Consider the following 42,004-nt stretch of genomic DNA (forward strand, 5'->3'; position numbering starts at 1 on the left):
CGACTACCGCCAAGACCCGAATTTACTCTTGCATCTTTCGGGGCGTCCACAGATGACGAAGCGGAGCGGCACCCAGTCGATCGACGCCAGGCTCGCATTGATGCGGCCCGATAGCGTTTCGAGCTCTTCGCGAAGCGCCTGCGGGCCCTCCTCATCCGCGTGCGAGGGCGGGGCGATCTGGAGCAGGCTGACCTTCTCGCGCAGCACCGGATGCCCGGCGAGCAGCAGCGCGTAGGCCGAGAAGCGTTCGGCAAGGCCCCTCGAATAATCGAGCCGGTCGACCCCGACGATCATGTCGCGTCCCCCTGCGCTCACTACCACACGGGTTTCGGCCTGTTTGGCGGCAATGGAGTGCACCGCCCCCGCGAAATCGGCGACATCCAGCCCGACCGGACAGACCAGCAGCCGGGTCAGCCGCTCGCCCCGGCGCAGGCCGTCGCCTTCGGGTGCGGCATCGAACTGGACCGCGGCGTAATCGATGAAGGCCTGCCGCCACTCCTCCGACTGGAAGCCGATCACATCGTATTCGAGCATGTCCTGCGCCAGCTCGCGGTGGCCGGGGAGCGACGCCAGCAGGCTTGGCGCAGGCCACGGGACGTGGAGAAAGAAGCCCATCCGGTTCTCGCATCCGCGCGCGCGCAGCAGGTTGCCCAAGGGAATCAGGCGATGATCGACCACCCAGATCAAGTCATCGGGCGCGACCATCGGGCCGAGCGCCGCGGCAAAGCGCGCGTTGATCCGCGCATGGCCGGTCCCATCCTCGCCGAGCGGCCACAGCCCGCGCTCGGCAAAGCCCGTGCCAAATTCTTCGATGTCCGGCGCCTCGATATCGATCGTCGCCGTTTTGACCCCGTCGGCGTGGTGGAAGGCGATCTGTCCGGTGAATGCCTCGGTCCGTTCGCCCGACCAGCCGAACCAGATGCCGCCGGTCTGGCGCAAAGCGGCGGCAAGTGCGACGGCGAGCCCGCAGCGGCCGGCGTGTGCGGCACCGGGTTCGGGATCGACCCGGCTCGTCACTGCAATCAGCCGCGGTGCCGCGTCGGAAATCGGGGAATGGGGCAAGGACGGGCCCTTCGGTTGCGGCCCTGGGCGCAGCGCACCGGAAGGGTACCGGGGCACTGCGGGGCCGGGGGTGGTGCATGCCCGGCGCGAAGGCTTCGCTCCGGACGCGGCGGGACCCATCGCGCCATGCGCGCGGGCAAAAAACCGCCTATGTGATGAAAGCCGCCGGCGCGCCTGCCGCCAGCGCCCGGATGTTCTCGACCACCGTTTCGGGACTTTCAAGCACGCCGTCGGCATGGGCAGCGATCCGCGCGCCGACCGCGAGCCCGCGCCCGCCCAGCGCGCGGGCGGCGTTGATGGCGGCAATATCGGTGAAGTCGTCGCCGATATAGAGCGGGCTTGCGCCATGAAACGGGGCGAGCGCCATGATCGCGCGCAGCGCATCCCCCTTGTCCGCGCCGGGCGAGCGAAGTTCGAACACCATGTCGCCCTCCTGGATGACAAGATCATGCGCCGCGGCGCATTCTTCGGCCCAGTCTTTCACCAGGGGGCGCAAGCGGGGCGCGAGGCGATAGTGGAGGCCGAGGCCGTAGCTCTTCAGCTCGATCACCACGCCCTGCGCCGCACCGAAACGCGCGTCCGCGGCGCGGGCGAGGCGCGCGAAGATGCGGGCTGGCGGGGGCGCGCGGCGGTGCCCGTCGTGGCGCAGTTCCAGCCCGTGGCTCGCCGCGACCGTCACCGGCCACAGCGCGCGGCCCCACAGCGCATCGAGCTGTTCGAGCGAGCGTCCGCTGATGATCGCTACACGGCCCTCGAGCCGCTCGATCGCGGCGGCGACAGCCTGGCGCAAATCGTCGCCGACGACGGCGCCGTCAGGAGTGGGGGCAATCGGGACCAGTGTCCCGTCGAAATCGAGCAGCAGGGCGATAGGGGGCGTCATCGGGCGGGGTCCGGCTCCGGTTCGGGTTCGGGTTCGGGTTCGGCCGCGCGGATGTGGTCGAGCGTCGCGCCCGCGGTCAGGCCGTGGACCGTGGCCGACAGCGCGATCGTCACCAGCACCGCCAGCCACAGGTCGGCGAGCATCGCGATCGGCGCGATTCCGGCGGCGAAGGCGAGGTAATAGAGGCTCCCGATCCCGCGCACGCCGAAGGCGGCGGTGACGATGCGGTCGCGCGGGGGCAGGTCCGTGCCCAGCAGCGACAGCCAGCCGATCAGCGGCCGGATGGCGAACACCAGCGCGGCGGCGATGGCGACATGCTCCAGCCGGATGTCGGCAAGATATGTGCCCAGCGCTGCGCCCACCATCAGCAGCAGCACGGCGGTCAGCGCGTGCTCGATGGCAAGGTTGAAGAGGTGGAGGTTGCCGTGAAACTCATGGGCCGCTTCGATCCGGCGGAACACCAGGCCGCCGACGAAACAGGCGATGAAGCCATAGCCGTGCATCATCTCCGCGAGCCCGTAGCACACGAACACCCCCGCCAGCGCCAGCACCCCCGATCCGGTCTCGGCGAGCACGTTCCTCGCCGGCCAGCGGAACACCACCTGCCCGAGCAGCCACCCAACACCCGCGCCCGCCAGCGTGCCGGCGATGATCCGGTAGACGAGATCATAGGCCAGCCAGTCCCCCGCCTCGGTCAGGGTCAGCCCGGCGATGGCCGCCAGCGCGAGGTAGACGAAAGGGAAGGCGAGCCCGTCATTGAGCCCCGCCTCGGTGGTGAGAGCGAAGCGCACCGGATGCTCGCCGCCCTCGGTCGGCGGGCCGACCTGCACGTCGCCCGCAAGCACCGGATCGGTCGGGGCGAGAACCGCGCCCAGCAGCAGCGCGCTTGCCAGCGGAAAGCCTGCGGCAAGGCCTGCCAGCGCCAGCGCACCGATGGTCAGGGGCATGGCCACGGCCAGCAGACGCCATGTCGATGTCCAGCGCGTGGAGGGCCTCACCACGTCGAGCCGCATGCCGGTCGCAAACAGCGCAACGACCACCGCCATTTCGCTCAGGATCTCCCACCATTCGGGATCGGCGATCGGCTTGAACAGCGGCGGGGTTTCGGGGAGGGCCAGCGCGCAGGCGAAGCCGGTGAGGATCAGCAGCGCCGATGCCGCGGGCTCGCGGCCCGTGACGAAGCGGGGCAGCCAATAGGCAAGAATGATCGCAGCACCCGCAAACAGCAGGAAATGGTGATAGGACATCGATGTGTGGCTCTGCCGCAGGGCCGGTGAGGGCGTCGGCTCCGGCCTTGCGGGCTTCGCCCGGGGGCAACACTAACGCGGGATAGGATTGCCGCCGATGACCCAAGCATGCGGCGACATGGCCCAAAAAACCCCGCCCATCGCTGGGCGGGGAGTTTATTTGGGGCAATGACCAGACGAAGTGGAAACCTAACGCGCGTCCGGCCACCGAGTCACCAGAGGGATCGGGATACCCTAAGGTGCCAAATCTCTGCCCGCCCTGCGCGCAGCACGCTCTAACCTAGTTTGTATCTGCATGACTTGGAAGGTTCGGGGCCCTTTTGCCGGCTGGAGAAGCGCGCAAAGCCCCACAAAAAACCGCGCCCCGACCGCGAAGGCCGGGGCGCGGGGAGGGGCGGCGGCGAACGGGGGCGTGTCCGCTGCCGCTTTTGCTCAGCTCGTGGCTGAACCCGTCTTGCCGCCCGACTGGCTGCCCGAACTGGCGGTGCCGGTGGTGCCGGTCGCGCTGCCTGAGGCACCATCGCCCTGACCTTCGCTCTGCCGCTTCTTGCGCCACTCGTCGAACTTGCTGTTGAACTCGTCCTGCTGGGTCTGGCGGTATTCGTTGTAGTCGTTGTCGAACTGCTCCATCTGGCGCTGGCGCCACTGGCTGTAGCTCTGGTCGTGGTGATGTCCCTGACCGCCGGAGCCATGCTGGCCCAAGTAGCCTTGCTGGCCATACTGGTTGCCCGAACCGGACATGCCCTGCTGGCCCTGACCCCACTGGCTCTGGCCATGCTGGGAGTGGCCCATCAGGGCGTCCTGACCGCCCTGACCGCTGGATCCGAAGCCACCCTGGCCGCCGCCATAGCCCCCGTGATTGCCGTAACCGGCCTGACCAAAGCCGCTCTGGCCATAGCCGCCACTTTGCCCGTAGCCGCTCTGGCCGCCGTAACTGCTCTGACCATAGCCCGAACCTTGGCCGCCGTAGCCGCCATAGTCGCTCTGGTTGCCATAGCCGCCTTGCGAACCCGAGGTGCCTTGGCCTTGGCCGAAATTGCCCTGCCCGTACTGGCTCTGCCCGTATTGGCTCTGGCCTTGCTGGCCCTGCTGGCCATAGCGGTCCTGTTCCTGCTGGCCGAACCGGCCCGGCCGGTTGCTCTGATCCCAGTCCGAGCCGCTCTGGCCGGCTCCGCTCTGGCCGCGCTGATAGTCGCTGCCCTGCTGCATCTGCTCCTCGCGGCCACCGCTGTGGCTCTGGCTCTCGCGGTTCTGATTGCGCTCGTTTGCCATGTCATGGTCCTTTCCGATTGTCGGCTCCGGCACGGCCGATCGGCCATGCGGGAACCGGAGTGGAAGGTGGCAGGCGGTCCGCGCGGACCCCTTATCCTGCATTACCCACGCCGGACGCCCCGCCGACATCGCGGGCCGCCTTGCCGACAGGCTTCATGTGGCGTCGATGGATGCGAAAAGGACCGACGCTCCCACCGAAATCTGCAAATACAAACCTTTGTTATTGTCCGAATCATCGAAATGGTTGCGCGCAGATGGGATTTCTCTTGCGAGGGATTCGCAGAAGCCACTACGGTATACCGGAAGGTTTTTGGGGCGAGCCGAAGAGATTCGACGGGTACGATATCTTTTGATCGGGATATAGTTGAGGAAATTGCGCAAGGTGCATTTCTCGCAAGACCTCTCAAGGAGCACGCAAATGTTCAATGCCTTCCTGCTGCGACTCATGCATGCTGCCGAACTTGGCGACCAGGAAATTCAAGCGATCGAGGAACTGTGCCGTCAGCCCCGCGATATCGGTGCGAAGAAGTATCTTTCGCGCGATGGCGACGAGATGCACTCCTTCCCGGTCGTGCTGAGCGGCTGGGCGGCGCGTTACCAGATCCTGCGCAATGGCGCGCGCCAGATCACCCGGCTGCTGCTGCCGGGCGACGCCTTCTATTTCGATTGCTCGCCCGACGGCATTGCGATCGAGGAAGTTATCACCCTCAGCCCGTGCAAGATCGTCAACATTACCCACGCCGACATGCGCCGGCTGATCGACCGCTTCCCGACGATCGGTGAGGCGATGCGGTCCTATGGCGGCATGGAGAATGCCGTGCTGGCCTCGTGGGTGGTCAATGTCGACCGCCGCGACGCACTGGAGCGGATGGCGCATCTGATCTGCGAGACGCAGTACCGGCTTTCACTGGTCGATGCGCATCCCTCGCAGCAGATCTATTTCCCGCTGACGCAGGACGATCTGGCCGACGTGCTGGGTCTCACCCCGGTGCACATCAACCGCAAGCTTCAGCAGCTACGGCAGGACGGGCTGATTACGCTGCGTTCCAAGCAGCTGACGATCCACGATCTGCGGATGCTGCAGCAGATCGCGGGCTTCGATCCCTCCTACCTCGCGCCGCGGATCCAGACCCTGCGGGAGCGCGAGCGGCTCAGGATCATCGCCGCCTGACCTCCCGCCGCCTCCGGGCGAGGGCGCCGGTTAGGGTGCCCTGCGGCTCGCGCTCGCCAGCGCGGCCATGATCCGGGCTGCATCGGCGGGCTTGGTCAGATAGTCGCTGCCGGCCAGATCGTCGGGCAGCATGGCGGCATCATAGCCGGTCAGGAACACGAAGGGGATCGCCCGCGCCTTCAGCTCGCGGGCGAAATCGAACGACAGCCCGTGGCCGAGATTGATGTCGATCAGCACCGCATCGATCCGCCCCTCTTCGAGCAGCGCGGACAGATCGGGAAACGTCGCCGAGATCGCGACCACCTTGGCGCCGGCCGCTTCGAGCAACTGCTTGCAATCCTGCGCCTGATAGTAGTCATCCTCGAGAATGACGATGCGGTGGCCGGAAAGAGTGCGGTCGGTCATGGCACGCTTATATCAGGATCTGGGGTCGAGAATACTACCCGCGTCCGACAGGGGGAATTCGAGTTCGGCCAGAACGCCGGTGTCGTGCACGACGAGGCGGCCGTGGCCCTGAAGCTCGTAGGGCACGCGCTCCTCGATCAGCTTGCGGCCGAAGCCCTTGCGGTTCTGCTTGGTCTTGCGGACCTGCGCGGTCTCCTGCCAGCGCAGGATCACCCAAGGCTTGCCCCCGCGCTGCTCGGCCGACCAGATGATCCGGATATAGCCCGTATCGCCCAGCGCCCCGTATTTGATCGAGTTGGTGGCGAGTTCGTGGATCGCCAGCGTCACGATCTCCGCCGCATGGGGCGAGAGCGCGATCTCCGGGCCCTCGACATGGCATTTGTCGTCCTGCACGGCGTGGACCAGCAGCTCCTCGCGCACCAGTTCGGCCAGATCGACGCTGCGCCCGGGCGAGCGGGTGAGAGTGCTCTGGGTGCGGCCCATCGCCTGCAGACGGCCGATCAGGTGGTCGACATATTCGTCGACATGCCGGTGGCTGGGCGCCGAAAGCCGCGCGACCGAGCGGACCATGCCGATGAGGTTCCTTACCCGGTGCTGCAATTCGGCGACCAGCAGCCGCTGCCATTCCTCCTCGCGGCGGCGCTGGGTGGTGTCCACCATCGCGCCGAGCATGCGCACCGGCTTGCCCGTCTCGTCATAAAGAAAGCGCCCCCTTCCGGCCAGCCAGCGCACTTCACCCTCGGGGCGCACGAGCCGGTATTCCTGGATGTATTCCTGGCCGGTCTTCATCGCCCGGTCCACCGCTTCGTCGACCGAACCGCGGTCTTCGGGGTGAATGCGGTCGGTCCAGCTGGCGTAGCTCGGCACGACCGAACCCGGTTCATAGCCATGCATCCTGAAATTCTCGTCCGACCAGACCACCTCGTCGGTCTCGACGTTCCAGTCCCACAGGCCGACCTTGCCGACCTCGGTCGCCACTCGCAGCATTTGCGCTCCGTGAGCGAGCTCGCGCTCGGTCGTGCGGCGGTTGGTGATGTCGGTCGACATGCCGAACCATTCGGTGATCGTGCGGCTTTCATCGAACACCGGCACCGCGCGCGAATAGAGCCAGCCGATTTCGCCGTCGGGACGGATGTAGCGGTGTTCGATCTCGATCGGCTGGTGGGCCGCGATGGCCGCATCGACCGCTTCGCGCACCATGGTCCGGTCGGACGGCGTGACGAATTCCTCGATCCAGTCTCCCGGCCCGGTGCCATCGCCGAGCAGGCTCTTGCCGCCAAGCTGCTCCATGACCGTGCCTTCGGGGTTCATGCGAAAGATCAGGTCCGATGTCGCCTCGATCAGCGAATGGAGGCGGTTTTCGCTGTGCCGGAGCGCAAGTTCCATGGCTTTGCGCTTGCCGATATCCTCGAACAGAATGCCCAGCCGGAAGGGCGCCGCATCCCCGATGGGGAAGGCGAAGACATCGAACCAGCGGTTCATGGCCGCCGATTCGCTCTCGAACCTTTCGGCCACGCCCGACATCGCGATGCGGCCATAGGTCGCGACCCACTTGTCCTCGATGTCGGGCTGGAGCGCGCGCATCGTCTTGCCGACGGGATCGACAAGGCCAGTCTGTTCGACAAAGGCTTCGTTGACTTCGAGAAAGCGATAGTCGGAGGGCTCCCTTGCTGCATCGAACAGGACCTCGATCACGCAAAAGCCTTCGTCGATCGCATCGAACAGCAGCTTGTAGCGCGCATCCGCCTCGCGCCGCTTTTCGCGGGCCTGGTGCTCGCCAGTCATGTCACGGATGCGCGCCATGAGCGCGCTCCGGCCGGCGTATAGCAACGGCGTCAGCACGACTTCGTAGACGGTCGGGCTCTGTGCGCCCTCGCGCACGAGCACCTCGGGCGTGTTGCCCAGGATCACGCGTTCCAGATCGGCCGACCAATGCGCCAACATCTTGGGAGAGTGCTGGCCGAGGGTCTGGCCAGTGAGGTCTCCGGTCTCGAACATGGCGCGCAAAGCGGGATTGATAGCGAGATAGCGCCAGTCGGACACGGTTTCGCCCGGCGTGCCGATGGGCTCGAAGATGCAGGCCGCATCCGGGAGGGCATCGAAGGCAGCGCGAAACAGGCTGTTGTCGGTCTCGGAAGAGTGTTCAGCCATGCCCTCTGCTTTCGCGCTGACTCCAGCATAGGAACCACGCCTGTAAACCTGTTTAACATATGTTATACGGCCTCTAAGCCCCTTTTCTTCGCGCTAATTCAGGATAGGGACTTGAAGGCAGAGCAGGCGCAGGCGGGGGTCCCTTCCGACGGAGATTTCCCATGCGCATGATCCTTGCTCTCCTCGCCCTGGGTGCGGGCGCCTATGTCATGTCGCGGCGTTCGGGCAGTGGCGGTGCGCCGCGCCGGGCGGCCTTTGCCGAGGGGCAGCCCGCCCACGGCCCGCGTCCCGTGCGCGATTCCGGGCCCGAGGCGATGCGCGATCCGCCGCGGGGCGAATGGACCTCTGTCGACGAGGCCAGCGACCAGAGCTTCCCGGCGAGCGACCCGCCTGCAACCTACTGATCCCGCGATGGCGACGAGCTAGCCCCGGCGCACACCTGCCACCCCGTTTCTCGCCCGGTCAAACGCACTGCGGGTCGCCGGGAGCCTTACGCAGGTTAGTGTCATCACGCGCATGTTCTTCTTGAGATCGTCGGCGCTGCGCACGCCGACCTGACCGGGAATCTTCAGCCATGACGACACTGACCGATGCGGGGATCGAGCCCCTTTTCCGCCTTCTCGGGCGCTACATGCCGCTGGAACAAGCGGACAGGACCGCGCTGGCCGCGCTCGAAGCCGGGCCGCTGTGCCACGGCGATGCACGCACCGACATCGCCCGCGAGGGCGAGAACCCCACCGTCATCCGTCTGCTCGTCTCGGGCTGGGCGTGCCGCTACAAGGACCTGCCCGACGGGCGCCGCCAAATCGTGGACTTCTTCCTGCCGGGCGAATTCTGCGACCTCAATATCTACATCCTGTCCGAGCTCGACCATTCGATCGGGGCGCTGACGGCGGTGCGCTATTACGAGATCCAGCCGCAGCAGTTCCAGGACGTGATCGACCAGCGCCCGCGGCTGCTGCGCGCGCTGTTGTGGCACGAGATGGTGACCTCCGGGATCCAGCGTGCGTGGCTGGTGTCGATCGGCCAGCGCTCGCCGCTGGAACGGCTGAGCCACCTGTTCGTCGAGCTTTACTACCGGCTGAAGACCGTGGGGCTGGCGACGGGGACCGGCTTCGACCTGCCGATCACGCAGAACCATCTGGCCGAAGCCAACGGCCTCAGCCTCGTCCACCTCAACCGGACGCTTCAGGAAATGCGGCGCGAAGGCCTGATCGAGTTGTCCGACCGGCAGCTGAAGATCATCGATCTCGACCGGCTGAAGCGTGTGGCGATGTTCAACGGCAACTATCTGCATTTCAACCGCTAGCGCGCGGGACGGCGGCCCCGTGCGGGTCCGTTCGGGTTCAATCGTCTGCCCGGTGCGCTGTGCCGCGCGCGTGTCCCGGCATGGTCTAACCTAGGCATGTGCCGCCCCGCGGCGCGCGCGCGACAAAGGCATGGTCCCCGGCCGAATCGATATCGGCCCACCAAGGAGAGACCCCCATGCCCCGCACCTTTGCCCATAGCCGCAAGCCCCGCCACGACGAGACCGGGAGTGTCATTGCCACCGCCGCCAAGACCGTGCTGGTCACCGCCGGGATCGTCGCGATCGCCAATCTCGGGCGCAAGGCCGTGGTCCAGGCGCCGACCGCGATGTCGCGCGACTGGTTCGAAGGCCTGACCCGCGAACACGAGGCGACGCTCGCCGCGCTCGACAAGCTGATCGCGACCTCCGCCGAACACCCCCACCGCCGCACCGCGCAGCTTTCCACGATCACCCACATGATCACCAAGCACGCGCTGCAGGAAGAAAACGTCATCTACCCGATGATCGCCCGCGAGGCCGGCGATGCGGCGGGTGAGCTCAACAAGGAGCATGGCGAGGTCAAGGCGATGCTCTTCGAACTGGCGCGGATGGACAAGACCGATCCCGGCTTCGCGACGATGCTGACCGAGCTGCGCGACGCGCTGGAGGAGCACATGCGCGAGGAAGAGGAGCAGCTTTTCCCGGCGCTGCGCGAGCGCCTTTCGCAGGAGGAGAACCTCAAGCTCACCCGCGCGATGAACATGGCCGGCGTGATGGTCGCCTGACCCTGCTCCGATTTCCCCGCAAACGAAGGAACCTCTCATGGCCAAACAGCCCCCCGCGCGCGATGCGCTGCAGATGCTCGCCGACGATCACCGCACGGTCGAGCAGCTTTTCGAGAAGTATGACAATGCCCGCAGCGCCTCGGTGCAGGCCAAGATCGTGCGCCAGATCTGCGAGGAGCTGATCATCCACGCGATGGTCGAGGAGCAGGTCTTCTACCCGGCGGTGCGCGACACCGTGGAGGACGACATGATGGACGAGGCGCAGGTCGAGCATGACAGCGCCAAGGCGCTGATCCTCTCGCTGATGCAGGCCGAGCCCGACGAGCAATACTACGAGGCCAAGGTCAGCGTGCTCAAGGAACAGGTCGAACACCACGTCTACGAGGAGGAACGCCAGCGCGGCAGCATGTTCGCGCAGGTGCGCAAGTCCGATGTCGATCTGGTCGCGCTCGGTCAGGAGATGGCGGCAGTGAAGCAGCAGCTTCAGGCGCAGGCCAAGGCCGGCGGCCTGCCTTCGCCCGAGAAGGTCGCGCTCAAGGCCTGAGTTCTCGGTTTTCCCCCGGAAGTGCTGGAAGGGCCGCAGCCTGCATAACGCAGGCTGCGGCCCTTTCCCGTTTCATTCCGCCGCGATCGCTCCCTCGGAGTCCGCCAGGGCCGTGCTCCGCCAGCGTGCATCAAGCCTGCGCCATGTCGCGAGCGCCTGACCGACGATCTGGTCCATGTTGTAGTAGCGATAGGTCGCCAGCCGGCCGACGAAGGTCACATTGTCACAGGCCCGCGCCAGTGCGTCGTAACGCTTGTACAGCGCCTGCGCCTCGGGGTTGGGGATCGGGTAATAAGGATCGCCCTCGGCCGCCGGATATTCACGCGTGATGCTGGTGAGCGGTGCGTGCTGGCCGGTGAGGTGCTTGTATTCGGTGATCCGGGTGTAGGGCACCGCCTCGTTCGGGTAATTCACCACCGCCACCGGCTGCGCCTGCTCGCACGGCAGGGTCTCGTGTTCGAAGCGCAGCGAGCGGTAGGGCAGCTTGCCCAGCCGGTGCCCGAAATATTCGTCGATCGGCCCGGACCACACCAGGTGATCCCAGGTGATCCCGTGCGGAAGATCGGCAAAGCCCGTGCCGGTCATCACCGTGATGCGCGGCTCGTCGAGCATCCTCGCGAACATCGCGGTGTAGCCTTCGGCGGGCATGCACTGGTAGGTGTCCGTGAAGTAGCGGTCATCGGTATTGGTGCGTGCCGGGACGCGCGCGGCCACGGACTTGTCGAGCTGGCTCGGATCGACGCCCCATTGCTTGCGGGTATAGCCTTCGAAGAACTTGGCGTAGAGATCCTCGCCGACCTGCGCGACAACCGTATCGCGCGAGGTGCGCACTTCGGGAACCGGAACCGCCACGGACTTGAGGTAAGCTTCCGCCTCGGCATCGGTTGCAAGATCGAGGCCGTAGAGCTGGTTCAGCGTCGTGCGGTTGATCGGCATCGGCACCAGCATCCCTTCGACCGAGGCGAGCACGCGGTGCTCGTAGGGCCGCCAGCGAGTGAAGCGCGTGAGGTATTCGAGGATCTCGCGGCTGTTGGTGTGGAAGATGTGCGGCCCGTATTTGTGGACCAGGATGCCGCCCGCGTCCTCATGGTCGAAGGCGTTGCCGGCGATGTGGTCGCGCTTGTCGATCACCAGCACCGAACGGCCCGAGCCGCGCGCGATCCGCTCGGCCATCACCGATCCGGCAAAGCCTGCACCCACCACCAGCACATCGTAATGGCGCGGGGTCGCGGCGGGCTCTTTGCTGCCGCCAAGGCCGGAGACCACGCGGGTGACCAGCGCGGTTTCGATCTTTCGCGCGATCCGCCCGGCAATCCCGTCCCAGCTCTTGTCGGCAAGGCAATCGCGCGCCTCGGCCCGCCATGCGGCGCGGGCGGCATCGGAGTCGGCGAGCAGGTTCTCGCACGCCGCGACGAAGGCCTGCGCGTCATCGGCGATGCGGATCGAATCGAGGTGGCCGTAATCGGCCACTACGTCGCGAATCGAGGTCGAGACCACGGGGAGCCCGGCGGCCATGTATTCGGGGGTCTTGGTGGGGCTGATGAAATCGGTCGCCGCGTTGCGCGCGAAGGGCATCAGCGCGATGTCCCAGCCGGCCGCATAGGCGGGCAGTTCGGCATAGTCCTTGCCGCCCAGCCAGTGGATGTTCGCCGCGCGGGGGAGATCGGCCTCGGCGATCTTCACCACCGGGCCGACCATCACGAAGGACCAGTCGGGCCGGGCCTGCGCCGCTGCTTCGAGCAGGGCAAGGTCCATGCGCTCGTCGATCACGCCGTAAAAGCCGAGGCGCGGGCGAGGGAGGCCCGCCTGGTCGGCCGGGTCCGGCACGCCATCAGCGCCCCGCGCGAAGTGCGCGATGTCAACGCCCGAGGGGACGCAGTGGATATTGCGATGCCGATCGGCGCGCGCGGCATAGAGGCTCCGCCCGCCGCACAGCACGATGTCCGCGCGCGCCATCAGCGCCGCCTCGCGGATCGCGATATCGGCCGGCGCAAAGGCGAAGTTGGCGAGCTCGTCCATGCAGTCATAGACCACCGCGTCGGCGCGCACCCCGGCGCTGAAGGCGAGCATCATCGGGGTGTAGTACCAGAACACCCGCGGCGCGGTTTCGCCTGCGAGCATGTCGGCGAGCAGGCCGCGCAGGGCGAGGTCGCTCGCGCCTGCATCGAGCCCCGCGGGCAGGACCGGCACGGCGCGGGTGAGGCCCCCGGCCAGCGACTCGCGTTCGAGCCGGGGCGCGGTGCAATCTGCCTCCACGCGCGGCTCTTCCCAATAGGTGACGTCGAAGTGGTCCGCGAGCCGGGTCATGATGTGCTGCGGCCGCTGGAAGACGAGGTTCCAGCGAAGGTGCGAAAAGCAGACAAGCGCCGGGCGTCCGAAGCGTGAGCGGGCAGCGGGCATGGTTTCAGACGGGCGATGCATGGCGAAAGGAGCCTTCCGGGTCGGGGGTGGCCGCCGGCGGCAGGTAGCGCATGGCGGCGTCGCCTGGGGGCGACATCCCCGAGTAGCGCGCTCTGCCGGATTTCAGCCTTACCTATGTGAAGTTCGACAAATAAGCCGGAAAGACTGCGGATTGCGAACTCATGTTATGGGGTCACACAGCCAGAGCAGTCAGTCTTGGAGGGGAGGACGAGCAAAGCCTGTTCGTCGTATCCGGAGCACTATTCATGGACAATTCTTGGATTACGAACGCTCTGCCGTTCTGGATACTCGGCGTACCGCTGGTCGTGAGTGTCATTAGTTATATGCGGATGCCCCGGCAGAGCGATCTCGTCCCGCCCGACCGCCGCAATGATCGCCGCAACATCGTTCGTGAGCCCATGATCCGGTCGGGCGACACTGCCGTTTCAAGAGGATAAATCTGCCATGTTCAGTCACAACAAGCGCCTGCAATACACCGTCCGCGTGTCCGAGCCGAACCCGGCGCTCGCCTCGCTGCTGCTAGAACAGTTCGGCGGGCCCGATGGCGAGCTCGCCGCGGCGATGCGCTATTTCACGCAAGGCCTTGCCGAGGAGGACCCGGGCCGCAAGGACCTGCTGCTCGACATCGCCACCGAGGAGCTCTCGCACCTCGAGGTAATCGGATCGATCGTCGCCATGCTCAACAAGGGCGCCAAGGGCGATCTGGCCGAGGCTGCGCTGGAGGAGGCCGAGCTCTACAAGTCGCTGACCGCGGGCGGGAACAGTCATACCCAGTCGATCCTCTATGGCGGCGGGCCCGCGCTCACCAATTCCTCGGGCGTGCCGTGGACGGCGGCCTATATCGATTCGCGCGGCGATCCGACCTGCGACCTGCGTTCGAACATCGCCGCCGAAAGCCGCGCCAAGATCGTTTACGAACGCCTGATCGCGATCACCGACGATCCCGGCATCAAGGATGCGCTCGGCTTCCTGATGACCCGCGAGATCGCGCACCAGAAGAGCTTCGAGAAGGCGCTCTACAGCATCGCCGACAACTTCCCGCCCGGAAGGCTCGCCGGGATGGCGCCGTTCGACAGCCTCTACGTCAACGCCTCGACCGGGCCGGGCGATGCGCAGGGGCCGTGGAACAGCGGGCCCGAATGGGAAACCACCGACGAGAACGACATGAACCGCTCCGCCGATGGCGGCGAGGGCACGGCCGAGGTCAAGCTGCCCGCCAGCCAGATGGAGACGCTGCGGGCGATGAGCGCGCGCCTCGCCTCCGATCCCGACAGCGATCCGCTGACCGGGGCGGAGCTCGGCGCGGGCGTGGTGGAGAGCGACTGACGCATGGCCGATGCGGCGCTCACGGGAATTGCGGCGAGCACGCTTGCCGGGGCCATGACCGGCCTCGGCGGGGTGTTCGTTGCGGCCTCGGGCGCGCCCGAGGCGCGGCGGCAGAACCTGCTGATCGGCTTTGCCGCCGGGGTAATGATCGCCGCCGCCTTCGCGTCGTTGATCCTCCCCGCATTCGCGCAGCTGCGTGGGCACGGCGCCTCGCTGGTCGCTGCCGGGGTGAGCGTGGGAATAGCGCTGTGGCTGGGTGCGGCGGTGATGGCGTGGCTCAGGGTGTGGAGCGATGCGCTGGCGGCGCAGGGGCGCTTCTGGCCCGCCGCGCCAGACGAGCGCCGCATCGCGCTGTTCGTGCTCGCGATCACCTTGCACAACCTGCCCGAGGGCATGGCCGTGGGCCTTAGCTTCATGGGCGGCGACCCGCAGCTCGGCTGGGGGACGATGCTCGCCATCGGCTTGCAGAACATTCCCGAGGGGCTGGCGGTCGCCGCGCTCCTCGCCAGCCTTGGCTGGAGCCGCACGCGCTGCGCGGCCGGAGCGCTCGCGACCGGGCTGATCGAACCCGTCGGCGCCGCCTTCGGTGTCGCGATTGCGGGGTCGTCGGCTGCGGTTCTCCCTTACGCGCTCGGCTTCGCGGCGGGAGCGATGCTGTTCGTGGTCGCTGCCGAGATCATCCCCCACACCCGCCGCCAGATGGCGCACGGATCGGCCAGCCCTGCGCTGATGGCGGGCCTCGCGCTGATGCTGGCGCTCGACCTCACCCTCTCCTGACAACCCCCGACAAGAAGGAAACTCCCATGTCCAAGATCGTCCCCAAGCTCGAAGACAGCGACCTGCCCGGCCTTGAGGCGAACCTGTCGCCCAAGCCCGACTGGGAGCCGCGCTATCCCGGCAGCGGGCGGCTCGAGGGCAAGGTCGCGATCGTCACCGGCGGCGATAGCGGCATCGGCCGCGCGGTCGCGGTGCTGTTCGCGCGCGAGGGGGCCGACATCGTCATCGCCCACCTCGAGGAAGAGGAGGACGCGATGGCCACCGCCGAGATGGTCGAGGACGAAGGCGCGCGCGCGGTCACCATCGCGGGCGACATCGGCGAGCGCGACCATTGCAAGGAGATCGTCGACCTCGCGATCCGCAAGTTCGGCCGGCTCGACATCCTGGTCAACAATGCCGGCGAACAGCATCCCGACAAGGACGTGACCGCGATCACCAAGAAGCAGCTGAAGCGCACCTTCCAGACCAATGTCTACGGCATGTTCTACATGGTGCAGGCGGCGATGCCTTTTCTCGAAAGGGGTTCGGCGATCATCAACTGCACTTCGGTGACGATGTACGAGGGCGCCGAGGAACTGCTCGACTATTCGGCCACCAAGGGTGCTATCACCGCCTTCACCCGCTCACTCTCGCAGAACCTCGCCGAAAAGGGCATCCGCGTGAACGGCGTGGCGCCGGGGCCGATCTGGACGCCGCTCAACCCGATGGGCGGGGCGAGCAAGGAGAAGCTCGCGACCTTTGGTCAGTCGACCCCGATGGGCCGCCCCGGGCAGCCCAACGAGGTCGCGCCGTGCTTCCTGTTCCTCGCCTGCGAGGATGCGAGCTACATGACAGGGCAGGTGCTCCACCCCAATGGCGGCATCATCGTCGGCAGCTGACCCATGTCGATCGACTGGGCGACCATCATCGGCACCGTCGGCGCGACCGCGTCGGTGGCGAGTTTCACTCCGCAGGCGTGGAAGATCATCCGCGAGCGCTCCACCGAGGGCCTCTCGCTGGCGATGTTCGCGCTGACCTGCCTCGCCTTCGCGGCGTGGACGACATTCGGAGTGCTGAAGGGGGAATGGACGCTGGTCGTCCCCAACGCGATCTGTCTGGTGTTCGCGCTGTTCATCCTCGCGATGATCGCGCTTCCGGCGCGCAAGACCGAGGAAGTTGCCGAGACGCTCGATCCCGGTAGCTGATGGCGGCCCCGCCCTAACGGGGGCGGGGCGGGGCCGCCTACGGCGTAGGCCTTAGTAGGTCACGCCGTAATAGGAATAGACCTGCTGGTTGTAGGTGCTGTCATATTCCGGCTCGTTGTTGTTGTCCGCGTAGCGCGGCGCATCTTCGAGCGTGTTCTTGTCGAGATCGACCACATAGCCGCCGTGATCGGTGCTGTAGGTGAGCATCGACCAGGGGATCGGATAGTAATCGGCCCCGATCCCGAGGAAGCCGCCGAACTGCATCACGGCATAGTCGACCTTGCCGGAACGCTTGTCGACCATGAAGTTGGCGATCGACCCGAGGCGCTCGCCCTCGAGATCGTAGACGGCGGTGCCTTCGACCTTGTTCGAGGCGATGAGTTCGCGGGTTTCGTCGGTGTGGAATGTGTCTGCCATCGGGTGTTCCTCCTGTGATTGGCAGCACGAGGGTGCTTGGGCGTGAGGCTGGCGGCACTCACATAGGTCAGGCGGGGGGCAAGCCGCCCTTTTCGTGCGGCGAGGGTGAGGGCGGTGCGTTCCGGTTCCGGGCCACCCGCTCAGGCGCGCCGTAACAAGGGCAGGGCGCGCCATGTGCCTGATGCAGGATAGGACGTGGCCGTGCGCCGCGTGCGACACTGCATCCCGTCCCCCGCCTCACATCTGCGGGTTGAAGCATGCGGAAAGAAGGCAAACCATGGCACACAACCACACACCACTGCCCGGGCGGCTGACGCCGAAGACGGTGCAGACCTCCGACGAACAGGTGGATTACAGCTACGACCAGTGGCGCCAGGCGCAGATGCGGCAGATGGAGCGCAGCTACGCCCAGATGACCGCCGGCACCCCCGCCGCCGCCTGACCCCTCGCTGCAGAGAATGATCGAGCGTCGACGGTCCCCGCCGTCGGCGCTTCTTGTTTGCGCCTCAGCCGTCTGCCCTGAAGGCGAAGACGATCCGGTGGCAGTATTCCTCGCCCGGCGCCAGGCGGATCGAGCCGAACTCCGGGCGATTGGGGGTGTCGGGGAACATCTGCGGTTCGAGCGCCACCCCGTCGCCCATTCGGTAGGCCTGACCGCCTTTGCCGATCAGGCTGCCGTCAAGAAAATTGCCCGAATAGAACTGCACCCCCGGCTCGGTGGAGCGCACCTCGAGCACCCGGCCGGACGGCGGGTGTGCGAGGCGGGCGAGGAGGCGCGGCGCGTCCGCGCGCTCGCGGGCGATCACCCAGTTATGGTCATAGCCGTGGCCGATCCGGATCTGGTCGTGGCCCGTGTCGCGCACCCGCGCGCCGATCACATGAGGCTCGCGGAAATCGAACGGGGTGCCGGCGACGGGGGCGAAGTCGCCGGTGGGAATCGCGGCCGCGTCGGTGGGGAGGAAGTGCCCGGCCGGGATGGTCAGCACATGATCCAGCGCCCCGGTCGCAGCGCCTTCGCCCGCGAGGTTCCAGTAGGCGTGGTTGGTCATGTTGACGAGGGTCGGCTTGTCGGTGGTCGCCTGGTAAGTGATCGCCAGCGCGCCGTCATCGCCGAGGGCATATTCGGCGGTGACCTGCAAGGTGCCCGGAAAGCCCTGATCGCCATCCGGGCTGGTGTGGGCGAGGCGGACGAAGGGGCAGGGCGCATCCCCGACCTCGGCGATGTCCCACAGCGCCTTGTCGAAGCCGCCGGGGCCGCCGTGGAGCGCGTTGGGGCCATTGTTGGCGGGGACGCGGTATCCCTCCCCGTCGATCAGGAAGCGCCCCCCTGCGATGCGGTTGGCGACGCGGCCGACGCTCGATCCGAAATAGGCGGTGCTGGCGAGGTATTCCTCGAGGCTGGCATGGCCGAGCGTCACGTCGGCGAGCCGCCCCTCGCGGTCGGCGACGATCATCGCCTGGAGCGTCGCCCCGAAGGCGATCACGCAGGCCTTCGTCCCGGCTGCGTTGACCAGCGTCACCGCCTCGACTGCGCGGCCATCGCGCAGGTGGCCGAAGATGCGGCGGTGGACGCCGGGGCGGAGGCTCTCGGAGGGGTTTTCCTTCATCGCACGCTCATTTATATGATAATATCCGGGAGGCAAGTCGTGCCCGCCCGTTCATGATCGAGGAGTGCCGATTGCGCAAACCCGTCCTTGCCGCTCTGGCCGCGCTCGCCGCGTCGGCGAGCCTTGCCTCGCCCGCCTCTCCCGAGGAGCCCGAGTCCTTCGTGCCGGTCTACAGCGCCAACTTCCCCGATCCCTTCGTGCTGCCGCATCAGGGGCGCTACCTTGCCTATGCCACCAATGCCGCGCGCGACGAGGCCAATGTGCAGATGGCGGTGTCGGAGGATCTGCTGAACTGGGCGCCCTTGAAGCACGGCGCGCGGCTGCATGACGCCATGCCGGTGCTGCCCGCCTGGGCGCAGCGCGGCTGGACCTGGGCGCCAGAGGTGATGGAACTGGAGGGCCGCTACCTCCTGTTCTTTACCGCGCGCGAGAAGGCGAGCGGGCGCCAGTGTACCGGGGTCGCGGCCAGCGGCGATCCGCTCGGCCCCTTCACCTCCGAGGCGAAGGAACCGCTGATCTGCCAGCGCGAGCTGGGCGGGACAATCGACGCCAGCCCCTTTCGCGATGCCGACGGCAGGCTCTATCTCTACTACAAGGCCGATGCGAACGCGGTCGGCAAGCCCACGCATATCTATGTCCAGCCGATGACGGCGGATGGCCTCGGCCTGACCGGCGAGGCCGTCACGTTGCTCGCCAACGACCAGCCGTGGGAAGCGCACGTGATCGAAAGCCCGACGATGGTGCGCCGCGGGGAGGGCTACGTGCTGTTCTATTCCGCCAACCATTTCGGGTGGGAACCGCGCCAGCGTCTCAGCCCCTACGCGATGGGCTATGCGACCTGCGAAGGGCCGCTGGGCCCCTGCACCGACGCGCCGGAGAACCCAATCCTCTACAGCTATGCCGACCGCACGGCCGGGTGCCTCAGCGGCCCCGGGCATCAGGCGGTGTTCGAGGCCGGAGGGCGGCAGTATATCCTGTTCCACGCCCACATCGCGCGCGGCGGGTGCCAGAATGCGAAGAAGGGCCGCGCGATGTATATCGCCCCGCTCGGCTGGGACGGGGAGGGCAGGCCGGTGATCGGCACCAGCCTGCGCGCTGCTGCCGCGCGTTAACGCCCGAAGCGGAACCGCACCCCGAGCGACAGTGTGCTCTCGTCGTCGCGCAGGTAGCGGATGAACTCGGCCTCCGGCGCGCCATTGCGGGCCGAGGTGAAGTCCTGCCGGAACTGCTCGCGGGTGATGTTGGTCCAGTCGCCGAACACCGCAAACTGCTCGTTGATGTCGTAGCTCAGGGACAGATCGAGGCGCCCGGCCGGCCGCGCGCGCTCGACGTAAATGTCGTCGCCGCGGAACTGCTGCGTCGCGCGGAAGCGCGAGCGGTCGTTGTATGCGAGGCGGGCGGTGAGGCCGTAGCGCTCGTAGATGCCGACGATGTTGGCGTTCCAGCGCGACACGCCGTTCAGCTGGTCGGTGATCGGCTGGTAGGTCAGGCCCCCCACGCCGTCGGGCTGCTGGGTCTCGGCGTCAATATAGGTGACGTTGACCTGCACCCCGAAGCCGCGGGCGAAATCGGGCAGGCTCTCGAAATCGGCGAAGACCTGCGCCTGCAATTCGGCCCCCGTGATCCGGCCCTTGCCGGTGTTGACCGGCCCGGTGATCTCGACGACGCCCAAGGTGGGATCGTCGATGCGGAAGGTGTTGGGCTGGATGAAGCCATCGACCGCACGGTGGAAGCCGGTCAGCGACACGAACCCGGCGGGGGCGAAGTACCACTCGGCCGCGACGTCGAAGTTCCACGAGGTGAAGGGCTGGAGGAAGGGGTTGCCGCCCGATCCGCGATAGGGGTTGCTGTCGGTCCCCACGCCGCCCGGCGGCGGCGCGCCGAGCACCAGCGCGGGGTTGAGATCGGCGAAGGTCGGCAGGGTGCGGGTCTTGGAGACCGCCGCGCGCAGCTGGATCTCGGGCCTGGCACGGAACCGGATGCTGGCGTTGGGCAGCCAGGACTCGTTGGTATTGCCATCGTCGATCGCCGGAATGCCGGTCGGCGCGGGACCGGCGACGCGGGTCTTCACGCGCGTGTAGCGCAGGCCCACCGTCCCCTCGAGATCGCCCGAGCCCAAGTTGATCTGGCCGTAGCCGGCAAGGTTCTTCTCGGACGCGGTGTAGAGCAGATTGCGCGCCACGGGATCGGCGCCGAAGCCGACCAGCTGGCGGATGGCGGCGATGTTCTCGCGGATGCTGTCATAGGTCGGCGCGGCCCAGACCGAGGTCCCGCCGACATCGACGCCCTGGAACACCTCGAACTCGACCGGCAGCGCGGTCGCATTGGTCAGCGTGCCGGGGCGGGAGAAACGGTTGGCATATTCGCGACGCGCATCGCGGTCCGTATAGCGCACACCGGCCTGGATGGAGCGGATGAGCGTGCCATCGACCAGATATTCCAGATCGCCGCGCAGCTGCCAGTCGTCACCCTGCGACCGCTGGTTCTCCTCGAACAATCCGTCGAAGAACTGGGCGCTCGGGTCCGAGAAATCGATGTTGGTGATTTCGAACGCCGGGGTCTCGGTGTCGAAATTGATCACCGGTGCGGCGGTCCAGCGGCGGTCGACGCTTTCGGTCGATCCGGTGAAGGTGCTGTCGGTGCGCGCGATATCGACCTTGACGTTGAGCCGGTCGAAGGTCGCCTTGACGCCGCCTGCGAACTGGTAGGTATCGGTCTTGTTGTAGGTCGCCCCCTGGAACGAGAACAGCGATCCGGGCAATCCGTTCACCGTCCCGCCGCTGACGATGTTGGTGCCGTCACGGAATTGCAGGCTCGCAACCTGCGCCCCGTTGAACAGCTCGGCGGCGAGCAGGCGGTCGTCGATCTTGTTGCGGAAGCCTTGCCACAGGCCTTCCAGGTAGAATTCGAGATCGGGGTTGGGCTTGTACTGGATCGCCGCGTTGACCGAGGGGCGCACGCGGTTGCCCGAGCGGTAGAACAGGCGCTGGATATCAGGGAAACGCGCCGCCGTGCCCGCGCCCGCATCGGGGATAAGGGTGGTCCCGCCGTTGCGGAAGGTCTGGAGGAAATCGGTGTTCGAGATTTCCGCATCGAGATAGGTCATTTCGACCCGCGAGGCGTTGATCAGCACCCCGAACTCGCCGCCGTCGCCCACGTCCCAGCGCTTGGTGGCGAGCAGGTTGAAGTTGGGGGTGATCTCCTCTGCCTGCACGGTGTACAGGCCCCAGACCGAGCCTGCGAACTGCCCGTCCTCGAAATCGAGCGGCTGGCGCGAGCGGACATTGACGAGGCCCGCAAGCCCCGGCTCGATCAGATCGGCAGCCGAGGTCTTGTAGACTTCGAGCGCGGCGACATTGGCGGCCGGGAAATCCTGCAGCGCGACGATGCGCGTTTCGGCGGTGAAGATCTCGCGGCCGTTGTACGTGGTGGTGAAGTTGGGCAGGCCGCGCACCAGCACGTTCGAGGCCTCGCCCCCCTGGCGGTAGACCTGCACGCCCGGAATGCGCGCGGCAATCTGCGCGGTGTTGAGGTCGGGCAGCTTGGCGATGTCCTCGGCGACGACGGCGTCGACGATCTCGTCGGAGTTGCGGCGGATGTTGCGGATCGATTCGAGCGATTGGCGCAGTCCCGAGACGATGATCTCTCCGGTCGGCTCGGCAGGTGCTTCGGTCGGGGGTGGCGCCGCCTCCTGTGCCTGGGCCGCGCCCGCCAGCATGGCAATCGCGGCGGCCGAAACCGAACACCGCATCAAAGTGATCGCACGCATTTCCATCTCCCCTTTTTTGCTCTTCTCGCCGCTCTTGTGGCGACGGTTCCATCACGCAGATTAGCTGAATGCTACGCTTTGAGTGATATATATTATAAATAAGCTTTAATAGGCAAGCGCCGCGCCGATCACCATTCGGCGAGGCTGCCGTCGGCATGGCGCCATAGGGGGTTGCGCCAGCGGTGCGGGGCGGCGGCAGCGGCGCGCACCCGCGATTCGTCGATGGCGATGCCGAGGCCGGGGCCAGGCGGAATCCGCAGATGACCCTCCACCGGGGTCAGCACCGCCGGGTCGGTCAGGAACTCGAGCAGGTCGTGGCCCTCGTTGTAATGGATGCCGAGCGACATCTCCTGCAGCACCACATTGGGAGCGCAGGCGGCGAGTTGCAGGCACGCGCTGAGCGCCAGCGGCCCAAGCGGGCAGTGCGGGGCGACCGCGACGTCATAGGCCTCAGCCATGGCGGCGATGCGGCGGCATTCGCTGAGCCCGCCCGCGTGGCTGAGATCGGGCTGGATCACGTCGACCGCGCGGGCCTCCAGCAGCGGCTTGAAGTCCCAGCGCGAATACATCCGCTCGCCCATCGCGATCGGCGTGGAGGTGAGCGCGGCGATCTGCCCCAGCGCCTCGGCATGTTCGGCGAGCACCGGCTCCTCGATGAACAGAAGGCCAAGCGGTTCGAGCGCGCGAGCGAGCTGCTTCGCCATCGGCCGGTGCAGCCGCCCGTGGAAATCGAGCGCGACGTCCATGCCCTCGCCCTGCGCGGCCTGGACCCGCGCGATCACCTCGGCAAAGCGGGGCGCGGCGAGCATGGCCATCTCGGCGGTCGCATTCATCTTGACCGCGGTGAAGCCCTGCGCGCGGCGCGCGGCGGCAGCGGCGGCGATGTCGTCGGGGCGGTCGCCGCCGATCCAGGCATAGGCGCGCACCCGCTCGCGCACCCGCCCGCCGAGCATTTCGTGCGCCGGGAGGCCGTAGTGCCGCCCCTTCCAGTCCCACAGCGCCTGATCGAGCCCGGCGATGGCCGACATCAGCACCGGACCACCGCGATAGAACCCGCCGCGATAGCCGATCTGCCAGATGTCCTCGATCGCGCGCGGATCGGCGCCGATCACCCGGTCGCGCAGGGCTTCGAAGGCCCCGATGACCGCCTCGCCATGCCCCTCGAGGCTCGCCTCGCCCCACCCGGCGCTGCCGTCATCGGCCTCGATCCGCACGAACAGCCAGCGCGGGGGCACCAGGAAGGTCTCGATACGGGCAATCTTCATGGGGCGCGCACTTCGCTGCTGGCATTTGATCGAGTCTTATTTATAAGATAAATGAATCCAAGCAAGCGGCAAGGGAGCCAGAGGTTGATCGGCAGTCGGATCGGTGGAGGGCCATTCATTGCGGTGGACTGGGGCACCACCAACCGCCGGGCGTGGCGCATCGATGCGCGCGGCGAGGTGGAAGCGGCGTTGGAGGACGATGCGGGGGTCTCCTCGGTCGCTGCCGGGGGGTTCCCTGCAAGGCTTGCCGAGTTGCGCGAGGCGCTGGGCGACCTGCCCATGTTGATGGGCGGCATGATCGGATCGAACCGCGGCTGGCAAGAGACGCCCTATGTCGCCTGCCCCGCCGATGCCCGCACGCTTGGCGAAGCGATCGTCTGGGTGGATGCGCGCACCGGGATCATTCCCGGGGTCGCGCAGGAGCGCCGCGACGCGCCCGACGTGATGCGCGGCGAGGAAGTGCAGATTTTCGGCGCGCTCGCCAGCGGGCTGGTCCCCGAGGATGGGGCGCTGTGCCTGCCCGGCACCCACGCCAAGTGGGTGCGGCTTCGCGGCGGCCGGATCGCGGGCTTTTCGACATGGATGACGGGGGAGATTTTCGCGCTGCTTGGCCAGCATTCGATCCTCGTCCCGCAGATGCAGGGCAAGGCGCGGATCGGACCGGGCTTTGCCGCCGGTGTCGTCGCTTCGGGCGAGGGCGATCCCCTAGGGCACCTCTTCGCGCTGCGCGCCGCGCACCTGCTTGATGTGCCGATGATCGACGGGCCGGGCTATGTCAGCGGGCTGCTGATCGGTGCCGAGGTGCGCGCCGGTCTGCGGACCAGCGGGTGCGAGGCGCCGTATCTGATCGGGCGGCCGGACCTCACCGCGCTCTATGCCACCGCGATCGCGCAGGTCCGGGGCACGCCGGATGCCGCGCCTGACGTGATCGACGGCAACGCCGCCTTCCGCGCCGGAGCCTGCGCGCTGCTCGGGGAACTTGCATGACCGTCGCCGCCACCCCCTTCGCGCGTCACCTCGCCGCTTGCCCGCTGATCGCAATCCTGCGCGGATTGCCTCCCGAAGACGCCGAAGCCGTGGGCGAGGCGCTGGTCGCCGCCGGGATCACGATCATCGAGGTGCCGCTCAATTCGCCTGCCCCCTTCGACAGCATCGCGCGGCTGGCGCAGCGGCTGGGCGCGGCGGCGCTGATCGGCGCGGGGACGGTGCTCGGCGTCGCCGACGTCGCCCGCGTGGCCGAGGCGGGCGGCGGGCTGATCGTTGCGCCCAACACCGACGCCCGCGTGATCCGGGCCGCCAAGGCCGCCGGGATGGCCGCCGCGCCCGGGTGCCTCACGCCGAGCGAATGCTTCGCCGCGCTCGAGGCCGGGGCCGACGCGCTCAAGCTCTTCCCGGCCGAGGCCGCGTCCCCCGCCGTGGTCAAGGCGCTGCGCGCGGTGCTGCCGCGTGCCGTGCCGCTGATCCCGGTCGGCGGGATCGTCCCCGCCAGCATGGCCGCCTACCGCGCCGCCGGGGCCGACGGCTTCGGGCTCGGCAGCGCGCTCTATGCCCCCGGCATGCGCGCCGCCGAGGTTGCGGAGCGCGCCCGGGCCTTCGTTACCGCTCTGGCGGAGGGGGAGGGGCACCCGTGACGATCCGCATCGCCATCGTCGGCTACGGCAAGATCGCCCGCACCGAACACGCCCCCGCCATCGCCGGCCATCCCGACTTCACGCTTGTCGCGGTGGTCAGCCCGCACGGCGCGGCGGATGCGGGCGTGCCGGTGTTCGAAAGCCTCACCGCGCTCATCGCGGCGATGCCGGGCGGGATGGATGCCGTCGCGCTCTGCACCCCGCCGCGCGTCCGCCGCGCCATCGCCGCGCAGGCGATCGCGGCGGGGCTGGCGGTGCTGCTCGAGAAGCCGCCGGCCGCCACCCTTGGCGAGCTTCAGGGGCTGATCGCGCAGGCCCGCGCCGCCGAAACCTGCCTGTTCGCCGCCTGGCATTCGCAATATGCCCCCGCCGTCGCCCCCGCCGCCGCGCTGCTTGCGGGCGAGCAGCTAGCCAGTCTCGCCATCGACTGGCGCGAGGACGTGACCAAGTGGCACCCGGGGCAGGACTGGATCTGGGAGGAGGGCGGCTTCGGCGTGTTCGACACGGGGGTCAACGCGCTCTCGATCGTCAGCGCGGTCCTGCCCGAGCGGCTAGTGGTCGAGGAGGCGGAGCTCGTCATCCCCGCCGGCCGGCAGGCCCCGATCGCCGCCAGTTTGCGCTTTGCCGGCCGCCGCCGCAGCGCCCGCTTCGACTGGCGCGAGACAGGCGAGGAAGCATGGAGCATCCGCCTTGCCACCCGCTCGGGCCGGGAACTCGCGCTCACCGGTGGCGGCGCGCGGCTGGAGGTGGACGGGGCGGAGCAGCCGCTCGGCCCATTTGCCGAATACCCCGCCATCTACGCCCGCTTCGCCGAATTGGTCCGCGCCCGCGCGGTCGAAGTCGACAGCGAGCCGATGCGGATTCTCGCCGATGCCGCCCTGATCGCGCGGCGCACCGTCGTAGGGGACAGTGCATGAGCCGGTGGATTGCGCCCCTGCCCCATTCCGTCGTATCCGGAAGCAAAGACGAGAAAGGGGCATCTCGCGAATGAATACAATGGAATCGGTCGGATCGGGCCGCAACCTCACTTATGCGCTGCTCGAGGCGGTCGGCAAGGCGATCGTGGTCGGGCAATACGACACCGCCGCCTTCCCGACCGAGGCGGACCTTGCCAAGCAATATGCGGTGAGCCGCTCGGTCACGCGCGAGGCGGTGAAGATGCTCACCGCCAAGGGCCTGCTGGTGGCGCGCCCGCGCAAGGGCACCAGCGTGCAGCCGTCGCGCGCCTGGAACCTGTTCGATCCCGACGTGCTGCGCTGGATGCTCGAACGCAAATTCTCGCTCGATCTGCTGCGCCAGTTCAACGAACTGCGGATTGCGATCGAGCCGATGGCGGCGGGGCTGGCTGCCGATGCGGCCGATGCCGGGGGCATCGCCGCGATCGAGGCGGGCTTTCAGCGCATGGTCGCTGCCGAAGCGGGGGACGATGATCCGCTGGAGGCCGACATCGCCTTCCATATCGCGGTGCTCGAAGCCTCGGCCAATCCCTTCTACGCGCAGTTCCGCGACGTGGTGTCGACCGCGCTCAGGACCTCGATCCGCTTCACCAACCGCTTCAAGGGCCGCACCGCCAGCCTGCCGCAGCACCGCGCGGTGCTGACCGCGATCGAGGCGCGCGATGCGGCAGCGGCAAAGGCGGCGATGCACGCGCTGATCGAGGACGTGATGGCGCTGATCGCGGACGCCGAGGCCAAGGCCTGACGCGCCTCACATCATCTGCGCATAGAGCCGGTTGACCCGCCGCTCGGCATCCCTGAGCGCCGCATCGACCGGCTTGGCGCCGGTGATCGCCGCCTCCAGTTCCTCGCCGATCAGGCCCTGCACCGCGCTCTGGCGGCGGGCATAGCCGGGCAATTGCCGCCCCGTGCTGGCGAGCGCGGCGATGTCGGCGCGGTGGGGGAGGGCGCGGAAAGCCGGGCTCTCGACCACCTGCGCGAAGGCCGGCAGCTGGCCGGTGCGCGACCAGTCGTAATTGTAGCGCGCGAGGAAGGCGAGGAACCGCGCCATCGCCGCGCGCTCGGCCGGCGGGCGGCGAGCGGCCGGAACGACCCAGGCGTGCCCGTCGACGAAGGCGGCCTCCTTGCCCCACAGGCGCGGGAAGGGGGCGACCGCATAGTTGCCGTGGAGCGGCGATTGCGGCCGCGCTGCCTCGGCATCATAGGGCCCCAGCATCCACGTCCCCACCGGGAAGATCCCGCCCCGCCCTTGGACGAAGGCGGCCGTGGCGGCGGGGAAATCCTGATCGAGCGTGGTCAGCCCTTCCGCATTCATTTGCCGGAAGGTGCTGACGATCGCGCGCGCCTCCGGGGTGTCGAGGCGGATGTGGCGGTCATCGGGGAAGATCACCGCGTCCTGCGCAAGCAGGTAGGTGTAGAGCAGCGCCACGTGGAAATCGGGCGCGCTGACCTGCGCCTGGATGAGATAGGGCTTGCCGGTGCGCTGCTTGAACTGGCGGGCGTGGGCGAGCAGCTCCTCCGGCGAACGGGGGAGCACAGGGTTCCCGCCGCGCATCAGCCCGGCCTCTTCCATCAGCGCGGTGTTGATGTGCCACAGCCGACCGATCGTGTCCCATGGCATGGCGTAGAGCTTGCCCTGCTTTTCCACCCCCGCGCGCGCGGCGGGGGTGAAGGCGGCGGGGTCGATCCCCGCCTCGTCGAGCAGCGGCTCGACCGGCTCGATCAGCCCGGCCCCCGCATAGTCGGAGATCACCGACTGGTGCATTGTCACGAGGTCGGGCGGATCGCCCGCAGCAATCTGCGCGGCCAGCTGGGGGTAGCCCGGCCATGCAACGACATTGACCTTCACCCGGATATCCGGGTTCTCGGCCTCGAAGCGGTTGATGAGCGTGGTGAGGATCCCGCATTCGGTATCGGCCGCGGCGACATCGGTGCTGGTGCCATAGGCCGCGCCGCATTCGCCGAAGAAGCGCTGGACGACGATCTCCGGCCGGTCGTCGGCAGGCGCGCAGCCCGCCAGCAGCATCGCGAAGCCGAAGGCGAGCGCTCTGCCGATCATCGCACCGCCGTCCCCGCCATCGCGCGCACGATCTGCTTCTGGAAGGCGATGTAGACGACGAGGATTGGGATCGAAGCGAACACGGCCTGTGCCATCAGGAAGCCCAATCCGCTGGTCTGCGCATAGTTCATCTGCGCCGAGGCGAGGCCGACGGTGAGGGTGAAATAGTCGCTCGTCGTCGCCGAGATCAGCGGCCACCAGTAGTCGTTCCACGCGGCCAGGAAGGTGAACACGCCCAATGTCGCCTGCGCGGGCCAGGTCAGCGGCAACAGCACCTTCCAGAACAGCGTGAAGCGGCTCGCCCCCTCGAGTAGCGCGGCTTCGTCCAATTCCCGGGGGATGGCGCGGAAATACTGGGTCATGAAGAACACCCCGAAGCTTCCCGTCAGGCTCGGCAGGATCAGGCCGGGGTAGGAATTGTGAAGGCCCGCCCAGGCGAACAGCTGGTGGCGCGGCAGGATCACCGCCTGTTCGGGCACGGCAAGGCCAAGGAGCACGACCACGAACAGCGTGCGGCGGAAGGGAAATTCGAGCCGCGCGAAGCCGTAACCCGCGAGGCTCGACAGCACGAGCACACCTGCGGTGGCGCCGGTCGCGACGATCAGGCTGTTTGCCAGCCATTGCAGGGTGAGCGAGCCCTGCAGGATCGCGGCATAGTTCTCGAAGGTCCAGGGCGGGGCGAAGGCCGCGCCGCTATCGGCCATCAGCGCGGCGTTGCTCTTGAACGAGAGCAGCAGCGTCCACGCCATGGGCGCAAGCATCACCAGCGCGCCCAGCACCAGCAGCCCCGTCGCGAGCGGCGAGAGGCGGTGGGCGTTCAAGTGCGCGGCTCTTCGTGGCGGGTGACCAGCCAATATTGGAGGAGCGTCAGGGCGATGATCATCCCGAACAGCAGCTCGGCGATGGCGGTGGCGTAGCCCAGCTCCCAACGCCCGAAGGAGACCTCGAAAATATAGAGCACGATGGTGCGCGAGGCTCCGCCCGGGCCGCCGCCGGTGAGCAGCTGCGCCTGCCCGAACAGCTGCAACTGCGCCGCGGTCTGGAGCATCACGACCAGCAGCAGCGTGCGGCGGATCGCGGGGAGGGTGATGCGCCGCAGCACCGTCCAGCGCCCCGCGCCGTCCAAGGCGGCTGCCTCGTAGATGTCGCCCGGCACCTGCTGGAGCCCGGCGAGGATCAGCATCACCGGAAAGCCCAGCGACCACCACAGGGTCGTCACCGCGATGGCCGGGATGACGAGGTCGGGGTCGGACAGGAACGGGATCGGCGCGCGGCCCGCCGCCTCCAGCCCCTCGGCGATCAGTCCGGCGTCGGGCGTCAGGATGAAGCGCCAGATCAGCGTCACGATGGTGACCGACAGCACCAGCGAGGAGAAGAACACCCCGCGCAGGACCGCCGCGAACCGTCCGGGCCGGTTCAGCGCCAGCGCCAGCAGCAGGGCGATCACCGTCAGCGGCGGCACGATCAGCAGCGCCAGCAGCACGGTGTTGCCCACCGCCTGATGCAGCACCGGATCGCCCAGCGCCTCGCTGTAGTTCGCAAGCCCGATCCACTCGCGCCGCCCGAACAGGTCGGCGCGGTGGAGGCTGATGACGAGGCCCATCACCAGCGGCACGATCAGCACGGCGGCATAGACCAGCAGGAACGGCCCGACAAAGGCGTAGCCCGCCCACCTGTCCCGCAGGGCCGCCGTCATCCGCGCGGCTCCGGATGGTGCGCCGCGCCGCCCGCGGTGAAGATGTGCGCGGCCGCCGCATCGATCACCAGCGCCGCCGCCTCGCCCGGACGCAGCGTGCCGAAGCCGGGCTCAAGCGCGACGATCTCCGCCCCGTCGACGAGGCGCGCATAGAGGAAGGTGCGGTCGCCCAGCCGCTCGACCAGCTCGACCTGCGCGGCCAGCCCCTCCTCGCCCGGCGCGGCGAGGCGCACATGCTCGGGGCGCAGGCCGACCTCGACCTCTGTCCCGGCGACCAGCCCGCCTGCGGGTACGGCGGTGGCGAGGACTGCTCCCCCGGCCAGCCGCACGCGCACCTGCCCGGCCTCCTCGCCCGCGACAACCCCCGGCAGCATCGCCATCGGCGGAGAGCCGACGAAGCGCGCGACGAAGGCGTTGGCGGGGCGGGCATAGACCTGGGCCGGGGTGCCGATCTGCTGGATGCAGCAATCGTCGAGGATCACGATCCGGTCGGCCAGCGTCATCGCCTCGGCCTGGTCGTGAGTCACCATGATCAGCGCCGCGTCGACCCGGTTGCGCAGCTGCGCCAGCTCCACCCGGGTGCGCCCGCGCAGCGCGGCATCGAGGTTGGAGAGCGGCTCGTCGAGCAGGAACAGCCGCGGCTGCTTGACGATGGCGCGCCCGATCGCGACCCGCTGGCGCTGCCCGCCCGACATTTGCCCCGGCTTCTTGTCGAGCTGCTCGGCGATCTCGAGGATGTCCGCCGCCTGCGCGATGCGCCGCGCGATCTCGTCCTTCGTCACGCCCGCGTTGACGAGGCCGAAGGCGATGTTCTCGCGCACCGTCATGTGCGGATAGAGCGCGTAGTGCTGGAACACCATCGCGATCCCGCGCGCACCCGGCGGGCGGGTGTCGATCCGCTCGCCATCGAGCCACACTTCGCCGCTGTCGGCGTTCTCCAGCCCGGCGATGATCCGCAGCAAGGTCGACTTGCCGCTGCCCGAGGGGCCAAGGAAGGCGATGAATTCGCGAGGCAGCACGCTGAGCGACACGTGCTCGAGCACCGGCACGTCGCCATAGGACTTCGAGACGTCGATCAGTTCGAGACCGGCCAAGGGCACCCCCGCCTAATTATCATATTTATGCGACAATGATGCATCTCTTCCCGCAGGTCAACGCACCCGTCGCATTTCAATAGGTCGCAGACAGCAGCCCTTCGATAACATGGTGCTGGATTACGGGCTCGAGGCGCTCGACCACGCGGGCGGGCAGGTGGTCGCGCACCACCGGCGGCAGGCAGTCGAGGTAGGCTGCGGTGGCCTGAAGATCGTGATGCGCGCCGTTGGTGGCGTCGGGCGCATCGACTCCGATCACCAGCACGGGGCGCGGTTCGTCCGAGACATTGGCGGTGCCGCGATGGACCGTCAGCGCCGAGCGCGCCGAGATATCGCCGCGCCGGGGAAGCTTCTTCACGGCGCGCGCCGCATAGCGCGGCCACAGGTCGGCTGGGGGGAACATGCCCTTGGAACAGCCCTCGAAGGTGTCCCACTGGGTCCCCGGCGCGATCTCGAACGGGCCGTGTTCGGGCCGTGTGTCGACCGTCGTCAGATTGAAGGCGAGCGAATTGAGCCGGCGGCCGGCGGTGGTCGCCTCGGGCACGGCGAAATCGCGGTGCCAGGGCTGGTCGGCCGCGCCGGGGAAGGGAATGTCGAACCCTACCTCGATGATCCGGTAATCTTTTCCGAGCACGGCCTCGCACACCGCGACGAACCACGGATGGGCCGCGATGGTCGCGAAATCCGACAGGCGCTCGGGCTGGATCTCCACATACCAGCGCGCCGGCCCGCGCGGCAGGGCGCCTCCGGGCACGTCCTTCACCTCGGCGAAAATCGCCATGATCTCGGCGTGGAGCCGGTCGGCAAGCGACGGGTCGAAGGCCCCCGACAGCCCGATGATGCCCTCCCCATAGAGCCCGCCCATGACCGCCCCGGTATCGTAGCGGTCCGGAGCATCGAAAGTGCTTGCCATTGCCACCTCTGAAATTATCATACAAATCAGATTTAACAGCCGGGACCCGGCTTGGCGAGAGCCTCCAGAGAGAATGCCCATGCACGATATCGCCGCCCCTGCTGACGTCGTTCCGCCGTTCGAGGTCGAACCCGTCGCCGAGGGCATCGCCACGCGCTTCACCGTGAGGCTGGGCGACAAGACCCACAGCTACCGCATCCCGACCGGCCAGCATAACCACTACGCGGTGTTCTTCAGCGAGCTCGCCCGCGATTTCGGCACCCGCGCGCCGGCCGGGCACAAGCCGGTCCCGATCGATGGGCCGGAGCCCGACTGGCGCCCGCTGATCCTCGACAACCTCAGCCCCCGCACCTTTGCCGGATATGGCGACCCGGCGGTGCTCAAGACCGAGGACGGCTACTGGCTGGTCGCCACCTCCAACGATGCGCCCGACGCCTTTCCGATCCTGCACTCGCACGATCTCGAAAGCTGGAGCCACCAGGGCTTCGTCTTCCCCGAAGGCGAGGCGCCCGAATGGACCGCGCACGGCCGCTCTGTCGGCGATTACTGGGCGCCCGAGATGGCCAAGGTCGGGGACGAATACTGGCTGGTCTACACCGCCCGGCAGCGCTCCAATGCGCTGGCGATAGGCCTCGCCAAGGCGCCGCACCCGACGGGGCCGTGGACCGATCTCGGGGCTCCGCTGGTGGCGGGGTTCTCGATCAACACCACCAATTTCCCCGACGATCCCACCCAGCCGATGCTGAGCGGCGGGGTGATCGACAGCCACATCTTCATCGACGCCAATGGCGATCGCTACCTGTTCTGGAAGCGCGACACCAACGGCGTCTGGCCACGCCCGCTCGCCGGGCTGCTGCGCCGCCGCCCCGATCTCGTCGACCGCTTGTTCAGCGAGGAGGCCGACCGCCTCACCGCGCGCTTTGCCGCCGCCGTCCAGCCCTGGGCCAACACTCGGCGTCCGATGGAGCGCTTCTTCCTGATGCAGCCGATGATCGAGGCGGTGCTCGACAACTGGGAGCAGGTAAAGGGGGTGCTGTCCGAGGTGGAGGAAGCCGCCTTCATCGTCGATGCCATGAGCACCCCGATCCACGCCCAGCGCCTCGACGAGGCGGGCAACCTCGTCGGCACCGACACGATCGTGCTGAGCAACGATCAGGAGTGGGAAGGCCACCTGATCGAAGGCCCGTGGGTAACGCTGCAGGAAGGGCGCTACTGGCTGTTCTATGCCGGCAACGATTTCGGCACGCCCGCCTACGGCATCGGCGTTGCGGTCGCCGACCATCCGCTCGGGCCCTATGTCAAGCAGGAAGGGCCGCTCCTGAAATCGGTCAAGACCTGGTGGGCGCCGGGCCACGCCTCCGTGGCGCCGGGGCTCGACGGCAAGCCCCAGCTGTTCTTCCACGCCTTCTTCCCCGGCACCGGCGGCTACAACTGCTTTCGCGCGCTGCTTACGACCAAGCTCGAATTTTCGCGCGACAAGGTGGTCTTCACCTAACGCGCCGGAACGCGGCCTGCCGCTTCGGACCGCCTCCGAGCGCTACAGCGCGAGCGTGACCGGCTTGCCTTCGTAGGTCAGCGCACGGCCTTCGCGCATGTCGAACACGTCGCCGCTCCCGGTGCCATCGTGGAGGACCACGGTGATCCGGCGCGCCGCCGCCATGCCCGGAAAGCTGCCTTCGCGGGCACCAAGCGTCAGGGTGCGGGTCGCCTCGTTCCAGACGATCGGGATGCGGGCGAATTCTCCGCGGGCATAGCCCATGTCGGTGCCTGCATCCTCGTAGAGCGTGAAGCGCCCATCGGCCCCGGCAAAGACGTGGAGCGTGAGCGGCCCTTGCGGTGCCTCGCCCGTCCATTGCACGTCCGGCCCGGCCGGAATGATCGCGCCCGCCCGCACGAACAGCGGCACCCGCTCGCGCGGGGCGGCCGCGGTGACGGTCCGGCCGCCGGAGAGCCTCTTGCCTGTGAGCGCATCATGCCAGTCGCTCCCGCCCGGCAGGTAGACCTGCCGCGCGCGGGCCTGAAACGCGGTGACCGGTGCGACCATGATCGACGGGCCGAACAGGTACTGGTCGTCGATCCCCCAGACCTTCGCGTCGCTTTCGAAGTCCATCACGAGCGGGCGCAGGATTGTGGCATCCTCGAAATGCGTCGCTGCCGCCAGCGTGTAGATATAGGGCAGCAGGCGGTAGCGCAGGCGGTGGTAGCGGGTGAGCCCCTCCAGCATCGCCGGATCGCCCTCGCTGACCAGATAGGTCTCGCGATGCGGAAACTCGCCGTGGCTGCGGAACAGGGGCGAGAACGCGCCGAACTGGAACCAGCGCAGATAGAGCTCGCGCCATTCGGCAAGGTGGGCGGGATCCCCTTTGCTGTAGCGCTCCTCGACCGCGAAGCCGCCGATATCGTGCGTCCAGTTGGGCACGCCTGCGAGACTGAGGTTGAGCCCGGCGCTGATCTGGTCGCGCAGATCGTCCCACCGCGCCGCGACATCGCCCGACCACAGCGCGGAGGAGGTGCGCTGGATTCCGCCAAAGCCGCTGCGGGTGAGGATGAAGGGCCGCTGGTCGGGCTGGGCAACGCGTAGCCCCTCGGCCACCCCCTCGGCATGAACCAGCGGATAGGCATTGAAGATCGCCGCCCCCGGCACGCCCGTGGCGGGCGAGGTCATCTGGTAAGCGCGTTCTGCGACCGAGAGGTTCGAGTGCCAGTCGGGCTCGGTCGCGTCCATCCACCAGGCATCGAAGCCGAGCGGCACAAGGCTATCGGAGATCTGCTTCCAATAGAGCGCCCGGGCCCCGGGCGGATGGGGATCGTAGAAGGTGTTGGCATAGCCCTTGCCCACCCAGTCGCGCTGCCCGGCTTCCAGCGGGCGCTCGTAGAGGTAGCCCTTCTCGCGCAGCGCCCTGCCATTGGCGCTATCCGGATAGAACTTCGGCCAGACCGAGATCATCACCCGGCCATCCAGCGCCTTGACCGCCTCGACCATGGCGGCCGGATCGGGGAAGCGCGCGGGATCGAAGCAGTGGCAGCCCCAACTGTCCTCGGGCCAGTAGAACCAGTCCTGCACGATCGCGTCGATGGGGATCTTCCGGTCGCGATAGGCCTGCATCACGCCGACCACCTCGGCCTGCGTATTGTAGCGCTGGCGCGATTGCCAGAAGCCGTAGGCCCATCGCGGCATCATCGGCGCCTTGCCGGTCAGGCGGCGGTAACCGGCTACGGCGTCGTCCATGGTCGGGGCCGGGACGACGTAGTAGTCGATGGCCTTGCCCGCCTCGCTGGCGAAGCTCACCGAATGGCGATCCTCGGGCGGCAGGGGATCGGCGTGTTCCAAGGCGATGTAGCCCTGATTGGGCTCCCATTCGATCCGCAGCTCCACGGGCTTGCCCGCCGCCAGATCGAGCGCGAAGGTGTGATACCAGGGGTTCCAGTTCTGCCGCCAGCGGCTGAGCACCTCCTTGCCGTCGGCGAAGACCTTCGCATAGGACGAGGAATAGAGCCGGAACTTGTGCTCCCCTGCAGCCTCGGGCGTGAAGGTGCCGGTCCACACCACGCGCTGGGTCTCTGTCGCATTGCCCTGCGTATTCTGCCCGGTGGTCGCCGCGACCGTCGCGACCTTCGCCTCGGCGGGCCAGCGCGCCTGATCGCGCAGATACTGGTAGTCGATGGTGCCCTCGCGCCGGTCGAGCACCTGCCTCTGCCCAAGGAAATATTGCGCCCGCCAGTCGAGCGACAACTTGGCATAGGGCTGCGGGTCGCCGACGCGGGTGATCGAGGCATTATCCCACAGGATGCCGTAGCCCCTCGTCGACACCAGATAGGGCACGGCAATCGCCATGTTGTGCTGGGCGAGTTCGACATCCTCGCCGTTGTAGTTCATCTGGCGGTTCTGGTGCTGGCCGAGGCCGTAGAGCCCCTCGTCGGTGCCGCGGTTGAACTGGACCCGCGTGGCGAGCCAGGGCTGCCCCTCGATCGTGACGGGAGCGAGCTTTCGGGCCGGGGCGTGTTCGTCCAGCAGCACCGCGCCGCGCGGATCGCGGATGACGATGCGCCCATCGGCGAGACCGACCTCGGCCGAAGCCTGCGGCATGACAAGCGTGGCAAGCGCGCCCTCGCGCCGGAAGACTGGCGCGCCGTCGGCCTCTGCGGTCACCATCGTGGTCGGATGTCCTTCAGGCAGGGCGTCTGCGACGGTCACGCGGAAAGTGCCATCGGCATGGGCGAGCACGCGGACATGCTGCCCGGCATCGGTGGTGACGATCATCCCGTGCGCCACCTCCCGCACCTCGCCCGCCCACGCCGTGCCGGTCAACCCGAGAAGCGCCGCGGCGCAGGCGATAACCCTCGATGTTACCGCTACCAATTTCGGTTCCAGCACCAGCCTCGTCTCCCCCTTTTCCGCTACCGTCTTGGGCGCGATAGCGTGAGGCCGAGGCTATGTGCAAAACTGCGGCCTAGCAACCCCGCGTGCGGCAAACCGCCGGGCGCTTAGCCGCGGGCCTTTCGGCTCTCGAGGAGTGGCTGGGAGAAGAACGTCCGCCGGAGCGGAAAAGCCCTCTCGTTACAGCGGGTTTTGGCGGAGACGGAGGGATTCGAACCCTCGGTACCCTGATAGAGTACGGTTCCTTAGCAGGGAACTGGTTTCAGCCACTCACCCACGTCTCCGGGCATCAGCTTGGGCTGCGAGGGCGGGGCTATAGTCGGAGCCGGGGCCAGCGGCAAGGTGGCTTCAACAAAAATCGCGAGACGGCCGAGCAGGCACGGTTCGGGAGGCGTTCAGCCTCGCGCGGCTAGGGCCGGCAGCGGTTCGTCGCAATTCGGATTCGCCTCGGCGACGGACGGTTGCGGCGCATGGCAGAAGCGATTCTGCTGCGATGCGCAGAAAACCGGGACTGACACGAGCATGCGAAAGGCCGCAGAATGAGCATGATGATCGCCCGCTTCCCTGAAGCCAGCCGACCGGGTCTGGCGCGCCGCGCTGCGGGCATGGTGCTGGGCGCGCTCGCCGCCTTGTCGCTAGCCGCAGCGCCCGCCGCCGCGCAGGATCTCGAGACAGTCGATCCCGACGCTTATGCGCAGGCCAATCCCCCGGCGAACAGCGGCGCGATCGACGCCGATCTCGCCGCGCCGCAGCCCGCGCCGCAGACCCCGCCTCCGGGCGAGCCCACGGTCGATGCGACCTTCGGCGATTATGCCGCGCCGCCCGCCGCCGACAGCGCGCCGCTCCCGCCGCAGGACACCCTGCCGCCCGCCACGCAGACCACCCCCGCCGCCACCGCCGACACCTATGGCGAGGATGACCTCATCGGCGCGGCCGAGGGCGTGTTCGGCAAGGGCGCGGAAGGCCTCGCCAAGCTGATCGAGGATCTGCTGAAGAAGCAGGGCCAGCCCAACGGCTACATCGTCGGGCGCGAGGCCGGCGGGGCTTTCATCGTCGGCGCGCGCTATGGCTCGGGCACGCTCCATCACAAGGTCGAAGGCGAGCGCAAGGTCTACTGGACCGGCCCCTCGATCGGCTTCGATGCCGGCGCGAATGCGGGCAACACCTTCGTCCTCGTCTACAACCTGTTCGACACCGAGGACCTGTTCAAGCGCTTCCCGGCGGGCGAGGGTCAGGCCTATTTCGTCGGCGGCCTCACCGCGAGCTATCTGCGCCGCGGCGATGTGGTGCTGATCCCGATCCGGGTCGGCGCGGGGCTCCGTCTCGGGGTCAATGCGGGCTACATGAAGTTCTCCAAGGAACAGAAGTGGCTGCCCTTCTGACGGCAAGAATCTGTCGCTGAATACGAAAAGCCGGTTGCGATAAGTGCAGGCGCGGGCCATGCGCCCGCGCATGCTTGACCGACTCAGCCCTCAGGCGCCCGACGCCCTGCTCGCCCTGATCCGCCTCCACGCCGCCGACCCGCGCGAGGACAAGATCGATCTCGGCGTGGGCGTCTACCGGACCGAGAGCGGCGCGACCCCGGTCTTCGCGGCGATCAAGGCGGCCGAGCGGGTGCTGCTCGAAACGCAGGAGAGCAAGTCCTACCTCGGGCCCGAGGGCGACATGGGCTTCGTGACCTCGCTGATGCCCTACATCTTCGGCGCGGCCGACCCGAGCATGGGCGGCCGCATCCAGGGGATGCAGACCCCGGGCGGCACGGGCGCGGTGCGGCTTGCGCTGGGCCTTGCGGCCAAGGCGGGCGTGAAGCGCGTCCACATGGGCGTGCCGAGCTGGCCCAATCACGCGCAGATCCTCGCCGATCTCGGCATGGAGCTGGCGCCCTTCGAACACGCCAACCCCGACGGCACCGCCAACCTCGACGCCGTGCTTGCCGCGATCAATGGCGCGGCGGCTGACGAGGCGGTGCTGCTCCACGCCTGTTGCCACAACCCCACCGGGATCGACTACACCGCCGACCAATGGGCCGCGATTGCGGACGCCTTCGCCGCCAGCGGCACCTTCCCGATCATCGACGCGGCCTATCAGGGCCTCGGCCACGGCATGGAGGAGGACGCCGCCGGGATGCGCGGGCTGCTGGCCAAGGTGCCCGAGGCCTTCGTCGCCTATTCCTGCGACAAGAACTTCGGCCAGTACCGCGACCGCGTCGGCGCCTTCTATGTGCTGGCGCAGGATGCGGGCACGCTCGACACCGCCTTCTCCAACGCCAATGCGCTGGCCCGCGCGGGCTGGTCGATGCCGCCCGATCACGGCGGCGCGGCGGTGCGGATCATTCTGCGCGACGCGGACATGACCAAGCAGTGGCTCGCCGAGCTCGACACGATGCGTGCGCGCATGCGCCAGGTGCGCGATTCGCTCGCCGCGGCGGGGAGCGCGGGGCGGGTCGACCTGACGCCGCTCGGCCACCAGAACGGGCTGTTCTCGATGCTGCCGATCACCAAGGAGGAGGTCGCCCAGCTTCGCGAGGAGCACGGCATCTACATGGCCGCCTCGGGCCGCATCAACATCGCGGGGCTGACGCCTTCGAACCTGCCCAAATTCATCGCCGCGCTGGCGGCGGTGGCGCAGTAACGCGGACATGCTCGACCGCCAGCCCGTGCTGGAGGGCGAGCTTGTCCGCCTGCGTCCGCTCCGGGCGGAGGATTGGGACGCGCTCTTCGCGGTCGCCTCGGACCCGCTGGTCTGGGAGCAGCACCCCGCGCATGACCGCTGGCAGGAACCGGTGTTCCGCGCCTTCTTCGAGGACGCGCTCGCCAACAAAGGCGCGTTGATCGCGCTGGACGCGGCAAGCGGCGCGGTGATCGGCTCCTCGCGCCTTCAGGGGCTCGAGGAGGCAGGCGGAGGCTCGGTCGAGATCGGCTGGACCTTCCTCGCGCGTTCGCACTGGGGCGGGCGCTGGAACCACGAGATAAAGCGGCTGATGTTGACCCACGCGCTGGCGAGCGTCGCCGAGGTGCGCTTCCTCGTCGGCGAGACCAACACCCGCTCGCGCCGCGCGCTGGAGAACATCGGCGCGCAACTGACCGACCGGCGCGAGGACCGGGTGATGGCCGACGGCGCGGTTATCCCGCACCTCACCTACGTCATCACCCGCGAGAGCTTTGCGAAGGGGCCGCTGGCGGGGTGACGGTGCGTCTGCCCCGAGGGGCGGAGCGAAGTTTACAAAGTTGACACTGTAAACATCGATTTCCTACGGCAATTTGCCTTATATTTCATGTTGTTATCCGGCAAAATCGAAGTTGACACTGTGCCTTGCGTTTTCGCGGCCGTTTCGGGGCGCAGGCACGATCCTGTGCGGGGCTGAAGCGTGGCAACGACGATGCAAAAGAGCCGCTCGGGGCTATCATCTGGCGCGTCTGTAGGAAAGCGCTGAGCACATCCGCTTTCGGGCGTGCCGATGGCTGGGCACGCGGGCCGCCGGCAGGATGAGGCGCTCCTGACCAGAACGGGAACAAACCGCTCTTATTCTCTCCGCCGCTGGCCCGCGATAATCCTCACCCGGATCGCAATCGGGAGACCCCGCATGGCCAAGCGCAAATCCGCCCTCGACCACCTCGCCAGTGGGCGCGAGCCGCATATCGTCCACATGATCCCGCCCGGCGCGCCCGGCTTCCGCGAGGCGGCGGGCGGCGCGATGGTGGTCTCCTCGCCCGCCGAGGTCGATGCGCTGGTGCGCCGGCTGCGGCAGGGCGAGGTGGCAACGCTCGATGTGGTGCGCGCGGCGCTCGCGCGGCGGCATGGCGTTGCGGTCGCCTGTCCGGTCTCGACCGCGATCTTCCTCAATATGGCCGCCCGCGCCGCCGAGGAGCGCCGCCTCATGGGCGTGCCCGAGGCGGAGCTCACCCCGTGGTGGCGGGTGTTGAAGAAGGGCGGCTTCCTCAACCCCAAGTTCCCCGGCGGCACCGCAGCCCAGCAGGCGCTGCTCGAGGCCGAGGGCGTGCGCGTGTCGCCGCTGAGGCGCCAACCGGCGGTCTTCGACTTCGCCGAACGCGCGCCCGCCGATCCGCTGGAGGAGCGGGCCTGAGGCCGGCTTGTTCGGCGGCGCCGGGCAGCAAGAGCGCAAGGGGGAAAGCGCGAAACACGTCCGCTTTCGGGAAGATGGACGAGGCGAGGGAATGACCGCAGGTGGGTGGTTTGCTGAACGGCGGCTTTTTTGGCGACTTTGCCGGCCAGGCGGTTGGCCGGCAATCATCTTGATCAGCTTGGGGGGCCGCAGACCGGCCTTCCGCCGCATTGCTGACGAAAGCTCGGTCTGCTCGCTCTTCGATTGAGTGAATTGCGCTTTGCGGATTCGTTAAACGCCCGATATGCTGGCAAGAAGGGCCAGATCCATGACTCCACATAGCAACAGCAGTCGGGGGCGCTACATGAGAGTTTTTCGCCAGCATTGGTGCGTGGGCACCGCCGCAGTTGCTTTTCTATCAGTTTCCGCCGCAGCGAAGGAAACGACCGATACTAACGAGCGGCTTGAGGCCCAGGTCGCAACTCGCAACGCAGAGGAAATAGATCTACAAAGAGCTGCCGTGGGGGCAGAGACGGTGCGCCGATTTATTTTGGCCTTGCATCAAGATTACGATTCTTGGACTGAACCAGAAGATTTTGCAAAATTGCATGTTGAGCAATCGCGTTTCATACGCGGGCGATCTGCTATAGGTCTGCCTCTCGACTTGCTTATTCCTCTGGCCATAAAAACAAAGTTTGGCAGTAATGCGCAAGCAGAATTCATAAAGAATGTTCTGCTTGGATCTGCAAATAGAGCGCCTGGAAAGATGGCTGATTCTCTATTGAGAAGTTTATTTAGTAAGAATTTTAGTTTGAGTCTTGAAGAATCTAATCGGCTCGAAATGGATGTACCAATCCGCCTTGGTTTAGCCGATGGCACTGTAAAGACGGTAAGCTCAGCCGAAGCTGTAACCTACCTCATGGGTCAGGGGGTGGTCCAAAACAGAGAGACAACCGCTAGCATAACAATCGGATTTGACCTTCTATCTCAGATTGCAAAAGCAAATGCTCAGGTGCTAAAAAACCGTCCATGGATGTGGGGTTCCCAAACGTTTGATATCAACGACGGGGCAGCGTACGATGTGGGCTTCGCTATTGCATCAGGCTACGGTAGCAACATTGGGCCCTTCACAACGACAGAAATCCCAAGAGACAAAGCATGTGCCGCGCTGCCTGCGATGGAAGGTCGTATTTTCAACCCAACAATTCCTGATCGACCGATGATCGAAGCTTTTATGGCGGGTTTTGCACGAGCGAAGGTTGGTGATTGTTAGGTTGCGTCTCAGAATGTGCCGGACGTTAGAGGCAGAGGCGTACCTGCTCTGCCCCATTTTGGTTAGCGCCTATGCGCGCCCTTTCTTGATCAATTTGTAGTCGAATTACCCTTGAGCAAGCGACCCGGGCGCTTCATCATGATGCCCGGCGACGCTGCTGTCACCGTTGCCCCTTTCGCATATTGGCCTCACGCCGGTTCCGGCTTGCTTTCAAGTCGATTTACTGCGCCTTCAACTTGCCATGGCGGCCGAGGCGAATGCTACTGCAGCGCGCAAAATCGCTCCGTGTCGCGGACAGACAACAACGTCAGCAAATGATGTCGTGGACGGCTCTCCACCCCGCGGGGTAATTTCTGCGGATCAGTCGGAG

General features: G+C 67.3%; 38 protein-coding genes and 1 tRNA gene. 21 read left to right on the forward strand and 18 right to left on the reverse strand.

Annotated features, from left to right (window positions below; translation table 11 throughout):
• Positions 1 to 3 precede the first annotated feature (3 nt).
• The 4 genes from AX708_RS05495 to AX708_RS05510 all read right to left on the reverse strand — a co-directional run bounded on the left by AX708_RS05495 (position 4) and on the right by AX708_RS05510 (position 4,461).
• The gene (locus tag AX708_RS05495) at positions 4 to 1,062 is read right to left on the reverse strand and encodes a trehalose-6-phosphate synthase (protein ID WP_067489653.1); all 1,059 of its coding nucleotides are present in this window, start codon (positions 1,060 to 1,062) and stop codon (positions 4 to 6) included.
• A gap of 148 nt (positions 1,063 to 1,210) precedes the next feature.
• A complete protein-coding gene (otsB, locus tag AX708_RS05500; RefSeq protein WP_066529003.1) occupies positions 1,211 to 1,942 on the reverse strand; it encodes a trehalose-phosphatase in 732 nt (243 codons plus the stop codon).
• Positions 1,939 to 3,189, reverse strand: coding sequence for a sodium:proton antiporter (locus tag AX708_RS05505; protein ID WP_066529006.1), 1,251 nt, complete (start codon positions 3,187 to 3,189; stop codon positions 1,939 to 1,941). Before AX708_RS05505 ends, otsB begins: the two co-directional genes overlap by 4 nt.
• Before the next feature lie 432 nt (positions 3,190 to 3,621).
• A complete protein-coding gene (locus AX708_RS05510) occupies positions 3,622 to 4,461 on the reverse strand; it encodes a hypothetical protein (RefSeq protein ID WP_066529007.1) in 840 nt (279 codons plus the stop codon).
• Between the two features lie 418 nt (positions 4,462 to 4,879).
• On the opposite strand from AX708_RS05510, the gene AX708_RS05515 reads away from it, so the two are divergent.
• On the forward strand, positions 4,880 to 5,632 hold the full coding sequence (locus AX708_RS05515; RefSeq protein ID WP_066529010.1) for a Crp/Fnr family transcriptional regulator: 753 nt from the start codon (positions 4,880 to 4,882) through the stop codon (positions 5,630 to 5,632).
• A 30-nt stretch (positions 5,633 to 5,662) separates the two neighbouring features.
• On the opposite strand, the gene AX708_RS05520 is transcribed toward AX708_RS05515, so the two are convergent.
• Together AX708_RS05520 and AX708_RS05525 are read right to left on the reverse strand one after the other, a co-directional pair.
• Positions 5,663 to 6,037, reverse strand: coding sequence for a response regulator (locus tag AX708_RS05520; protein WP_066529011.1), 375 nt, complete (start codon positions 6,035 to 6,037; stop codon positions 5,663 to 5,665).
• A gap of 12 nt (positions 6,038 to 6,049) precedes the next feature.
• Positions 6,050 to 8,188 (reverse strand): PAS domain-containing protein, encoded by a 2,139-nt coding sequence (locus AX708_RS05525; RefSeq protein ID WP_066529013.1) that lies wholly within the window; start codon positions 8,186 to 8,188, stop codon positions 6,050 to 6,052.
• 161 nt (positions 8,189 to 8,349) lie between these two features.
• Between AX708_RS05525 and AX708_RS05530 the strand changes: the two genes are divergently transcribed.
• The 4 genes from AX708_RS05530 to AX708_RS05545 all read left to right on the forward strand — a co-directional run bounded on the left by AX708_RS05530 (position 8,350) and on the right by AX708_RS05545 (position 10,805).
• Positions 8,350 to 8,592 carry a hypothetical protein gene (locus tag AX708_RS05530; RefSeq protein WP_066529016.1) on the forward strand — a complete coding sequence of 81 codons (243 nt, stop codon included), beginning with the start codon at positions 8,350 to 8,352 and terminating at the stop codon, positions 8,590 to 8,592.
• Between the two features lie 170 nt (positions 8,593 to 8,762).
• On the forward strand, positions 8,763 to 9,497 hold the full coding sequence (locus tag AX708_RS05535; RefSeq protein ID WP_197426041.1) for a Crp/Fnr family transcriptional regulator: 735 nt from the start codon (positions 8,763 to 8,765) through the stop codon (positions 9,495 to 9,497).
• A 176-nt stretch (positions 9,498 to 9,673) separates the two neighbouring features.
• Entirely contained in the window at positions 9,674 to 10,261 is a 588-nt protein-coding gene (locus AX708_RS05540; protein WP_066529018.1) for a hemerythrin domain-containing protein, read from the forward strand.
• A gap of 37 nt (positions 10,262 to 10,298) precedes the next feature.
• The gene (locus AX708_RS05545) at positions 10,299 to 10,805 is read left to right on the forward strand and encodes a hemerythrin domain-containing protein (protein WP_066529020.1); all 507 of its coding nucleotides are present in this window, start codon (positions 10,299 to 10,301) and stop codon (positions 10,803 to 10,805) included.
• Between the two features lie 72 nt (positions 10,806 to 10,877).
• Here AX708_RS05545 and glf read toward each other — a convergent pair whose 3' ends face one another.
• Positions 10,878 to 13,112: a UDP-galactopyranose mutase gene (glf, locus tag AX708_RS05550; protein ID WP_082745549.1), complete on the reverse strand. Its 2,235-nt coding sequence runs from the start codon at positions 13,110 to 13,112 to the stop codon at positions 10,878 to 10,880.
• A gap of 558 nt (positions 13,113 to 13,670) precedes the next feature.
• On the opposite strand from glf, the gene AX708_RS05560 reads away from it, so the two are divergent.
• Genes AX708_RS05560 through AX708_RS05575 form a run of 4 tightly spaced genes read left to right on the forward strand, consistent with a single transcriptional unit; the run spans position 13,671 to position 16,513 of the window.
• Positions 13,671 to 14,552, forward strand: coding sequence for a manganese catalase family protein (locus AX708_RS05560; protein ID WP_066529030.1), 882 nt, complete (start codon positions 13,671 to 13,673; stop codon positions 14,550 to 14,552).
• A 3-nt stretch (positions 14,553 to 14,555) separates the two neighbouring features.
• The gene (locus AX708_RS05565) at positions 14,556 to 15,329 is read left to right on the forward strand and encodes a ZIP family metal transporter (RefSeq protein ID WP_066529032.1); all 774 of its coding nucleotides are present in this window, start codon (positions 14,556 to 14,558) and stop codon (positions 15,327 to 15,329) included.
• Positions 15,330 to 15,355: 26 nt separating this feature from the next.
• Positions 15,356 to 16,207, forward strand: coding sequence for a glucose 1-dehydrogenase (locus AX708_RS05570; RefSeq protein ID WP_066529035.1), 852 nt, complete (start codon positions 15,356 to 15,358; stop codon positions 16,205 to 16,207).
• 3 nt (positions 16,208 to 16,210) lie between these two features.
• On the forward strand, positions 16,211 to 16,513 hold the full coding sequence (locus tag AX708_RS05575; protein ID WP_066529039.1) for a SemiSWEET family sugar transporter: 303 nt from the start codon (positions 16,211 to 16,213) through the stop codon (positions 16,511 to 16,513).
• Between the two features lie 51 nt (positions 16,514 to 16,564).
• Here the strand turns inward: AX708_RS05575 and AX708_RS05580 are convergent, their stop codons facing one another.
• Positions 16,565 to 16,930 carry a PRC-barrel domain-containing protein gene (locus AX708_RS05580; RefSeq protein ID WP_066529042.1) on the reverse strand — a complete coding sequence of 122 codons (366 nt, stop codon included), beginning with the start codon at positions 16,928 to 16,930 and terminating at the stop codon, positions 16,565 to 16,567.
• A 277-nt stretch (positions 16,931 to 17,207) separates the two neighbouring features.
• Here AX708_RS05580 and AX708_RS20280 point away from each other — a divergent pair, with 277 nt between their 5' ends.
• A complete protein-coding gene (locus AX708_RS20280; RefSeq protein WP_156443376.1) occupies positions 17,208 to 17,372 on the forward strand; it encodes a hypothetical protein in 165 nt (54 codons plus the stop codon).
• 64 nt (positions 17,373 to 17,436) lie between these two features.
• Here AX708_RS20280 and AX708_RS05585 read toward each other — a convergent pair whose 3' ends face one another.
• On the reverse strand, positions 17,437 to 18,537 hold the full coding sequence (locus tag AX708_RS05585; RefSeq protein WP_066529047.1) for an aldose epimerase family protein: 1,101 nt from the start codon (positions 18,535 to 18,537) through the stop codon (positions 17,437 to 17,439).
• Between the two features lie 71 nt (positions 18,538 to 18,608).
• Here AX708_RS05585 and AX708_RS05590 point away from each other — a divergent pair, with 71 nt between their 5' ends.
• The gene (locus AX708_RS05590; protein ID WP_197426042.1) at positions 18,609 to 19,649 is read left to right on the forward strand and encodes a glycoside hydrolase family 43 protein; all 1,041 of its coding nucleotides are present in this window, start codon (positions 18,609 to 18,611) and stop codon (positions 19,647 to 19,649) included.
• Here the strand turns inward: AX708_RS05590 and AX708_RS05595 are convergent.
• Together AX708_RS05595 and dgoD are read right to left on the reverse strand one after the other, a co-directional pair.
• A complete protein-coding gene (locus tag AX708_RS05595) occupies positions 19,646 to 22,306 on the reverse strand; it encodes a TonB-dependent receptor (protein WP_197426043.1) in 2,661 nt (886 codons plus the stop codon). The genes AX708_RS05590 and AX708_RS05595 overlap by 4 nt on opposite strands.
• A 128-nt stretch (positions 22,307 to 22,434) precedes the next feature.
• Complete coding sequence (gene dgoD / locus AX708_RS05600; RefSeq protein ID WP_066529054.1) at positions 22,435 to 23,571, reverse strand: galactonate dehydratase; 1,137 nt, start codon at positions 23,569 to 23,571, stop codon at positions 22,435 to 22,437.
• 84 nt (positions 23,572 to 23,655) lie between these two features.
• Here dgoD and AX708_RS05605 point away from each other — a divergent pair, with 84 nt between their 5' ends.
• The 4 genes from AX708_RS05605 to AX708_RS05620 all read left to right on the forward strand — a co-directional run bounded on the left by AX708_RS05605 (position 23,656) and on the right by AX708_RS05620 (position 26,903).
• Positions 23,656 to 24,558: a 2-dehydro-3-deoxygalactonokinase gene (locus AX708_RS05605; RefSeq protein ID WP_067489655.1), complete on the forward strand. Its 903-nt coding sequence runs from the start codon at positions 23,656 to 23,658 to the stop codon at positions 24,556 to 24,558.
• Positions 24,555 to 25,202, forward strand: a complete 648-nt coding sequence (locus AX708_RS05610) for a 2-dehydro-3-deoxy-6-phosphogalactonate aldolase (RefSeq protein WP_066529061.1) — start codon at positions 24,555 to 24,557, stop codon at positions 25,200 to 25,202. The genes AX708_RS05605 and AX708_RS05610 overlap by 4 nt, the downstream gene beginning before the upstream one ends.
• Positions 25,199 to 26,119, forward strand: a complete 921-nt coding sequence (locus AX708_RS05615; protein WP_066529063.1) for a Gfo/Idh/MocA family protein — start codon at positions 25,199 to 25,201, stop codon at positions 26,117 to 26,119. Before AX708_RS05610 ends, AX708_RS05615 begins: the two co-directional genes overlap by 4 nt.
• A gap of 70 nt (positions 26,120 to 26,189) precedes the next feature.
• On the forward strand, positions 26,190 to 26,903 hold the full coding sequence (locus AX708_RS05620; RefSeq protein WP_066529066.1) for a FadR/GntR family transcriptional regulator: 714 nt from the start codon (positions 26,190 to 26,192) through the stop codon (positions 26,901 to 26,903).
• A gap of 6 nt (positions 26,904 to 26,909) precedes the next feature.
• Here the strand turns inward: AX708_RS05620 and AX708_RS05625 are convergent, their stop codons facing one another.
• From AX708_RS05625 to AX708_RS05645, 5 genes are all read right to left on the reverse strand, one after another.
• Positions 26,910 to 28,217, reverse strand: coding sequence for an ABC transporter substrate-binding protein (locus AX708_RS05625; RefSeq protein ID WP_066529069.1), 1,308 nt, complete (start codon positions 28,215 to 28,217; stop codon positions 26,910 to 26,912).
• Positions 28,214 to 29,038 carry a carbohydrate ABC transporter permease gene (locus AX708_RS05630; RefSeq protein WP_066529072.1) on the reverse strand — a complete coding sequence of 275 codons (825 nt, stop codon included), beginning with the start codon at positions 29,036 to 29,038 and terminating at the stop codon, positions 28,214 to 28,216. Before AX708_RS05630 ends, AX708_RS05625 begins: the two co-directional genes overlap by 4 nt.
• Positions 29,035 to 29,913 carry a carbohydrate ABC transporter permease gene (locus AX708_RS05635; protein WP_066529077.1) on the reverse strand — a complete coding sequence of 293 codons (879 nt, stop codon included), beginning with the start codon at positions 29,911 to 29,913 and terminating at the stop codon, positions 29,035 to 29,037. The genes AX708_RS05630 and AX708_RS05635 overlap by 4 nt, the downstream gene beginning before the upstream one ends.
• Complete coding sequence (locus AX708_RS05640; protein ID WP_066529079.1) at positions 29,910 to 31,007, reverse strand: ABC transporter ATP-binding protein; 1,098 nt, start codon at positions 31,005 to 31,007, stop codon at positions 29,910 to 29,912. The genes AX708_RS05635 and AX708_RS05640 overlap by 4 nt, the downstream gene beginning before the upstream one ends.
• A 76-nt stretch (positions 31,008 to 31,083) precedes the next feature.
• Positions 31,084 to 31,920: a phytanoyl-CoA dioxygenase family protein gene (locus AX708_RS05645; protein WP_066529081.1), complete on the reverse strand. Its 837-nt coding sequence runs from the start codon at positions 31,918 to 31,920 to the stop codon at positions 31,084 to 31,086.
• 79 nt (positions 31,921 to 31,999) lie between these two features.
• Between AX708_RS05645 and AX708_RS05650 the strand changes: the two genes are divergently transcribed.
• Positions 32,000 to 33,415, forward strand: coding sequence for a family 43 glycosylhydrolase (locus AX708_RS05650; protein WP_066529085.1), 1,416 nt, complete (start codon positions 32,000 to 32,002; stop codon positions 33,413 to 33,415).
• Positions 33,416 to 33,457: 42 nt separating this feature from the next.
• Here the strand turns inward: AX708_RS05650 and AX708_RS05655 are convergent, their stop codons facing one another.
• Both AX708_RS05655 and AX708_RS05660 read right to left on the reverse strand, forming a co-directional pair.
• Positions 33,458 to 36,295 (reverse strand): TIM-barrel domain-containing protein, encoded by a 2,838-nt coding sequence (locus AX708_RS05655; RefSeq protein ID WP_197426044.1) that lies wholly within the window; start codon positions 36,293 to 36,295, stop codon positions 33,458 to 33,460.
• Positions 36,296 to 36,491: 196 nt separating this feature from the next.
• A tRNA-Ser gene (locus AX708_RS05660) sits at positions 36,492 to 36,582 on the reverse strand.
• A 255-nt stretch (positions 36,583 to 36,837) separates the two neighbouring features.
• On the opposite strand from AX708_RS05660, the gene AX708_RS05665 reads away from it, so the two are divergent.
• The 5 genes from AX708_RS05665 to AX708_RS20285 all read left to right on the forward strand — a co-directional run bounded on the left by AX708_RS05665 (position 36,838) and on the right by AX708_RS20285 (position 41,634).
• Positions 36,838 to 37,680: a DUF1134 domain-containing protein gene (locus AX708_RS05665; protein ID WP_082747205.1), complete on the forward strand. Its 843-nt coding sequence runs from the start codon at positions 36,838 to 36,840 to the stop codon at positions 37,678 to 37,680.
• A 70-nt stretch (positions 37,681 to 37,750) separates the two neighbouring features.
• Positions 37,751 to 38,929 carry an aromatic amino acid transaminase gene (locus AX708_RS05670; protein ID WP_066530613.1) on the forward strand — a complete coding sequence of 393 codons (1,179 nt, stop codon included), beginning with the start codon at positions 37,751 to 37,753 and terminating at the stop codon, positions 38,927 to 38,929.
• Positions 38,930 to 38,936: 7 nt separating this feature from the next.
• On the forward strand, positions 38,937 to 39,485 hold the full coding sequence (locus tag AX708_RS05675; protein ID WP_066530612.1) for a GNAT family N-acetyltransferase: 549 nt from the start codon (positions 38,937 to 38,939) through the stop codon (positions 39,483 to 39,485).
• Positions 39,486 to 39,881: 396 nt separating this feature from the next.
• The gene (locus AX708_RS05680; protein ID WP_066530611.1) at positions 39,882 to 40,382 is read left to right on the forward strand and encodes an MGMT family protein; all 501 of its coding nucleotides are present in this window, start codon (positions 39,882 to 39,884) and stop codon (positions 40,380 to 40,382) included.
• Positions 40,383 to 40,752: 370 nt separating this feature from the next.
• Complete coding sequence (locus AX708_RS20285; protein ID WP_197426137.1) at positions 40,753 to 41,634, forward strand: hypothetical protein; 882 nt, start codon at positions 40,753 to 40,755, stop codon at positions 41,632 to 41,634.
• Positions 41,635 to 42,004 lie beyond the last annotated feature (370 nt).

Source organism: Erythrobacter sp. CCH5-A1 (assembly GCF_001557115.1).
GTDB lineage: Bacteria > Pseudomonadota > Alphaproteobacteria > Sphingomonadales > Sphingomonadaceae > Erythrobacter.

Bases quoted from the DNA above. Each gene is read 5' to 3' on its own strand.
- otsB (WP_066529003.1), bottom strand. From the start codon at position 1,942: ATGACGCCCCCTATCGCCCTGCTGCTCGATTTCGACGGGACACTGGTC.
- AX708_RS05505 (WP_066529006.1), bottom strand. From the start codon at position 3,189: ATGTCCTATCACCATTTCCTGCTGTTTGCGGGTGCTGCGATCATTCTT.
- AX708_RS05510 (WP_066529007.1), bottom strand. From the start codon at position 4,461: ATGGCAAACGAGCGCAATCAGAACCGCGAGAGCCAGAGCCACAGCGGT.
- AX708_RS05515 (WP_066529010.1), top strand. From the start codon at position 4,880: ATGTTCAATGCCTTCCTGCTGCGACTCATGCATGCTGCCGAACTTGGC.
- AX708_RS05520 (WP_066529011.1), bottom strand. From the start codon at position 6,037: ATGACCGACCGCACTCTTTCCGGCCACCGCATCGTCATTCTCGAGGAT.
- AX708_RS05525 (WP_066529013.1), bottom strand. From the start codon at position 8,188: ATGGCTGAACACTCTTCCGAGACCGACAACAGCCTGTTTCGCGCTGCC.
- AX708_RS05530 (WP_066529016.1), top strand. From the start codon at position 8,350: ATGCGCATGATCCTTGCTCTCCTCGCCCTGGGTGCGGGCGCCTATGTC.
- AX708_RS05535 (WP_197426041.1), top strand. From the start codon at position 8,763: ATGACGACACTGACCGATGCGGGGATCGAGCCCCTTTTCCGCCTTCTC.
- AX708_RS05540 (WP_066529018.1), top strand. From the start codon at position 9,674: ATGCCCCGCACCTTTGCCCATAGCCGCAAGCCCCGCCACGACGAGACC.
- AX708_RS05545 (WP_066529020.1), top strand. From the start codon at position 10,299: ATGGCCAAACAGCCCCCCGCGCGCGATGCGCTGCAGATGCTCGCCGAC.
- glf (WP_082745549.1), bottom strand. From the start codon at position 13,112: ATGACCCGGCTCGCGGACCACTTCGACGTCACCTATTGGGAAGAGCCG.
- AX708_RS05560 (WP_066529030.1), top strand. From the start codon at position 13,671: ATGTTCAGTCACAACAAGCGCCTGCAATACACCGTCCGCGTGTCCGAG.
- AX708_RS05565 (WP_066529032.1), top strand. From the start codon at position 14,556: ATGGCCGATGCGGCGCTCACGGGAATTGCGGCGAGCACGCTTGCCGGG.
- AX708_RS05570 (WP_066529035.1), top strand. From the start codon at position 15,356: ATGTCCAAGATCGTCCCCAAGCTCGAAGACAGCGACCTGCCCGGCCTT.
- AX708_RS05575 (WP_066529039.1), top strand. From the start codon at position 16,211: ATGTCGATCGACTGGGCGACCATCATCGGCACCGTCGGCGCGACCGCG.
- AX708_RS05580 (WP_066529042.1), bottom strand. From the start codon at position 16,930: ATGGCAGACACATTCCACACCGACGAAACCCGCGAACTCATCGCCTCG.
- AX708_RS20280 (WP_156443376.1), top strand. From the start codon at position 17,208: ATGGCACACAACCACACACCACTGCCCGGGCGGCTGACGCCGAAGACG.
- AX708_RS05585 (WP_066529047.1), bottom strand. From the start codon at position 18,537: ATGAAGGAAAACCCCTCCGAGAGCCTCCGCCCCGGCGTCCACCGCCGC.
- AX708_RS05595 (WP_197426043.1), bottom strand. From the start codon at position 22,306: ATGCGTGCGATCACTTTGATGCGGTGTTCGGTTTCGGCCGCCGCGATT.
- dgoD (WP_066529054.1), bottom strand. From the start codon at position 23,571: ATGAAGATTGCCCGTATCGAGACCTTCCTGGTGCCCCCGCGCTGGCTG.
- AX708_RS05610 (WP_066529061.1), top strand. From the start codon at position 24,555: ATGACCGTCGCCGCCACCCCCTTCGCGCGTCACCTCGCCGCTTGCCCG.
- AX708_RS05620 (WP_066529066.1), top strand. From the start codon at position 26,190: ATGAATACAATGGAATCGGTCGGATCGGGCCGCAACCTCACTTATGCG.
- AX708_RS05625 (WP_066529069.1), bottom strand. From the start codon at position 28,217: ATGATCGGCAGAGCGCTCGCCTTCGGCTTCGCGATGCTGCTGGCGGGC.
- AX708_RS05635 (WP_066529077.1), bottom strand. From the start codon at position 29,913: ATGACGGCGGCCCTGCGGGACAGGTGGGCGGGCTACGCCTTTGTCGGG.
- AX708_RS05645 (WP_066529081.1), bottom strand. From the start codon at position 31,920: ATGGCAAGCACTTTCGATGCTCCGGACCGCTACGATACCGGGGCGGTC.
- AX708_RS05650 (WP_066529085.1), top strand. From the start codon at position 32,000: ATGCACGATATCGCCGCCCCTGCTGACGTCGTTCCGCCGTTCGAGGTC.
- AX708_RS05665 (WP_082747205.1), top strand. From the start codon at position 36,838: ATGAGCATGATGATCGCCCGCTTCCCTGAAGCCAGCCGACCGGGTCTG.
- AX708_RS05670 (WP_066530613.1), top strand. From the start codon at position 37,751: ATGCTTGACCGACTCAGCCCTCAGGCGCCCGACGCCCTGCTCGCCCTG.
- AX708_RS05675 (WP_066530612.1), top strand. From the start codon at position 38,937: ATGCTCGACCGCCAGCCCGTGCTGGAGGGCGAGCTTGTCCGCCTGCGT.
- AX708_RS05680 (WP_066530611.1), top strand. From the start codon at position 39,882: ATGGCCAAGCGCAAATCCGCCCTCGACCACCTCGCCAGTGGGCGCGAG.